General features: G+C 63.5%; 41 protein-coding genes (1 of these 41 running past the window's edge). 31 read left to right on the top strand and 10 right to left on the bottom strand.

Going from position 1 to position 57,671, the window contains the following annotated elements:
• Positions 1–2,203 carry the 3' portion of a bifunctional diguanylate cyclase/phosphodiesterase gene (locus M622_RS39345; RefSeq protein WP_306415635.1) on the top strand. 953 nt of this gene lie to the left of the window's left edge, so the window shows 2,203 of its 3,156 coding nt (coding positions 954–3,156); its start codon lies beyond the left edge, outside the window; it ends in the stop codon at positions 2,201–2,203.
• A gap of 82 nt (positions 2,204–2,285) precedes the next feature.
• Here M622_RS39345 and M622_RS29170 read toward each other — a convergent pair whose 3' ends face one another.
• Entirely contained in the window at positions 2,286–3,818 is a 1,533-nt protein-coding gene (locus M622_RS29170; protein WP_021249178.1) for a fumarate hydratase, read from the bottom strand.
• Between the two features lie 273 nt (positions 3,819–4,091).
• On the opposite strand from M622_RS29170, the gene acs reads away from it, so the two are divergent.
• From acs to M622_RS29140, 6 genes are all read left to right on the top strand, one after another.
• Positions 4,092–6,056: an acetate--CoA ligase gene (gene acs / locus M622_RS29165; RefSeq protein WP_021249177.1), complete on the top strand. Its 1,965-nt coding sequence runs from the start codon at positions 4,092–4,094 to the stop codon at positions 6,054–6,056.
• 191 nt (positions 6,057–6,247) lie between these two features.
• Positions 6,248–6,448, top strand: a complete 201-nt coding sequence (locus tag M622_RS29160; protein WP_021249176.1) for a hypothetical protein — start codon at positions 6,248–6,250, stop codon at positions 6,446–6,448.
• Between the two features lie 10 nt (positions 6,449–6,458).
• Positions 6,459–9,200: a sensor histidine kinase gene (locus M622_RS29155; protein ID WP_021249175.1), complete on the top strand. Its 2,742-nt coding sequence runs from the start codon at positions 6,459–6,461 to the stop codon at positions 9,198–9,200.
• Between the two features lie 31 nt (positions 9,201–9,231).
• Positions 9,232–9,600 carry a response regulator transcription factor gene (locus tag M622_RS29150; RefSeq protein ID WP_021249174.1) on the top strand — a complete coding sequence of 123 codons (369 nt, stop codon included), beginning with the start codon at positions 9,232–9,234 and terminating at the stop codon, positions 9,598–9,600.
• A gap of 3 nt (positions 9,601–9,603) precedes the next feature.
• Positions 9,604–11,856: a 3'-5' exonuclease gene (locus tag M622_RS29145; protein ID WP_021249173.1), complete on the top strand. Its 2,253-nt coding sequence runs from the start codon at positions 9,604–9,606 to the stop codon at positions 11,854–11,856.
• A 40-nt stretch (positions 11,857–11,896) separates the two neighbouring features.
• Positions 11,897–13,942 carry a sodium:solute symporter family protein gene (locus tag M622_RS29140; protein WP_021249172.1) on the top strand — a complete coding sequence of 682 codons (2,046 nt, stop codon included), beginning with the start codon at positions 11,897–11,899 and terminating at the stop codon, positions 13,940–13,942.
• Between the two features lie 40 nt (positions 13,943–13,982).
• Here M622_RS29140 and M622_RS29135 read toward each other — a convergent pair whose 3' ends face one another.
• Positions 13,983–15,128, bottom strand: a complete 1,146-nt coding sequence (locus M622_RS29135) for an FAD-dependent oxidoreductase (RefSeq protein ID WP_021249171.1) — start codon at positions 15,126–15,128, stop codon at positions 13,983–13,985.
• 117 nt (positions 15,129–15,245) lie between these two features.
• Here M622_RS29135 and arsS point away from each other — a divergent pair, with 117 nt between their 5' ends.
• From arsS to clpB, 5 genes are all read left to right on the top strand, one after another.
• A complete protein-coding gene (gene arsS / locus M622_RS29130; RefSeq protein WP_031346768.1) occupies positions 15,246–16,250 on the top strand; it encodes an arsenosugar biosynthesis radical SAM (seleno)protein ArsS in 1,005 nt (334 codons plus the stop codon).
• A gap of 1 nt (position 16,251) precedes the next feature.
• Positions 16,252–16,968 (top strand): TIGR04283 family arsenosugar biosynthesis glycosyltransferase, encoded by a 717-nt coding sequence (locus M622_RS29125; protein WP_021249169.1) that lies wholly within the window; start codon positions 16,252–16,254, stop codon positions 16,966–16,968.
• Entirely contained in the window at positions 16,965–17,648 is a 684-nt protein-coding gene (locus M622_RS29120; protein WP_021249168.1) for a TIGR04282 family arsenosugar biosynthesis glycosyltransferase, read from the top strand. The genes M622_RS29125 and M622_RS29120 overlap by 4 nt, the downstream gene beginning before the upstream one ends.
• Complete coding sequence (locus tag M622_RS29115) at positions 17,645–18,400, top strand: SDR family oxidoreductase (RefSeq protein ID WP_021249167.1); 756 nt, start codon at positions 17,645–17,647, stop codon at positions 18,398–18,400. Before M622_RS29120 ends, M622_RS29115 begins: the two co-directional genes overlap by 4 nt.
• A 108-nt stretch (positions 18,401–18,508) precedes the next feature.
• Positions 18,509–21,088 (top strand): ATP-dependent chaperone ClpB, encoded by a 2,580-nt coding sequence (gene clpB / locus M622_RS29110; RefSeq protein ID WP_021249166.1) that lies wholly within the window; start codon positions 18,509–18,511, stop codon positions 21,086–21,088.
• 76 nt (positions 21,089–21,164) lie between these two features.
• Here the strand turns inward: clpB and M622_RS29105 are convergent, their stop codons facing one another.
• Positions 21,165–24,443, bottom strand: a complete 3,279-nt coding sequence (locus M622_RS29105) for an EAL domain-containing protein (protein ID WP_021249165.1) — start codon at positions 24,441–24,443, stop codon at positions 21,165–21,167.
• Between the two features lie 189 nt (positions 24,444–24,632).
• On the opposite strand from M622_RS29105, the gene M622_RS29100 reads away from it, so the two are divergent.
• Positions 24,633–26,528: a SurA N-terminal domain-containing protein gene (locus M622_RS29100; RefSeq protein WP_021249164.1), complete on the top strand. Its 1,896-nt coding sequence runs from the start codon at positions 24,633–24,635 to the stop codon at positions 26,526–26,528.
• A 173-nt stretch (positions 26,529–26,701) separates the two neighbouring features.
• Here the strand turns inward: M622_RS29100 and M622_RS29095 are convergent, their stop codons facing one another.
• Positions 26,702–27,496 carry an enoyl-ACP reductase FabI gene (locus M622_RS29095; RefSeq protein ID WP_021249163.1) on the bottom strand — a complete coding sequence of 265 codons (795 nt, stop codon included), beginning with the start codon at positions 27,494–27,496 and terminating at the stop codon, positions 26,702–26,704.
• 351 nt (positions 27,497–27,847) lie between these two features.
• On the opposite strand from M622_RS29095, the gene M622_RS29090 reads away from it, so the two are divergent.
• The 12 genes from M622_RS29090 (at position 27,848) to M622_RS29035 (ending at position 47,234) form a co-directional block, all read left to right on the top strand.
• Positions 27,848–29,986, top strand: coding sequence for an ABC transporter substrate-binding protein (locus tag M622_RS29090; RefSeq protein ID WP_245543056.1), 2,139 nt, complete (start codon positions 27,848–27,850; stop codon positions 29,984–29,986).
• The gene (locus tag M622_RS29085; RefSeq protein ID WP_021249161.1) at positions 29,986–30,963 is read left to right on the top strand and encodes an ABC transporter permease; all 978 of its coding nucleotides are present in this window, start codon (positions 29,986–29,988) and stop codon (positions 30,961–30,963) included. Before M622_RS29090 ends, M622_RS29085 begins: the two co-directional genes overlap by 1 nt.
• An 8-nt stretch (positions 30,964–30,971) precedes the next feature.
• The gene (locus tag M622_RS29080; protein WP_021249160.1) at positions 30,972–32,420 is read left to right on the top strand and encodes an ABC transporter permease; all 1,449 of its coding nucleotides are present in this window, start codon (positions 30,972–30,974) and stop codon (positions 32,418–32,420) included.
• A gap of 427 nt (positions 32,421–32,847) precedes the next feature.
• On the top strand, positions 32,848–34,425 hold the full coding sequence (locus M622_RS29075) for a protein adenylyltransferase SelO (RefSeq protein ID WP_021249159.1): 1,578 nt from the start codon (positions 32,848–32,850) through the stop codon (positions 34,423–34,425).
• 270 nt (positions 34,426–34,695) lie between these two features.
• On the top strand, positions 34,696–35,970 hold the full coding sequence (locus tag M622_RS29070) for an MFS transporter (RefSeq protein WP_021249158.1): 1,275 nt from the start codon (positions 34,696–34,698) through the stop codon (positions 35,968–35,970).
• A gap of 27 nt (positions 35,971–35,997) precedes the next feature.
• Positions 35,998–37,653 carry an MFS transporter gene (locus M622_RS29065; protein ID WP_021249157.1) on the top strand — a complete coding sequence of 552 codons (1,656 nt, stop codon included), beginning with the start codon at positions 35,998–36,000 and terminating at the stop codon, positions 37,651–37,653.
• An 89-nt stretch (positions 37,654–37,742) separates the two neighbouring features.
• On the top strand, positions 37,743–41,498 hold the full coding sequence (locus M622_RS29060; RefSeq protein WP_021249156.1) for a nitrate reductase subunit alpha: 3,756 nt from the start codon (positions 37,743–37,745) through the stop codon (positions 41,496–41,498).
• 114 nt (positions 41,499–41,612) lie between these two features.
• On the top strand, positions 41,613–43,184 hold the full coding sequence (gene narH, locus M622_RS29055; RefSeq protein WP_021249155.1) for a nitrate reductase subunit beta: 1,572 nt from the start codon (positions 41,613–41,615) through the stop codon (positions 43,182–43,184).
• Between the two features lie 12 nt (positions 43,185–43,196).
• Positions 43,197–43,745 carry a nitrate reductase molybdenum cofactor assembly chaperone gene (narJ, locus tag M622_RS29050; protein WP_021249154.1) on the top strand — a complete coding sequence of 183 codons (549 nt, stop codon included), beginning with the start codon at positions 43,197–43,199 and terminating at the stop codon, positions 43,743–43,745.
• 10 nt (positions 43,746–43,755) lie between these two features.
• On the top strand, positions 43,756–44,448 hold the full coding sequence (narI, locus tag M622_RS29045) for a respiratory nitrate reductase subunit gamma (RefSeq protein WP_021249153.1): 693 nt from the start codon (positions 43,756–43,758) through the stop codon (positions 44,446–44,448).
• 105 nt (positions 44,449–44,553) lie between these two features.
• Positions 44,554–46,497, top strand: a complete 1,944-nt coding sequence (locus tag M622_RS29040; protein ID WP_031346762.1) for a type IV pili methyl-accepting chemotaxis transducer N-terminal domain-containing protein — start codon at positions 44,554–44,556, stop codon at positions 46,495–46,497.
• Entirely contained in the window at positions 46,497–47,234 is a 738-nt protein-coding gene (locus M622_RS29035) for a response regulator (protein WP_021249151.1), read from the top strand. The genes M622_RS29040 and M622_RS29035 overlap by 1 nt, the downstream gene beginning before the upstream one ends.
• Before the next feature lie 44 nt (positions 47,235–47,278).
• Here the strand turns inward: M622_RS29035 and M622_RS29030 are convergent, their stop codons facing one another.
• Positions 47,279–47,686: a MarR family winged helix-turn-helix transcriptional regulator gene (locus M622_RS29030; protein ID WP_021249150.1), complete on the bottom strand. Its 408-nt coding sequence runs from the start codon at positions 47,684–47,686 to the stop codon at positions 47,279–47,281.
• A gap of 164 nt (positions 47,687–47,850) precedes the next feature.
• Between M622_RS29030 and M622_RS29025 the strand changes: the two genes are divergently transcribed.
• Complete coding sequence (locus M622_RS29025; RefSeq protein ID WP_021249149.1) at positions 47,851–48,423, top strand: YIP1 family protein; 573 nt, start codon at positions 47,851–47,853, stop codon at positions 48,421–48,423.
• Between the two features lie 19 nt (positions 48,424–48,442).
• Here M622_RS29025 and smpB read toward each other — a convergent pair whose 3' ends face one another.
• Positions 48,443–48,889 (bottom strand): SsrA-binding protein SmpB, encoded by a 447-nt coding sequence (gene smpB, locus M622_RS29020; protein WP_031346760.1) that lies wholly within the window; start codon positions 48,887–48,889, stop codon positions 48,443–48,445.
• Positions 48,890–49,023: 134 nt separating this feature from the next.
• On the opposite strand from smpB, the gene M622_RS29015 reads away from it, so the two are divergent.
• Positions 49,024–49,461, top strand: coding sequence for a type II toxin-antitoxin system RatA family toxin (locus M622_RS29015; protein WP_021249147.1), 438 nt, complete (start codon positions 49,024–49,026; stop codon positions 49,459–49,461).
• Positions 49,462–49,463: 2 nt separating this feature from the next.
• A complete protein-coding gene (locus M622_RS29010; RefSeq protein ID WP_021249146.1) occupies positions 49,464–49,790 on the top strand; it encodes an RnfH family protein in 327 nt (108 codons plus the stop codon).
• Positions 49,791–49,865: 75 nt separating this feature from the next.
• Here M622_RS29010 and M622_RS29005 read toward each other — a convergent pair whose 3' ends face one another.
• Positions 49,866–50,339, bottom strand: coding sequence for a DUF4124 domain-containing protein (locus M622_RS29005; RefSeq protein WP_021249145.1), 474 nt, complete (start codon positions 50,337–50,339; stop codon positions 49,866–49,868).
• A gap of 78 nt (positions 50,340–50,417) precedes the next feature.
• Here M622_RS29005 and guaB point away from each other — a divergent pair, with 78 nt between their 5' ends.
• From guaB to M622_RS39340, 3 genes are all read left to right on the top strand, one after another.
• Positions 50,418–51,881 (top strand): IMP dehydrogenase, encoded by a 1,464-nt coding sequence (gene guaB, locus M622_RS29000; RefSeq protein ID WP_021249144.1) that lies wholly within the window; start codon positions 50,418–50,420, stop codon positions 51,879–51,881.
• Positions 51,882–51,952: 71 nt separating this feature from the next.
• Positions 51,953–53,530 (top strand): glutamine-hydrolyzing GMP synthase, encoded by a 1,578-nt coding sequence (gene guaA / locus M622_RS28995; RefSeq protein ID WP_021249143.1) that lies wholly within the window; start codon positions 51,953–51,955, stop codon positions 53,528–53,530.
• 407 nt (positions 53,531–53,937) lie between these two features.
• The gene (locus tag M622_RS39340) at positions 53,938–55,050 is read left to right on the top strand and encodes a GIY-YIG nuclease family protein (protein ID WP_084520719.1); all 1,113 of its coding nucleotides are present in this window, start codon (positions 53,938–53,940) and stop codon (positions 55,048–55,050) included.
• A gap of 196 nt (positions 55,051–55,246) precedes the next feature.
• On the opposite strand, the gene M622_RS28990 is transcribed toward M622_RS39340, so the two are convergent.
• From M622_RS28990 to M622_RS28980, 3 genes are all read right to left on the bottom strand, one after another.
• Positions 55,247–55,657 carry a hypothetical protein gene (locus M622_RS28990; protein WP_021249141.1) on the bottom strand — a complete coding sequence of 137 codons (411 nt, stop codon included), beginning with the start codon at positions 55,655–55,657 and terminating at the stop codon, positions 55,247–55,249.
• Positions 55,654–55,911, bottom strand: a complete 258-nt coding sequence (locus M622_RS28985) for a RepB family protein (RefSeq protein ID WP_021249140.1) — start codon at positions 55,909–55,911, stop codon at positions 55,654–55,656. Before M622_RS28985 ends, M622_RS28990 begins: the two co-directional genes overlap by 4 nt.
• A 402-nt stretch (positions 55,912–56,313) precedes the next feature.
• Positions 56,314–57,597 (bottom strand): hypothetical protein, encoded by a 1,284-nt coding sequence (locus M622_RS28980; RefSeq protein WP_157281999.1) that lies wholly within the window; start codon positions 57,595–57,597, stop codon positions 56,314–56,316.
• Positions 57,598–57,671 lie beyond the last annotated feature (74 nt).

The following is a 57,671-nucleotide window of genomic DNA, read 5'->3' as shown; positions in this document are numbered from 1 at the left end:
CTGCTACAGCACCCATATTTGCGCGCGCAAGCGGGTGGAGGTGGCGCTGGAGGCGCTCGCAGCCCGCTTCGCAACGCTGTCCGGGAACGCCTTTTTTGAAGCCGTGAGTCGTCACCTCGTCGAGGCCCTCGATCTCGATCTGGCCTTTGTCGGCGAACTCGTACCCAACAAGGCGCTGCTGAAGGTCCGCGCCGGCTGGGCCGAAGGCAAAGCGCTGCCCGCCTTTGAGTACGCCTTGAATACTGCCCCCTGCAGCGGCTTTGACTCGCGCGAAATGTGCCTCCTTGCCGACAGCGCCAGCCGGCTTTTTCCCCACGATCGCTTGCTCTCTGAATGGGGTGCCGAAACCTACTGCGCCGTTCCCTTGCTGGCCAAGGATGGAAGCGGGCTTGGCATGATGATCGCCATCAAGCGTGAGCGCGTGCACGATTGTGCCGCCTTGCGGGTGCTGATGGATGTGTTCGATGACCGGGTCAGTGCGGAAATTGAGCGTGAGCGCGCAGAGGAGGGCCGCCGGCTGGCGGCAAGTGTGTTCACCCACGCCAACGAAGGCATCGTGATCACCGATGCCCATGGGGTGGTGCTCGATGTGAACGCGGCATTCTGTCGTATCACCGCATACCCGCGCGAAGCAGTGATTGGACGCAATCTGCGCCTGCTTTCGTCGGAGCAACATGATGCAGCCTTCTATGCGGCAATGTGGCGCGCGCTACGTGCCGAAGGCCAGTGGCAGGGTGAGATCTGGAGTCGGCGGTATTCCGGCGAAGAGTTCGCGGCATGGTTGACGGTGAGCGCGCTGCGTGACGAGGATGGGCAGATCGAGCAATTCGTCGGGCTGTTTTCCGACATCACGGCGCAGAAAGCGCACAAGATGCAGCTTGAGTACATCGCGCACTACGATGCCCTCACCGGTTTGCCCAATCGGGTGCTGCTGCACGATCGGCTTGGCCAGGGCATGGCGCAGGCGCGCCGCCGTGGGGGGCATCTGGCCGTGGCCTACATCGACCTTGATGGTTTCAAGGAGGTCAATGACGGCTATGGCCATGACATGGGCGATCGCCTGCTGGTCGAGCTCGCGCTGCGCATGAAGGCCGGCCTGCGCGAGGGCGACAGCATGTCGCGCCTTGGTGGGGACGAGTTCGTCGCGGTGCTCGGGGACCTGGATGGGGAGTCGCGCGCAGTGCAGCTCGTGCAGCGCCTGCTTGCCACCCTGGCAATGCCCGTGCGCTGCGGTGCGGAGAAGCTGCAGGTGTCCGCCAGTATCGGGCTGACGCTCTATCCCCAGCTCGAAGACGTCGATGCAGATCAATTGCTGCGTCAGGCCGATCTTGCGATGTATCAGGCCAAGCTCACCGGCAAGAATCGCTACCATTTGTTCGACATTGCACAGGATCGCAAGCTGCGCGGGCGACACCGTAGTCTGACGCGAATTGGCAGGGCGCTCGGCGCGCAGGAGTTTGTGCTCCATTACCAGCCGAAGGTGAACATGCGCAGCGGCGTGGTGGTCGGTGTCGAGGCGCTGATTCGATGGCAGCACCCGCACGATGGCCTGGTCGGCCCCGGGGTGTTCCTGCCGGTGATCGAGCATCACGCGCTCGCGATCGAGCTCGGAGAATGGGTCATCGACACCGCCTTGTGCCAGATCGAGGTCTGGCAGCGCGCGGGCTTGCCCCTCCCGGTCAGCGTCAACATTGGCGCCCATCACCTGCAGTCGCAGATATTCATGGATCGGCTGCGGGGTCTGCTCGCGACTCACCCCGAGGTTTCACCCTCGATGCTCGAGCTGGAAGTGCTCGAAACCAGCGCACTCGAGAACATCACCCACGTCGCACGCATCGTCGAGTCCTGCGCCGAGCTGGGGGTCTCCTTCGCGCTGGACGATTTCGGCACGGGTTACTGTTCGCTTGCCTACCTCAAGCGCTTGCCCCACGCCCGCCTCAAGATCGACCAGCTCTTCGTGCGCGACATGTTGATCGACCCTGAGGACCGCGCCATTCTCGAGGCGGTCGTTGGCTTGGCGAAGGCGTTTCGCCGTGGTGTGGTGGCCGAGGGGGTGGAGACGGCGGAGCAGGGCTCGGCCTTGCTCGAGCTCGGCTGTGAAGTGGCGCAGGGCTTCGGCATTGCGCGGCCGATGCCCGCTGAGCATGTTCCGCTCTGGCTCTCACGCTGGCAGCCTCCTGCCGCCTGGAGCGGGGCGGCGTAAGCGCAGCGGACTTTCAAAGAGGCAAAAAACGCCCGGACCGCGTTCACGGCCGGGCGCGGGAGTCCACAGGCGGGCGTGTGGCTCAGGCCACCGTGACCGGAATGCGGCCAATCTTTGCCTGCCACTCCTTGGGGCCGGTGTTGTGCACGCTGCTGCCCTGAGCGTCGACGGCGACCGTCACCGGCATGTCCTGCACGGTGAATTCGTAGATCGCCTCCATGCCCAGGTCGGCAAAGCCCACCACCTTGGCCTCCTTGATCGCCTTCGACACCAGGTAGGCCGAGCCGCCGACCGCCATCAGATAGGCCGACTTGTTGTCCCTGATGGCGTCGATTGCGACCGGACCACGCTCGGACTTGCCGATCATCGAGATCAGGCCGGTGTGCTCGAGCATCATGCGCGTGAACTTGTCCATGCGCGTTGCGGTGGTGGGGCCTGCGGGGCCGACGACTTCGTCGCGTACCGGGTCGACCGGACCGACGTAGTAGATGACGCGATTGGTGAAGTCGACCGGCAGCTTCTCGCCTTTCTCCAGCATGTCGGCGATGCGCTTGTGCGCGGCATCACGGCCGGTGAGCATCTTGCCGTTGAGCAGCAGGGTCTGGCCGGGTTTCCAGGCGGCGACTTCTTCCTTGGTCAGGGTGTCGAGGTTCACCCGGGTGGCGACATTGGTGTCGGCCTTCCAGGTGACTTGTGGCCAGTCTTCCAGCTTGGGCGGCTCAAGCTTTGCCGGGCCGGAACCGTCGAGGTGGAAGTGCACGTGGCGGGTGGCCGCACAGTTCGGGATCATCGCCACCGGCAGCGAAGCGGCGTGCGTGGGGTAGTCCATGATCTTGACATCGAGCACGGTGGTGAGACCGCCCAGGCCCTGGGCGCCGATGCCCAGCGCATTGACCTTGTCCATCAGTTCGAGGCGCAATTCCTCGACTCGGCTCAGTGCCGCACCGGAGGCGGCCTTGTCGCGCAGTTCGTGGATGTTGACCGGATCCATCAAGGATTCCTTGGCCAGCAGCATCGCCTTTTCGGGCGTGCCGCCGATGCCGATGCCAAGAATGCCCGGCGGGCACCAGCCCGCGCCCATGGCCGGCACGGTCTTGATCACCCAGTCGACGATGGAGTCGGAGGGGTTGAGCATGGCCATCTTGGTCTTGTTCTCGGAGCCGCCGCCCTTTGCCGCACAGATGATGTCGACCTGGTCGCCGGGCACGATCTCGTAATGCACCACGGCAGGGGTGTTGTCCTTGCTGTTCTGGCGCTTGCCGGCGGGGTCGAGCAGCACGGAGGCACGCAATTTGTTGTCCGCGTTGTTGTAGGCGCGGCGCACGCCCTCATTGACCATGTCCTGGACGCTCATCCTTGCGTCCCACTGCACGTTCATGCCGACCTTGAGGAAAACCACGGCAATGCCCGTGTCCTGACAGATCGGGCGGTGGCCTTCGGCGCACATGCGCGAGTTGGTCAGGATCTGCGCGATCGCGTCCCTGGCGGCGGTGCTTTGCTCGCGCTCATAGGCTTCGCCAAGCGCCTGGATGAAGTCCAGCGGGTGGTAGTAGCTGATGTACTGGAACGCATCCGCAATCGACTGAATGAGGTCTTCTTCGCGAATAATCGTCATGGCGCTTGGTCTCCGGGATGACATGGGGGCAGAATGCGAAAGTTGGATCGTGAGGCGATCAACCGCGCGATTTTAGCATTGCCGACCAGTCGCGTGCCTGATGAGCGGATAGGGCCTGTGTAAGTCCTGTGTAAGATACATGTTCTTAAATACACCGCATTCAGCGGCAGCCGAGCGCCTGGCGGTTGCAACGAATTTCAAGGCTGGAACCAACCGGCCGAAGGCCCGCAATGGGTCTGCTTCAACCATCAGATCAGTTGAGGAGAGGTGAGCATGTCCAACGAGCAACAAGTCCACTATTACTACCCCCCGGAAGAGCTGGTGAAGAACGCCGCGGTATCCGGAATGGACGCATACCACGCGTTGTGCAAGGAAGCAGAGGACGACTACGAGGGTTTCTGGGGTCGCCGCGCCAAGGCGCTGCTCGACTGGAAGGAGCCCTTCACCCAGGTACTCGATGAAAGTAATGCACCGTTTTTCAAGTGGTTCGCCGACGGCAAGCTCAACGTCTCCTACAACTGTCTCGATCGCAACGTCAATAAGGGCCTCGGTGACAAGGTCGCGCTGATCTTCGAAGCCGACAATGGCGAAGTCACCCGCGTGAGCTACAAGGATCTGCTGGCGCGTGTCAACAGGTTCGCCAACGCCCTGCGCGGCATGGGCGTCAAGAAGGGTGATCGTGTCGTCATCTATCTGCCGATGTCGATCGAGGGCGTGGTTGCGATGCAGGCATGCGCCCGCATCGGCGCCACCCACTCGATCGTTTTTGGTGGCTTCTCCTCCCAGGCCCTGCGTGACCGTATCGAGGACGCGGCCGCGGTCGCGCTGATCACTTCCGATGGTCAGCATCGCGGCGGCAAGGCCCTGCCGCTGAAGCCGATCGCCGACGAGGCGCTGACCCTGGGTGGTTGCGACACCATCAAGAACGTCATCGTGGTCAAGCGTACCGGCGTCGACTGCAACATGGTGGCGGGACGTGACACCTGGTTCCATGATGCCTGCGCTGATCAATCGGACGTGTGCGAGCCGGAGTGGGTCGAAGCCGAGCACCCGCTGTTCATCCTCTACACCTCGGGCTCCACGGGCAAGCCCAAGGGCGTGCAGCATTCGTCCGGTGGTTATCTGCTGCAGGCGATGATGTCGATGCAGTTCTCCTTCGACATCAAGCCGAGCGACGTTTTCTGGTGCACCGCCGACATCGGCTGGGTCACCGGTCATACCTTCATCGCTTATGGACCGCTGGCCTGCGGTGCGACCGAGATCGTGTTTGAAGGCGTGCCGACCTATCCGGACGGCGGCCGTTTCTGGCGCATGATCCAGGATCACAAGGTCACGGTGTTCTACACCGCACCGACCGCGATCCGCTCGCTGATCAAGACCGCCGACAACAACCCGTCCGTCCATCCCCGGCAGTACGACCTGTCCAGCCTGCGCCTGCTGGGCTCGGTTGGCGAGCCGATCAACCCTGCCGCCTGGGAGTGGTATTACGAGCATATCGGCGGTGGCCGCTGCCCGATCGTCGACACCTTCTGGCAGACCGAGACCGGTGCGCACGTGATCACGCCCATGCCGGGCGCCACGCCCATGGTGCCGGGTTCGTGCACCCTGCCTTTCCCGGGCATCCAGGCCGCGGTGGTCGATGAGACCGGCACCGAAGTGCCTTGGGGCCAGGGCGGCATCCTGGTGATCAAGCGCCCGTGGCCGGCGATGATCCGCACCATCTGGAACGACCCCGAGCGTTTCAAGAAGTCCTACTTTCCGGACGACTTCCAGGGCAAGCTCTACCTCGCAGGTGATGGCGCGATCCGTGACGTTGACACCGGTTACTTCACCATCACCGGCCGTATCGACGACGTCCTGAACGTGTCTGGCCACCGCATGGGGACGATGGAGATCGAATCGGCGCTGGTCGCGCACGAGAAGGTTGCCGAAGCCGCTGTGGTGGGGCGCCCGGATGATCTGACCGGCGAGGCGATCGTGGCCTTCGTGGTGCTCAAGGGCCCGCGCCCGACCGGCGACGAAGCGGCGGCGATCATCAAGGAACTGCAGAACTGGGTGGGCCGCGAAATCGGGCCGATCGCCAAGCCGAAGGACATCCGTTTCGGCGAGAACCTGCCCAAGACGCGTTCGGGCAAGATCATGCGCCGTCTGCTGCGTCAGCTGGCCAAGGGCGACGATGTCATCCAGGACATCTCCACGCTCGAGAACCCGCAGATTCTCGAGCAGCTCAAGGGCTGAACAACCTGCGCCGGTTCGCAAGACCTGGCGCGGCAACGAACGACAGGGGAAGGCCCGGCCGCGAGGCCGGGCGGGGGAGAGGAGTCCGGCGCGCTCAAGGCGTGCCACCTGTACGTGCGGTGCGCCCAACCTGCCAGCAAGAGCGGGGGGCGCATTTGTTTTTCTGGCGCTGCGGACATCATGGGAGAGTCATGATGCGCAAAGGACTTGCCGGGCAACGCTTGGTCGCTGTATTCATCGCGGGCGTCCTGCTGCTCAATTTTCCACTGCTTTCGCTGTTTGATCGGCCGCTACGCATCTTCGGAGTGCCCTTGCTCCACCTCTACCTGTTCGTGGTCTGGGGTGGCCTGATCGTGGCCGTAGGCTGGATTGCCGAGCGCGGCGCGCGCTGAGGACACTGGAATGATTCCAGGCTGGCTCATCATCGGCGCCTCCTTCGCCTACCTGCTGGTCCTGTTCGCAGTGGCGTACTTTGGCGACCGCCGCGCCGACGAAGGACGTTCGATCATCGCGAACGCCTGGACTTACGGTCTGTCGCTGGCGGTGTACTGCACGGCGTGGACGTATTTTGGCAGCGTCGGTCGCGCTGCTTCGGGAGGAATCTGGTTCCTGCCGACCTATCTCGGGCCGACGCTGGGCATGGCACTGGCGTGGCTGGTGGTGCTGAAGATGATCCGCATCGCGCGCAGCCACCGCATCACATCGATCGCTGACTTCATCGCCTCGCGTTACGGCAAGAGCCATCTGCTCGGTGGCCTGGTCACGGTGATCGCCGTGATCGGCATCGTTCCCTATATTGCCCTGCAGCTCAAGGCGGTCTCGACTGCGTATGCGCTGCTGGTCTCGGATCCCGATGTGCTGGCGCAGGCGGGCGCCGCCGCGGGCTGGTGGCAGGACAGTACGCTCTACATCGCGCTCACCCTGGCGGCGTTCACCGTGCTCTTCGGCACCCGTCATCTGGACACCACCGAACGCCATGAAGGCATGGTGGCGGCGATTGCCTTCGAGTCCGTGGTCAAGCTGCTCGCTTTCCTCGCGGTCGGCATTTACGTCACCTTCTGGCTCTATGACGGCTTTGGTGATCTCTATGCGCGCGCGCTGCAGCACCCTGAGCTCGCCAGCCTGCTGGTGTTTGACGGCACCGGGCGTATCGGCTACGGGGGCTGGTTCGCCCACGTGCTGCTCGCAATGCTCTCGGTCATCTTCCTGCCGCGTCAGTTTCAGATTGCGGTGGTGGAGAACGTCAACGAACAACACCTGCGCCGCGCCACCTGGGTTTTTCCCGCCTATCTTCTGGCGATCAACCTGTTCGTGATTCCGATCGCACTGGGGGGATTGCTGCATTTCGGCAAGGGGACGGTCGACCCCGATACCTTCGTGCTGACCTTGCCGCTGGCGCACGACAACGCCGCGCTCGCGTTGTTCGTGTTCATTGGCGGGCTGTCGGCGGCGACCGGCATGGTGATCGTCGAAGCGATCGCGCTGTCGACGATGGTCTGCAACGATCTGGTGATGCCAATCCTGCTGCACAGCCGTCGTCTGGGTTTGTCGGCGCAGCGCGATCTGACGCGCCTGCTGCTCGGCATCCGGCGTGGCGCGATTGTCGGCGTGCTGCTGCTGGGCTACGTCTATTTCCGCCTCGCCGGGGAGGCCTATGCGCTCGTCAGCATCGGCCTCATCAGCTTTGCCGCGGTGGCCCAGTTTGCACCGGCAATGCTGGGCGGCATGTACTGGCGCAGCGGCACGCGTGATGGTGCACTTGCTGGCCTGCTCGCAGGTTTCTTCGTGTGGGCTTACACCTTGCTGCTGCCGTCCTTCGCCAAGTCGGGCTGGCTTGATCCGACTTTCCTGCAGCTCGGCCTGTTCGGGCTGGAGTGGCTGCGGCCCGAGCAGCTGTTCGGGCTGAGTGGCCTGGACAACATCAGCCATGCCGTGTTCTGGAGTCTGCTGGCCAATATCGGCTGTTACGTGTTCGTCTCGCTGCTGCGAGTGCCAACCGGCGCCGAGGCCAGTCAGGGCACGATTTTTGTGGACGTTTTCCGCAGGGGCGACAGTCCGCCCACGAGCTTCTGGCGCGGCCGCGCCGAGATCGAGGATCTGTTGCCCCTGGTTGCCCGCTTCCTCGGCCAACGCCGCACCGAGGAGGCCTTCGGCGCCTATGCGCGCGCCAACGGGCTGGAGAACATCGGGCGGCTGAAGGCCGATCCCGAGCTGATCCACTTTGCCGAGTCGCTGCTTGCGGGAGCGATCGGCAGCGCCTCGGCCCGTGTGATGGTGGCAACGGTGGTGCAGGAAGAGCCACTTGGCCTGGGCGAGGTCATGGATATCCTTGATGAGGCCTCACAGGTGCGCGCGTATTCGCATGAGCTCGAGGAAAAATCGCACGCGCTCGAGGAGGCCACGGCCGAGCTGCGGGCGGTAAACGAAAAGTTGAAGGAGCTTGACCGCCTGAAGGATGACTTCATGTCCTCGGTCACCCATGAGTTGCGCACGCCGCTGACCTCCATCCGTGCCCTGTCCGAGATGATGCTCGATGACTCGGAAATCGATGTTGCTGACCGTCAGCGCTTTCTCGGCATCATTGTGTCGGAGACGGTGCGCCTGACCCGGCTCGTCAACCAGGTGCTGGACCTGGCCAAGATTGAATCCGGCCATGCCGAGTGGCACAACACCGACGTCGACATGCGCGAACTTGTCACCCACGCGGTGGACGCCACCCTGCAGCTCTTCCGTGATCGTGATGCACGGGTCGAGCTGGATCTGCCCGAGACGGTGCCGGTGCTGCGCGCCGATCATGACCGCCTGCTGCAGGTGATGCTCAATCTGTTGTCGAACGCCTCCAAGTTCGTGCCGCTGCAGGATGGATGCGTGAAGGTGAGGCTGGTTGCAGAGGAGGGCTTCATTCGCGTTGAGGTCAGCGACAACGGGCCGGGGATCGCGCCGGATCTCGAGCCGGCGATATTCCAGAAGTTCAGGCAGGGGGGAGACGAGCATTCGCGCCCGCAGGGAACGGGCCTGGGGCTGCCGATCAGCCGTCAGATCGTGGAGCATTTCGGTGGCCGCTTATGGCTGGAGTCGGTGCCAGGGGAGGGGGCGACCTTCTCTTTTGAATTGCCCCTGGCGCCTGCTGCAGGCAGCGAATGACATAGAATGATGTGGTAGGGAGGAGAGGCGCATGGCGAAAAAAATACTGATCGCGGACGACGAGCAAAATATTGTCATATCCCTGGAGTTCCTCATGAAAAGGGAGGGTTTCGAGGTGTTGATCGCGAACGACGGCGAAGAGGCGGTAAGGCGCATTCGCAGCGACCCCCCTGATCTGGTCTTGCTTGATGTGATGATGCCGAAGAAGAGCGGATTCGAGGTCTGCCAGGAGATCAAGGCAGATCCGGCGCTCGCTGCAGTACGCATCCTGATGCTGACCGCAAAGGGACGTGACACGGAGGTGGCAAAAGGTCTCGCCCTGGGGGCGGATGCCTACATGACCAAGCCGTTCTCGACCAAGGAGTTGGTGGAAAAAGTACGCAGCATGCTGGGGGACTGAGCGATGTCGGCGCGCTTGCGATTTGCCCTGGCAATCGTCGTCCTCGGTCTGCTGATGACCGGGCCCTTCATTCTGACTGCCCTCATCGTCTGGTTCGAAACCCAGGGCGAGGCGCGCGAGCAGCTGATCGCCGTGCTCGTGCCCCACCTCGGTGTGGGTACCATGCTGACCGCCGTGGGTTTTGCCGCCGGTGTCGGCGTGCTGCGCGTCCTGTTTCGTCAGTACGTTCAGGGGCTATTGCGGATGGCAGAGAACCTGCGTCTGATGCTCGGTGCCAACCGCGGCTTCCGCATTCAGCTCGAAGGCCCGCCCGAGGTCCAGATGCTGGCCGGTGCCGGCAATGAGCTCGCAAGCCAGCGTGACGCCTTGCTCGGCGACGTGGAGGCGCAGATCGCGCGCGCGAAGGACTCGGTTGAACAGGAGAAGAATCGCCTTGCGGCCCTGATGTCCGAACTCACGCAAAGTGTCGTGGTGTGCAATCTGGACGGCCGCATCCTGCTCTACAACAGCCGCGCACGCCAACAGTTCCGGGCCTTGTCGGATGCGCCCGGGGTGGCGGGAGGGGGCGAGCTGATTGGTCTGGGGCGTTCGATCTATGCCGTGTTCGAGCGCAACCTGATTGCGCATGCGCTTGAAACCATCCAGCAACGCCTCAAGCGTGGCGTCGCCCAGCCGCAGGCCAACTTCGTCACCACCACCCGCGCCGGGCAGTTGTTGCGCGTGCAGATGGCGCCCGTGCTCTCGGTGGTGAAGTCGATGGCCGAGTCCACTTCCGGGTCCCCACCGGCGCATGAACTCGCCGCAGACACCGAAGTGGGCGGGGAAGCCCAGGCGCGGCCGGTCGAGGCCGAGCGCACGCAGACCGGCTTCATCCTGATGCTCGACAACATCACCCGCAACTTCGAGACCGAGTCGCGTCGCGACCAGATGCTGCACAACCTGACCGAGGGTAACCGGGCAGCGCTGGCCAACGTGCGTGCCGCAGCCGAGATGCTCGAATACGGCGACCTGCCCGATGACATGCGCGTGCGCTTTCGCAGCGTGATCCGTGATGAAGTGCAAGGCATGAGCCAGCGCCTGAACGAGACCGCCGATGAGTTCGCCGACTCCCTGAAGGTGCGCTGGCCGCTGGAAGAAATGCTCGGCGCCGACCTCGTGGCGGCGGTGCAACGCCGTATCGAGCAGCGCATCGGTTTGCGCACCAAGCTCGAGGAGGTCGACGAGAGCCTGTGGATCAAGGTTGACAGCTTCTCCCTGATTCAGGCGCTGACCTATCTGGCCATGCGCTTGTCCGATGAGTTCGAGGTGCGCGAGCTGCGCTTCCGTCTCGCCGCCGTCGGGCGTCTGGTCCACCTCGATCTGATCTGGTCGGGGCAGGCGATGAGTACCGAGACGGTGATGAGCTGGGAGCTCGAGCCGATGAAGTTCGAGGACGAGAGTAGCCCGCTCAACGTGCGTGACGTCATCGATCGCCATAGTGGCGAGATGTGGCTGGAGCGCGAGAAAGTGCGACATCGCGCCTTCTTCCGCATCGTGCTGCCGGCGGCCATACCACAGGAGCAGGCTGAGGCCGAGCTCTTCCTGCGCGGTGACAGCCGCCCTGAGTATTACGATTTCGACCTCTTCGCGTGGTCGGAGAGGTCGCTCGAAATTGAGGATAGGCCGCTCACCGAGCTCACGTTCACGGTGTTCGACACTGAAACCACCGGCCTCAACCCCTCGCAGGGTGACGAGATCATCCAGATCGGCGCCACCCGCATCCTCAACGGCAAGCTGTTGCGCAACGAGTCCTTCGAGCAGCTCATCGATCCGCGACGGCCGCTTGCGCCCGAGTCGGCGAAGATCCATGGCATCACTGAAGACATGCTCAAGGGCCAGCCGCAGATCGGTTCGGTCCTGCCCGCCTTCCATGCCTTTGCCGCGGATACCGTGCTCATCGCCCACAACGCGGCCTTCGACATGCGCTTCCTGCAGTTGAAGGAAGAGGAAAGCGGGCTGCGCTTCGATAATCCGGTGATCGACACCTTGCTGCTGTCGGCCGTCGTGCATCCCAACCAGGAGTCGCATCGCCTGGAAGCCATTGCCGAGCGCCTGGGCCTGACCATCGTCGGTCGGCATACCGCGCTCGGTGATGCGATCGTGACCGCGGAGGTCTTCCTCAAGCTCGTGCCCTTGCTGGCAGAGCAGGGCATTCGCACGCTGCGCGAAGCACGTGAGGCCGCGGAGAAGACCTACTACGCGCGGATAAAGTATTGATGCTGCGCTGGGCGGCGGACCTTATTGTCCAGGATCGGGCGTGAGCGCCCAGTCCGCGTTCGCCCACCGCCTCAAGCGATATTACGGCTGGTACTCGGTCACTTTCGTGCTGTTCGTGGTGGGGCTGGCGGTCGGCGAGCACTTCGGCCTGTCGCAGCGCATGATCGGCCACGTTTTCCTGTTCGTCACGATCGCGATCTATGCCGGCATCGGCGTCATGAGCCGGACCTCGGACGTCTCCGAGTATTACGTCGCCGGCCGCCGTGTTCCTGCCTTTTTCAATGGCATGGCGACAGCGGCCGACTGGATGAGCGCCGCTTCATTCATCGGCCTTGCCGGCACGCTGTATTTTTCCGGCTTCGAGGGGCTCGCCTTTGTCACCGGCTGGACGGGTGGCTTCGTGCTCGTGGCGCTGCTGCTTGCGCCCTATCTGCGCAAGTTCGGCCAATACACCATTCCCGACTTTCTGGGCGCTCGTTACCAGGGCAATCTTGCACGCCTGGTCGGGCTGGCGGCCACCGTGCTGGCCAGCTTCGTCTATCTGGTGGCACAGATCTACGGCGTGGGTCTGATCACCAGCCGTTTCGTCAGCGTCGAGTTCGAGATCGGGCTCTTCGTCGGCCTCGCCGGCATCCTCGTGTGCTCCTTTCTCGGCGGCATGCGGGCGGTCACCTGGACTCAGGTCGCGCAGTACGTGATCCTGATCATCGCCTATCTGGTGCCGGTGGTGATCCTGTCCTACAAGCTCACCGGCATCCCGATTCCGCAGGCGGTCTATGGCACGGTGTTGCAGCAGATCAGTGAACGCGAGGAGCAATTGTTCGATGCGCCGGCCGAGCTTGAGGTGCGTGCGATGTTCGGCGCGCGTGCGCAGGCCTATGCCGAGAAGATCGAGGGGCTGCCGGATTCGCTGGAGACTGAGCGACGCGCCATGATCGAGCGCCTCAATCTGCTGCGCGCTGACGACGCCTCGGCACGCGAGATCGCCTTCTCCGAACGCAGCCTCAGAGACCTGCCCCACACCCCTGCCGAAGCGCAGGTGCAATGGGAGAAAGCGCGCCTCGATGCGCTCGAGCGCGCCCGGCCTCCGCCGCGCCATGCGGCTGCACACCCCGGGCGCACGCCCGCAGAGTCGAACATCGCGCGCAATAATTTTCTCGCGCTCATGTTCGTGCTGATGGTTGGCACTGCTGCGCTGCCCCACATCCTGATGCGCTACTACACCACGCCCGGGGTGCAGGACGCGCGCAAGTCGGTGGCGTGGTCGATGTTCTTCATTTTCCTGCTCTACGTCACCGCGCCCGCCTACGCGGTGTTCGCCAAGTGGGAGGTGTACCACAACCTCGTCGGCTCCAGCCTGGACATCCTGCCCGACTGGGTGGCGTCGTGGGGCAAGGTCGGGATGGTGCACATCGATGACTTGAATACCGACGGCATCCTGCAGCTGGCAGAGCTCACGCTCAACACCGACGTCATCGTGCTCGCCACGCCCGAGATCGCCGGGCTGCCCTACGTGGTGTCTGGCCTGGTGGCCGCGGGTGGGCTCGCCGCCGCGCTGTCGACCGCCGACGGGCTGTTGCTGACCATCTCCAACGCGCTCTCGCACGACCTGTACTACAAGGTGATCAACCCCGCGGCCTCGACCCACCGCCGTCTGCTGATCTCGAAGTCACAGCTGCTCATCGTGGCGGTGGTGGCGGCCTGGGTGGCCTCGCTGCGGCCGGACAACATCCTGTTCATGGTCGGGCTGGCATTCTCGATCGGGGCGTCTGCTTTCTTCCCGGCGCTGGTGCTGGGCATCTTCTGGAAGCGGGCGAACCGTGCGGGCGCAGTCGCCGGCATGGTGGTGGGCCTGGCGGTGACGCTGTTTTACGTGGTGCAGACGCACAGCTTCTTCGGCGGCTCGATGAGCGAGGCCTGGTTCCACATCAATTCGATTTCAGCGGGGGTGTTCGGCGTGCCGCTGGGGTTTGTCACCATCATCATCGTCAGCCTGCTCACCAGACCGCCCCCGCAGGAGATTCAGGATCTCGTCGACTACGTGCGTTATCCCCAACTGCCAGCGTCCGGGTCGCGGCCGCATTGAATCCGCGCGTGGCCGAAGTGCTGGCGACTGTGCGAGCGCTTCACACGCTGTGGCTGCGGATGAAGCGGCGGTCTATCCAGTCTTTCCAGCGCCATACCCAGCGACCCTGTGCCGACCAGCGCCCCCAGGATGCGATCGCCCAGCGTGGACCGCAGGCGATCAGATAGAGTGAATGCCGGCGCGGGGTGTAGTGCCGCAAGGCTTCGCCGCGCGCGTGCGCCAGCAGGTTGTGGGCCAGCACCGGCCCGGCATGCACCGCATGCACGCCCGAGCGCGCAAAGCGGGGGTCGAGCCGGGTGCAACAGTCGCCCGCGGCGAAGACCTCGGGGTGGGACAGGCTCTGGTGTGTGTCGCCGACTTCGATCCAACCGTCGTCACTGCAGGCCAGGCCGCTGCGCTCGAGCCAGGGCAGGGCGCGTGCGCCGGTGGCGGCGATCACGCAATCCGCTGGATACAAGCGGCCGTCAGCGAGACGCAATCCATCAGTGCCAGAATGCGCGCGCTGCGGTACGACGAGGATGCCGCTATCGGCAAGACGTCGCGTCACTCGTGCCCGTACGCCCTGCGCGTGCCCTGGCAACAGCGCTGCGGCCGGGGCGAGCACACTGACGCGTATGCCGGCGTGGCCTGTGCCTGCCGCAGCCTTGAGTGCATGGGCGGCGGCCAGCGCCAGTTCGACGCCCGCGGCGCCGCCGCCGACGATGCACAGCTGGTAGGTGGATGCGGCAAGGGCGCGGGCCTGGAGTTGCGGCCAAAGGGCAAAGAAGTGCGCCAGTGGCTTGACCGCGAGCACGTGCTCGGCGGCCCACGGGTCTGCGAGGGGGGCGCCCGCGACGGGCGGCGCGAGCGTATCGAGGTCCGTCGCACTGCCGGGGTCGAGTGAGAGCAGATCATAGTCAAGGCCGCTGCCCTCCGCGAGCCTCAGCTGGCGCTCATCGGCAGCCAGTTCGACGGCTTGTCCCAACTGCAGGCGCACGCCTGCCGCCTTTGCCAGCGGGCGCAGGTCGATGCGGCAGTCGGCCTCGGCGTAGTGTCCGGCGATGAATCCGGGCAACATGCCCGAGTAGTACTGCCAGGGCGAGGGCGTCACCAGCACCGCATCGATGTCCGCTGCGCGCTGCCGTGCCAGCGCCTGCAGCACTGCGAGCTGGGCATGACCACCACCGACGAGGACGAGTTTCTTCATGCTCACTTCCTGTTATGGAACCCCTGCTGTGCAGGCTTTTCTTACTCGCGCGCGGCGAAGGATTCGCCGCGGCCGTGCCCATGCTGAGGGCAGCGTCAAACATTTCAGAGGAAGCGCATGCACGCCACATTACCGCTACTGCAAGTCAGCGATTTTCCCGCCCTGAGGCGCGCTGCAGTCACGACCTTGCAGGTGAACCTGGGTTACCGGTGCAATCAGTCCTGCCTGCACTGCCACGTCAACGCCGGGCCGAATCGAACCGAGATGATGGACGAGGCCACGATGGCGCTGATTGTCGAGGTCTTGCGCGCGCGCGGCATCGCCACGCTGGATCTGACCGGCGGTGCGCCGGAACTGCACCCGGGGTTTCGCGTGCTGGTGCAGCAGGCGCGCGCGCTGGGCGTGCGGGTCATCGACCGCTGCAACCTCACCATTGTGCATGAACCGGGGCAGCAAGGTCTGGCCGCATTCCTGGCCGACAACGAAGTCGAGATCGTGGCGTCGCTGCCGTGCTATTCCATCGCCAATGTGGATCGCCAGCGTGGTCAGGGCGTTTTTGACAAGAGCATCAGCGCGCTGCAACAGCTCAATGCCCTGGGCTACGGTCAGCCCGGCAGCGGCCGCGTGCTCAATCTGGTGTACAACCCCCAGGGGGCGGTGTTGCCGCCCGACCAGCAAGGGCTGGAAGCTGACTACAAGCGCGTGCTGGAGGCGGAGTTCGGCATCGTGTTCAACACCTTGTTTGCACTGGCCAACATGCCGATCCAGCGCTTCGGCTCGACCTTGATCTCGAAAGGGAAGTTCAATTCCTACCTGCAGCTGCTGAAAGACAATCATCGTGAGCAGAATCTGAGCAACGTGATGTGCCGCACGCTCATCAGTGTGGATTGGCAAGGTAGGCTCTACGACTGCGATTTCAACCAGCTGCTCGATCTGCCCGCCACGCTCTCGAGCCTGGCGGGGCAGCAGGCAGTGCCCCGGTACGGCGCGCCACTGCAGCGCCCGCATCTGCGTGATCTGCTGCAACACGACCCTCGCGGCAGTGCGATCCGGGTCGCTGCGCATTGCTATGGCTGCACCGCGGGCAAGGGCTCGAGCTGTGGCGGCGCACTCGAGCACTGAGATGCATCAGGAGGCCGCCGCCGCAGCGCGCTGCCCCGGCACGCCGGCGCTGTCCATCGTGGTGCCGATGCTCAACGAGGCCGCAAATCTGCCTGCGCTGATCGCGCATCTGTCGATCTGGCGTGCGCGTGCGTGCGAGGTCGTGCTGGTCGACGGCGGCAGCGACGATGGTAGCGTGGAGCTGGCGCGTGCGGCCGGGCTGCGGGTCATCGACAGCGCGCGCGGGCGGGCGCTGCAGATGAACGCCGGCGCGGCCCTCTGTGGTGGCGAGATCCTGCTGTTTCTGCACGCTGACACCCGCCTGCCCGACGCTGCCGACGTCGCCGTATGCCACGCGCTGGCGAGTCCCGCGCGCCACTGGGGGCGCTTCGATGTGCGTATCGAGGGCAGGCCGGCGATGCTGCGTGTGGTGGCGGCGGCGATGAACCTGCGCTCGCGCCTGAGCGGCATTGCCACCGGCGATCAGGCCATCTTCGTGCGCCGTGCGCTGTTCGAGGCCGTCGGCGGCTTTCCTGAGCTGGCGCTGATGGAGGACATCGCCTTGAGTGCGCGGCTGCGCAGGCAGTGGCGCCCGGTCTGTCTGCGACAGCGGGTGCGCACCTGCGGCAGACGCTGGGAGCAGCGTGGCGTATGGCGCACCATCGTGCTGATGTGGCGCCTGCGCTGGGCGTACTGGCGTGGTGTGCCCGCCGAGCGTCTGGCCGAGGCCTACAAATGAATGGACTGCGTAATGGACTGTGCATCGTCGTGTTCGCCAAGGCGCCGCTCCCCGGCGAGGTCAAAACCCGGCTCATTCCGGTGCTGGGGGCTCGAGCCGCGGCGGCGCTTGCGCGGCGCATGCTGCATGAGACGTTGGCGCAGGCTGTGGCAGCGGATTGTGCCCGCGTCGAGCTGTGCGCCAGCCCCGCGCCTGGCAGCGCGGCCTGGGCCGGCGTGGAGATCGCCCCGGCGGTGGGCTGGACGGAGCAGGGCGAGGGTGACCTGGGTGCGCGCATGGCGCGCGCGGCGCAGCGTGTGCTTGCGGCGGGAGACGCCGTGGTGCTGATCGGCACCGATTGCCCTGCGCTGGATGCAGGCGTGCTGAGGCAGGCTGCGGCCGCCTTGCGCAGCAGCGATGCGGTGATGGTGCCCAGCGCTGATGGCGGCTATGCCCTGCTGGGGCTGCGGCGCTTTCATCCCAGCCTGTTCGAGGGCATCGTGTGGAGCACCCCCAGCGTCGCCGCCGTGACCCGCGCTCGACTGGCGGCGCTGGGATGGGCCACGCAGCTGCTCGCCCCGCTGCATGATATCGACGAAGCCGCCGACCTGTGCTGGCTGCCCGCAGCCTGGGGCGATTTCAGTGCGCGTGGAACCCGTTCCCCAGGGATTGATGAAGACAAGGAGGCAAGCGAGCGATGATCAAGGCAATCGTGACCGGCCATAGCCGGGGTCTGGGCGAGGCGCTGGCGGCGGCGCTGCTGCAGCGTGGAGTCGCCGTGCTGGGGCTGAGCCGACAGGGTAATGCGGCTCTGGCGGCGCGCCATGGCGGCGCACTCAGTGAGCTCGCGCTCGATCTGGGTGAGGGCGGGGGGGCGGCGCTGGTGAGCTGGCTTGACAGCGGCGCGCTGGCGCGCTGGCTCGATGGGGGCGAGGGCACGGAGGCCGCCATCCTGGTGAACAATGCCGGCACGCTGGCGCCTATGGGCTTGCTCGGCATGCACGGCGCGCGCGAGATCGCGCAGGGCGTGATGCTCAACCTGAGCGCACCATTGATGTTGAGCGACGCCTTCTGCCGCGCCACCTGCGACTTGTCCGACCGTCGCATCCTGCATGTGTCCAGCGGCGCTGCGCGCACCCCCTACCCCGGCTGGAGCGTGTATTGCGCCACCAAGGCCGCGCTCGACCACCATGCGCGCGCGGTCGCGGCAGAAGCCCATCCTGGCCTGCGCATTGCCAGTGTGGCGCCCGGGGTGCTCGATACGGCGATGCAGGCCGAGATCCGCTCCAGCAGCGTGCAGCGCTTTCCGCAGCGTGCGCGGTTTGATGAGCTCTACCGCCACGGCGGCCTGAGCGCGCCCGAGCACGCTGGCGCGCGTCTGGTGGACTACCTGCTCGGTGAGCACTTTGGCAGCGCGACAACGACCGATCTGCGCGATTTGCCCGTGTCCTGAGTCCCATCGGGCTTGCAGGGCTGCGGTGCTTGACGTGTGCCCCCTCTTGAAGCAGGGACAATGCACCCCACATAGTGTTCAGTCCAACATTCCCCGAGGAGACGGTCCATGCGTTTCGACAAGCTCACCACCAAATTCCAGCAGGCCTTGCAGGACGCGCAGAGCATTGCGCTGGGCAATGACCAGCAGTTCATCGAGGCGCTGCATCTGCTCCAGGCCCTGCTCGAGCAGGACGACGGCGGCACCGTGTCCCTGCTGCAGCGCGCCGGCGTGAACGTGCCGCCGCTCAAGGTGGCCGTGGGCCGGGCCATCGAGCGCCTGCCCAAGGTCGAGGGTCACGGTGGCGAGGTCAGCATCGGCCGCGACCTGAGCAACCTGCTCAATGTCACCGATCGCGAGGCGCAAAAGCGCGGTGACCAGTTCATCGCCAGCGAGATCTTCCTGCTCGCGCTGACCGAGGACAAGGGCGAAGCCGGCCGCCTGATGAAGGAGCACGGCCTTGCGCGCAAGGCGCTGGAGGCGGCGATCGAAATGGTGCGCGGTGGTGCGGGCGTGAGCAGCCAGGACGCCGAAGGCCAGCGCGAGTCGCTGAACAAATACTGCATGGATCTCACCGAGCGCGCACGCAGCGGCAAGCTCGATCCGGTGATCGGGCGCGACGACGAGATTCGTCGTGCGATGCAGATCCTGCAGCGTCGCACCAAGAACAATCCGGTGCTGATCGGTGAGCCGGGGGTGGGCAAGACCGCCATCGTCGAAGGCCTCGCCCAGCGCATCGTCAATGGCGAGGTGCCCGAGACCCTGAAGGGCAAGCGCGTGCTCTCGCTCGATATGGCCGCCCTGCTCGCAGGGGCGAAGTACCGCGGCGAGTTCGAGGAGCGCCTGAAGGCGGTGCTCAAGGAGCTCGCGCAGGAGGAGGGGCAGGTCATCCTCTTCATCGACGAGCTCCACACCATGGTGGGCGCCGGCAAGGCCGAAGGCGCGATGGACGCGGGCAACATGCTCAAGCCCGCGCTCGCTCGCGGTGAGCTGCACTGCGTCGGCGCCACCACCCTGGACGAATACCGCAAGTACATCGAGAAGGACGCCGCGCTCGAGCGCCGCTTCCAGAAGGTGATGGTCGAGGAGCCGACGATGGAGGCGACCATCGCCATCCTGCGTGGCCTGCAGGAAAAGTACGAGATCCACCACGGCGTGGAGATCACCGACCCGGCCATCGTCGCCGCCGCTGAGTTGTCCAGCCGCTACATCACCGATCGCTTCCTGCCCGACAAGGCCATCGACCTCATCGACGAGGCGGCCGCGCGCATCAAGATGGAGATCGACTCCAAGCCCGAGGTCATGGACAGGCTTGACCGCCGTGTGATCCAGCTCAAGATCGAGCGCGAGGCGGTGATCAAGGAAAAGGATGAGGCCTCGCAGAAGCGGCTGACGCTGATCGAGGAAGAGCTCGCCAAGCTCCAGCGCGAATACAACGACCTCGAGGAAATCTGGAAGAGCGAGAAGTCGCGTGCTGCGGGTTCGGCCCACATCAAGGAAGAGATCGACCACATGCGTGCGCAGATGGCCGACTTCCAGCGCAAGGGTCAGCTCGACAAGGTCGCCGAGTTGCAATACGGCAAGCTGCCGCAACTCGAGGCGCAGTTGAAGATGGCGGAGCAGGCGGGTGAGAACGGTGCACCCAACAAGCTGCTGCGGACCCGGGTCGGTGCCGAGGAAATCGCCGAGGTGGTGTCGCGTGCCACCGGCATCCCGGTGAGCAAGATGATGCAGGGCGAGCGCGAGAAGCTGCTGCAGATGGAGGACAAGCTGCACGAGCGCGTGGTCGGTCAGGACGAGGCCGTGCGCCTGGTGGCGGACGCGATCCGCCGTTCGCGCGCCGGGCTGTCGGACGAGAACCGCCCCTATGGCTCCTTCCTCTTCCTCGGGCCCACCGGCGTGGGCAAGACCGAGCTGTGCAAGGCGCTGGCGAGCTTCCTGTTCGACTCGGAAGACCACCTGATCCGTATCGACATGAGCGAGTTCATGGAGAAGCACTCGGTCGCGCGTTTGATCGGCGCGCCTCCGGGCTATGTCGGTTACGAGGAGGGCGGCTACCTGACCGAACAGGTGCGGCGCAAGCCCTACAGCGTGATCCTCTTCGACGAGGTCGAGAAGGCCCATCCGGACGTGTTCAACGTGCTGCTGCAGGTGCTCGATGATGGACGCATGACCGATGGTCAGGGGCGCACGGTGGACTTCAAGAATACCGTGATCGTGATGACCTCCAACCTTGGCAGCCAGATGATCCAGACCATGGCCGGGGATGACTACGGGGTGATCAAGCTGGCGGTGATGGCGGAGGTGAAGACCTACTTCCGTCCCGAGTTCGTCAACCGCATCGACGAAATGGTGGTGTTCCACTCGCTCGACGAGAAGCACATTGCCGGTATCGCGAAGATCCAGTTGCGCTACCTGGAGAAGCGTCTGGCGCGGCTGGAGATGGGGCTGGAGGTCAGCGACGCGGCGCTCGCCGAGCTGGCGGAGGCCGGCTTCGACCCGGTGTTCGGTGCGCGCCCGCTCAAGCGCGCGATCCAGGATCGCATCGAGAACCCGCTATCGAAGGCCATCCTCAAAGGTGAGTTCGGTCCAAAGGATGTGATCCGGGTCGATGTGCGCGCGCACGAGCTGGTGTTCGCACGCGCCTGATCAGCACGCCAGGCCTGCGCCGGGCCGCTGTCAGGGCGCGGTGCAGGTCTGGCGTGGAAGGCGCTTGCGGTCCTGTTCAGGACTTGTTCGCGCCCCGCACCCAGCTTGTGAAGCTTGCGGCGTCCAGTGGTCTGGAGAACAGATAGCCTTGCATCAGGGTGCACTTGCGCTCGGTAAGGAAGGCGCGCTGCGCGGCGGTCTCCACACCCTCGGCCACCACCTCCATGCCGAGGTCATGGGCCAGTGACAGTGCGGCGGAGACGACGGCGGCATCTTCCGTGTTACCCGGCAGATCGGTGACGAAGGAGCGGTCGATCTTGATCCGCGACAGCGGCAGGCGCTTGAGGTAGGCAAGGCAGGAGTAGCCCGTGCCAAAGTCATCGAGCGCCAGCGTCAGGCCCAGATCCACCAGCTTCTGCAGGCGCGCGGACAGGACCGGACCCGGCTGCATGAGGGCGCTCTCGGTGATCTCGAGTTCGATTGCGGTCGGATCGGCGCCGGTCTCGGCGAGGATGGACTGTACCGTTTCCGGGAAGCTCTCGCGCTGGAACTGGATCGCGGAGATGTTGATTGCGAGTGTCAGCCCGCCCAGGCCCTGGTTGCGCCATTCGGCCTGCTGCCGACAGGCCTCACGCAGCACCCAGTCCCCGATCGGCACGATCATCCCGGAGTCTTCAGCGACCGGGATGAAGGTGTCGGGCGCCACCATGCCGCGCTGCGGGTGATGCCAGCGCAGTAGCGCCTCACAGCCCACCACCTGCCCGGAGGCGGTGTCGATCTGTGCCTGATAGTGCAGGCTGAGCTGATTGCCGCCCAGCGCGCGGCGCAGGGCGCTCTCCAGTTGCAGGCGCTCGTTTGCACGCTGGTTCATTTCCGCTACGAAGAACTGGAAATTGTTGCGCCCGGCTGCTTTGGCACCGTACATGGCGGTGTCGGCATGCTTGAGCAAGATATCGATCGTGTTGCCGTCTTCCGGGTAGGTGGCGATGCCGATGCTGACCGAGGGCCGCAGCTCGTGCTCGTCGATGCGCACCGGTTCGCCCAGCACCTCCAGCATCTTCTGCGCCGCGACGGCGCCGTCCTCGGCGTGATCCAGGCGCGGCAGGAGCGCGACGAACTCGTCGCCGCCGAGCCGTGCCAGGCGGTCGCTGCCGCGCAGGCAGGCGCTCAGCCGACGCGCGACCGAGGCCAGCAGGCGATCACCAACAGGGTGGCCGAGCGAGTCATTGATGGTCTTGAAGTTGTCGAGATCGAGAAACAGCACGGCCATGCGATCGCCATGACGCTCGGCGGCAGCCAGGGCCTCCCGTGCGTGCTTGATCCATGCCGTGCGGTTGGGCAAGCCGGTCAAGGTGTCGAAGTGAGCCAGAAACTGGATGTGAGCATCAGCTTCGCGTGCCTCGGTCACGTCCTGCACCGTACCGCGCAGGCGTAAAAGGGTGCCCTCATGCCACTCGCTCTCGATCTGGAAGTGCACGATGTGCGCGGGTGTTGTATCGGTGTGGCAGTCCAGGCTGGCCTGGCCAGGCGCGAGCGACAACTGATCAAGACGCGACTGCAGCAGCGGTCGGTCTTCGGCGCGGATGCTGGCGAGGATGTCGCCCAGGGAGGTGAGCCTGCGCTCATCGCAATCGAGCAACTGATGGAGCTCGCGTGAGCAATGCAGACCACGGCGTCCGTCGCGCGTCTCCCAGCTCCCCATTCGAGCGATGCGCATCGCCTGCGCCAGCGCTTGTTGTTTCTCGCGCAGGGACGCGGTGGTGGTCTGCAGTTCGCGCGTGCGGCGTTCCACCAGCGCGGCAATGCGGCGCGTATTTCCGGTCGTGATGAGCAAGAAGGCCCCGAGCAGGCCGACACCGAACAGCCCGGTTGCGACCGTGGTCCAGGCCGCCCAGCTGCGCTGCGACTGGATATAGGCGGCGGTGGCACGCAGGCGCAGTTGCCAGGGGCGGCTGGCAAAGGGGAGGTCGATCCTTTGCGTGATGCCCTCGGCCAGCCAGTCGTCCAGCTCGCAGCCTGCCGGGCCACTCAGCCGCGCGCGCGCTGGATCGGCCTTCAGGTCGACGAGGCAGAGCTCGATGCCGGCGGCGGTGGCATCGCTGCGAGCGGCGGCCAGCGCCTCATCCATACGAAACGCCGTGGAGATGATGCCGGCCTCCGGGAACTGGGCTTGCGGGTCGCTGCTCTCCACCGCCAGATACACCACCACACCACTCTGGCTGTCCGTCTCCTGTACGAGGCGAAACGGCGCAGCCGCAACCGGCAGGCGGCTGAGTCGGGTCTCGTCTATGGCTTCCACCGCGGGCGCGAGGGAGAGTGGGTTGACGCCGAGTGCGCGCAGGTTGGCTTCGAGCGGTTCAATATAGGTGATGGGTAGGTACTCGGCGCTTGCGCGTGCGGGATAGACCCTACCGTCCAGGCTGCGGTCGACGATGTGGAAGTCAGGCTGTCCGCTTGCGCGCAGTGCGCGCTCGAATTCGTCCCGGTTTGCGTGGTGAATGAGGGGGTTCCAGGTGAAGTTCTGCGTGCCAGGGTAGCGTTTGAGCCATGGTGCGACAAAGCTGTGGAATTCCGCCCGTGTCACTTCCTCGCTGGCCACCATCAGGCCCTTGATTGCCAGCACGGTGTCGAGTTGGGCATCGAGCCGTTTGCTGATCAGGCTCGCAATATGCCCGGTGTCGCGTTTGAATTGCCCCTCCACGCGCATCTCCTCCCACGCGATGACGCGGTGAAAGGCGAAGATGAGGATGGTTAGTGCGAGCGCGAGTGGAACAGCCACGCCTATGCGGCGTCCGCGCCAGTCCTTGGCAGGTTGGCCAAAGAACACGAACATCAAGGGCGCGGCAGCGATGATGCCGAGGCTGTCTCCCAGCCACCAGTTCCACCAGTTGAAGGTCCAGTTATTGGCCGACAGGACGCCGAGTGAGCTCAGGATGGGGGTCGCGATCGAGGCTGCGATGAGGGCGCTGAGCGGGGCCACCACCATGATGAAGCGCACGATGGGGCCGGGGGCATCAAGCCGATTCGGGAAGCCGATCAAGCGCTGTGCCAGCCAGGCTCCCGCAATCGCCTGTATGGTGGAGGCGCTGGCCAGCATGCAGACAAGAACAGGTGACAGCTGTGCGGTGCCAATCGTGAGGCTTGCCAGAACATGAACGATCAGCGAGCCGGCGAACACGGCGGGCCAGACGCGGAGTCCGAAGATCAGCACTGCGGACAAGGCCACGCCCGCAGCGGGAAATGCGGGCGAGGCGTAGCCTGGCGGCACTGCCAGTTTGAGCGATAGCCAACCCAGCGCGGCGTAGCCAAGAGTGAGCGAGATCAGAAGCGTCAGGTAGCGGGCAGCAATCCTCATTTGCATTGGCGGAGTATACCGGGTGAAAACTCCTCACATTGGGGACTTTCGAAGCCCTGTTGTGCAGGACGGCAGATTTTGCGTCGAATGCGCTAAACTGCCGCGCTGACAAGCGAGCGCGGCCGCCGCCCCTGTGCGATGTCGCGCTTCGTCGTGTTCAATCCCCCCAGGCTTCCTACGGAAATCCAGATGCTCGAGGCTGTTCGCAGCAACAAGCGCATTGCGCAAATCATTTTGGCGATCCTCATCGTGCCGTTCGCATTCTTCGGCATGGACTCGTACTTCAAGGATGCGCCCGGTGGCAATGAAGTTGCCACCGTCGCCGGCTCGTCGATCGGCGTCACCGAGTTCGAAGAGGCGCTGCGTGACCAGCAGGACCGACTGCGTGCAGCAGCGGGTGGCCAGATCGATCGTGCCGTGCTCGAATCCGAGCAGCTGCGGCGCTCGGTGCTGGACAACCTGATCAATCGCCGGGTGCTGGCGATCTATGCCGCGGAGAATCGCTTCACGGTGACTCCGCAGGAGCTGCAGGCAAGCATCGCTGCGGTGTCGGCCTTTCAGGAAGATGGCCGTTTTTCACTGCAGCGCTATGAAACCATGCTGCGCGCGCAAGGCATGTCGCCCGCCATGTTTGAGTCGCGTCTGGCACAGGATGTGCGAATTCAGCAGCTTTCGCTGGCGGTGGGCGACGCCGGATTCGTGCCTGCCGCCGCTGTGCGCCGCTTTCTGGCCGCGCAGCTCGAAGAACGCACGGTCAGCGAGTTGCGTCTGTCCGGCGCACAACTTGCTGCCGACCTGAGCCTCAGCGACGAAGAGATCGGCGCCTACTACACGGCCAATGCTGCGCGTTTCCAGCGCCCCGCGCGGGTGCAAGCGCAGTACGTCGTGTTTGACCGCGAGGCGGTGGAGAAGCAGGTTGCGGTCAGCGACGAGCAGGTGCGGGCCTTCTACGAGGGCAACCCGGATCGATTCGGTGTTGCCGAGGAGCGCGAGGCGCGTCATATCCTGCTGCCGCTGGCGGCCGATGCCGGACAGGCCGAGGTCGATCGTGTGATGGCTGAGGCGAATGCGCTGGTGGCGCAGCTTCGTGCCGATCCTTCCAGCTTTGCTGCCGTCGCGAAGGCAAAGTCGCAGGACAGTGGCACTGCTGCGCGCGGCGGTGACCTGGGTTTCTTCGGCCGTGGGATGTTGACCGGCGCCTTCGAGGACGCTGCGTTCTCGCAGCAGAAGGATGCGATCGGAGAACCGGTGCGCAGCGACTTCGGCGTGCACATCATTCAGGTCACCGCGATCAAGGCCGCATCAAAGCAGGAATTCAGCGCGGTCAAGGACGAGATCGCCGGCGAATTGCGCACGCAGGCGGCAGGCCGCTTGTTTGCCGAGCAGGCCGAGCAGTTCGCCAACATGGTGTACGAGCAGGCAGACAGCCTGGAGCCAGTGGCCAGGGAGCTGGGCCTGGAGCTTCGCAGCACGGACTGGATCGCGCGTGCGGACGGTCGCGTGGGCGAGTACAGCAATGAGCGCTTGCTCAATGCGCTGTTCTCCGATGACGCAATCAAGAGCGCGCGCAACACCGAGGCGGTGGAGGTGGCGTCCAATGTGCTGGTGTCGGCGCGGGTGAAGGCGTTCGAGCCCGCCGTGCAGCTGCCGCTCGACGAAGTCCGGGCGCAGATCGTGGCTGAGCTGCGACGCGAGGCGGGCGCAGCGCGCGCCAGCGAGCAGGGCAGCGCCATGCTGGCCGCGCTGACCAAGGGCGAGACGGTCGCGGCCAGCTTTGGCGGGCAACGTGAATTGCTGCGTTCAGCGCCTGGTCTGCCTGCGGCTGCGATGCAAGCGGTTTTCTCCGCTTCGGTGGCGACCCTGCCAGCCTATGTGGGCCTGAGCGAGGGGCAAGGCGATTACCTCATCTACCGCATCGACGCGGTCGAGCGTCCGCAGATCGCCGATGATGATGCGCGTCTGAAGGGCGTCAGCGAGCAGTACGGCCAGCTTCTGGCCGAGCGCGATTTCGCTGCCTTCATCGCCGACTTGCGCCAGCGCTACGAGGTTGAGGTCAAGCTCGCACCCGTCCAGGCGCAGCAGTAAGCTCGGTGAGCTTCCTCGCGGGCCGGCCCGTGGCTCGCCCGTACGCGGTGCCGTGAAACACAAGCGGCGATCAGAAACCCCCCAGGCGAAGTTTCCGGCTGGGGGGTTTTTCAATGCAGGTGTGCGCTGGCGCTGGCTCGTGTGCGGCGGTTCGTCCGCCCTCAATCCCGCCTTCAGTCCATTGGCGCGGGGTTGCCAAGGGCGGTGATGTTGAAGCCTGCATCGACGTAAAGGGTCTCGCCGGTGATGCCGCTGGCAAGGTCGGAGCACATGAAGGCGGCCGCATTGCCGACTTCCTCGATGGTGATGTTGCGACGCAGCGGCGCGTTGTGCTCGTTGAATGCGAGCAGCTTGCCGAAGCTGCCTATGCCGGCGGCCGCCAGGGTCTTGATCGGCCCTGCGGAGATGGCATTGGCGCGTGTCCCTTCCGGGCCGAGGCTGACCGCCAGGTAGCGCACCGACGCCTCCAGGCTGGCCTTGGCCAGGCCCATGATGTTGTAGTTGGGCATGGTGCGCTCGGCACCCAGGTAGGACAGCGTCAGCAGGGCGCCGTTACGCCCTTTCATCATCGGCCGCGCGGCCTTGGCAAGCGCGGGAAAGCTGTAGGCGCTGACCTCCTGAGAGATGCGAAAGGCGTCGCGTGTGAGGCCGTCGAGGAAATCGCCGTCGAGCGCATCGCTTGGCGCATAGGCGATCGAATGCACAAGTGCGTCCAGCCCGTCCCAGTGCTGGCCGAGCTCATCGAACAAGGCCGTGATCTGTCGGTCATCCTGGACATCGAGCGGAAACAGCAGTGTGCTGCTGAACTCGCTTGCCAGCTTTGCCACACGCTCGAGGAAGCGCTCGTTCTGGTAAGTGAACGCGAGCTCGGCGCCTTCGCGATGCATGGCCTTGGCAATGCCGTATGCAATCGAGCGGTTGCTCAGCAGACCAGTGATCAGGATTCGCTTGCCGACGAGAAAGCCCATTGATCCAACTCCGAGTAACAAGCGCAGGATTATAGCCAAAAGCCTGGCGGGCACTGTGGTCTTCTGAGCCTTGCATTATGGATGTTGCAGAGCAACAGTGCGCAGCCACACGACGCGGAAAGCGCCGGGCTTGTCTGCGCATCGAGTCCGTGCGCTGTGATCGCGGTCAAAACCTGCCAGAATCGCGGCTGCTCCTGAATGGTCTTTGTGTCCAGATTGCCTGTGTCTCCTCCTCTTTCCGCTTGCATCACCGCTTTGTCTTCCTTGCGGCCTGTCCTTGGCAGGGTGCTGGCCGTGGCCTGCGCCGGGCTGTTGTACGCTTGCGCAACCGAGCTCAACGACCCCTACCCGATGGCCGAGCGCGGGCAGAACATCTTTTACGGCGCATTCACCGAGCGCCCCAAACATCTGGACCCGGTTCAATCCTATAGCGAGGACGAGGCCAGCTTCCTGTATCAGATCGTCGAGCCACCGCTGCAGTATCACTACCTCAAGCGCCCCTATGTGCTGGAGCCGGCCACCGCGCTCGAGATGCCGCGCGTGCGCCGCTATGGCCGCGACGGACGCGAGCTGCGGGCCGACGCCGACCCCGCCGCGGTGACGCAGACGGTGGTGGAGATCCGCATCCGGCCGGGCATCCTGTATCAACCCCATCCCGCATTTGCACGAAAGGAAGACGGTTCGCCGCGCTACCTGGGGTTGAGCGCGGACGATCTGCGCGCTGTGCGTGGCCTGGGAGATTTTGCCGACAGCGGCACGCGTGAGTTGCTGGCGGCCGACTATGTGCACCAGATCAAGCGTCTCGCCCATCCGCGCCTGCATTCGCCCATCTTCGAGCTCATGGCGGAGTACATTCCCGGGCTCAAGACCTTGCACGCGCAACTGCTGGCGGCGCAGCAGGCAGCAAGCGCGGACGGTGGCGCCGAGCTCGATCTTGAGCGCTTCGAGCTGCCCGGGGTCGAGGTCATCGACCGTTTCAGCTATCGCATCACCTTGCAGGGGGCCTACCCACAGTTCCTGTACTGGCTGTCGATGCCCTTCTTCAGCCCGGTGCCGCCCGAGGTCGATCGCTTCTTTGCCCAGCCTGGCATGGCCGAGCGCAACCTGACGCTGGATTGGTGGCCGATCGGCACCGGACCCTACATGCTGGTCGAGAACAATCCGAACGCGCGCATGGTGCTGGCGCGCAACCCGAATTACCGTGGCGATGCTTATCCATGCGAGGGCGAGGCCGGTGACACCGAGGCCGGGCTGCTGGCCGACTGCGGCCAGCCCATGCCCTTCATCGACCGCCTGGTGTTTTCACGCGAGCGCGAAGGCATTCCCTACTGGAACAAGTTCCTGCAAGGTTATTACGACGCCTCCGGAGTGTCCTCGGACAACTTCGACCAGGCGGTGAGCTTGAGCAGTCAGGGTGAGGTGGCCCTGTCCGAGGACATGGAGGCTAAGGGCATTCGCCTGCTGACCTCGATCTCACCCTCGATCTTCTACCTCGGCTTCAACATGCTCGATCCGGTGCTGGGTGGCGGGCCGAGCAAGGCGGAGAAGGACAAGGCGCGCAAGCTGCGCCAGGCGATCTCGATCGCACTCGACATGGAAGAGTTCGTGTCGATCTTTCTCAATGGTCGCGGCCTGCCGGGCATGAGCCCGATACCGCCGGGCATCTTCGGCGCCCACGAGGGGCGCGCCGGCATCAATCCGGTGGTCTACGAATGGCGGGGTGGCGAAACGGCCGCGGGTGGTCATGCGCAGCGCCGCAGCCGGGATGAGGCGGCGCGTCTGCTTGCCGAGGCGGGCTGGCCCAATGGGCGCAATGCCCAGACTGGCGAGCCGCTCGTCATCAACCTTGACACCACGCCGGGCGGTCTGGGCGACAAGGCGCGCTCGGACTGGCTGGCCAAGCAGTTCCGGGCGCTGGGTGTGCAGTTCGTGGTGCGCCCGACGGATTTCAATCGTTTCCAGGACAAGATCCGCCAGGGCAATGCGCAGCTGTTCTTCTTTGGCTGGAACGCCGATTACCCCGACCCGGAGAACCTGCTCTTCCTGCTCCATGGCCCACAAGGCAAGGTGAAGTTCAACGGCCAGAACGCAGCCAATTACGCCAATCCGGAGTACGACCGCTTGTTCGAACGCATGAAGGCCATGCCTGACGGTGCTGCCCGCCAGCAGATCATCGATCGCATGGTGGCGATGCTGCAACAGGACGCGCCGTGGATCTTTGCCTTCCACCCCAAGGCCTATTCCCTCCAGCACGGCTGGGTGCTGAACCGCAAGCCGGGCTCCATGGTGCGCAACAACATGAAGTATCAACGTCTCGACATTGCGCGCCGGGCTGAAGCGCGTGCGGCATGGAACGAGCCCGTGCTGTGGCCCTTGGCGCTGGTGGCGCTGCTGATCGCGGGCCTGATCGCGCCGGCGCTTCTGCACTGGCGGCGGCGCGAACGCGCGACGGCGGCTGCGGGAGTGGGCGAGAGCGGAGGCCGAAGCTGATGTTCGCCTATCTGATTCGCCGCGCGATGTATGCGATCCCCATCCTGATCGGGGTCAACTTGCTGACCTTCGTGCTGTTCTTCGTGGTCAACTCGCCTGACGACGTGGCGCGCATGCAAATCGGTGTCAAGCGCGCCACGCCCGAGGCGATCGAGCGCTGGAAGCTCGAGCGTGGCTACGACAAGCCCATGTTCATCAACACCGAGGCCACCGGCAGCGCACGTTTCAGCGAGACCATCTTCTTCGACAAGTCGCTGCGCATGTTTGCGCTGGACTTCGGTCGGGCTGATGACGGCCGCGACATTGGCCAGGAAATCCGCGACCGCATGGGGCCCTCGCTGGCGATCGCCTTGCCGACTTTCATCCTCAGTCTGGGCGTGTCGATCAGCTTCGCCCTGCTGCTGGTGTTCTTTCGCGCCACCTATCTCGATTTCTGGGGGGTGGTGCTGTGCGTGGCGATGATGTCGATCTCCAGCCTGTTCTACATCATTGGTGGGCAGTGGCTGGTGTCCAAGCTGTGGGCGCTGGTGCCGATCTCGGGTTACGCCTCGGGTCTGGATGCGGGCCGCTTCCTCATCCTGCCGGTGATGATCAGCGTTCTCGCCGGCATTGGTTCAAGTGCGCGCTGGTATCGCACGATCTTTCTCGAGGAAATATCCAAGGACTATGTGCGCACCGCACGCGCCAAGGGTCTGTCCGAGCTCGCGGTGCTGTTCCGCCACGTGCTGCGCAACGCGTTGATCCCCATCCTCACCGGTGTGGTGGTGGTGATCCCGCTCTTGTTCATGGGCAGCTTGCTGGTGGAGTCCTTCTTCGCCATTCCCGGTCTGGGTAGCTACACCATCGACGCCATCAATGCGCAGGACTTCGCCGTGGTGCGCGCGATGGTCTTCATCGGCTCGGTGCTCTACATCATCGGCCTGATCCTCACCGACCTCTCCTACACCCTGGTCGATCCGCGGGTGAGTCTGCAATGAGCGCCGCGATGAGCTTCCAGCCCGTGCTGCTGTGGACCGATCTGCTGCTGTTCCTGCTGTTGGGCAGCGCCGTGCTCGCGACCCTGCATGTGCGCGCCAACCCGCCTCTGCGTGAGGCCTGGCGACGGGTTGGCAAACGCCCGACGGGCATGGCGGCGGCCACGATCCTGCTGGCTTTCGTCGCCGTGGGCGTGCTCGACAGCCTGCACTTCCGGCCATTGTTGCCTGCGTTTGAAGCCAGCAGCGCCGATGTCACGCCCAGCGGTGCTGCCGAGGCGGCAGCAGCAGAGGCCATGTATTCGACCGAAGTGCTGTCGCTGCTGGACCATCTGCTCGCCCCCTTGCGCCTGCACACCGAGAAGACTTACTCCGCCCCATTTGCGGCGCAGCTCTTCCAGCGTGAGGCGATGGAGTTGCCCGATGGTCGTCAGCTTCGAGGCTACCCCCGCCTTGTCCACGGCGCCGCGCACCTGCAGCAGCCTGAGTCCGAGCAGGCAGCCGATATCGCGCAGCGTCTGGCGCGTGCGGCCGGGCAGGCCTTGCTTGCCTGGCTGGTGATCTTCGCCGTGCTCGCGAGCCTCGTCTGGCGCGGAAGTGGCCTGCGCTGGGGCGAGATTGCACGCGCCATGCTGAGCGCGCGCACGGTGCTGGCATGGCGCGCGGCCTTGCTGACCCTGGGCGCGGTCGTGCTCATCGTGGCGATATGCCTGGAGCTTGCGCCGCTGTATCACGTGTTCGGCACCGACAAGGTGGGGCAGGATGTGCTCTACCTGTCGCTCAAGAGCGTGCGCACCGCACTGGTGATCGGCACCATCACGACCTTGGTGATGATGCCTTTCGCCGTTGCGCTGGGGATTGCCGCGGGCTATCTGGGCGGCTGGGTGGATGACGCCGTGCAGTACCTGTACACCGTGCTCAATGCGATTCCAGGCGTGCTGCTGATTGCTGCCGCGGTGTTGATGATGCAGGTGGTGATCGACACCAACCCGCAGTGGTTCGATACCGCCGCCGAGCGCTCCGACGCGCGTCTGCTGGCGCTGTGTTTCATTCTCGGCATCACGAGCTGGACCGGGCTGGCGCGGCTGTTGCGCGGTGAGACGCTGAAGCTGCGAGAGTTGGACTATGTGCAGGCGGCGCGGGCGTTCGGGGTGAAGACGCCGGCCATCCTGCGTCGGCACATCCTGCCCAATGTGATGCATCTGGTGATGATTGCGCTGGTGATGGATTTCTCCGGCTTGGTGCTGGCAGAGGCGGTGCTGTCCTACGTGGGTATCGGGGTGGATCCGACCACGATCAGCTTTGGCACGATGATCAACATGGCGCGCGCCGAACTTGCGCGCGAGCCCATGGTCTGGTGGTCACTGGCTGCGGCGTTTGCTTTCATGTTCGTGCTGGTGCTGGCGGCGAATCTGTTTGCAGACGTGGTGCGGGACGCATTCGATCCAAGGCGTTCATGAGGGTAGAGTCCGAAGCACAAACTTGATCCGAACTTCGTCTGCGGCAAGGGCCGGAGCAGACAAGACAGCCTCGCAGTCTTTTTGGCAGTTTTTTACTCGACGTGCACGAGCAAGGCTGACCGGAGTGTGGGGTGTTTCTGAAGCGGGCGAGGACTGTCTGAGCCCGAAGGGCGAGTTCCGCAGCCCGCGGAAGAAATACCCCGCGATCCGGTCAAGTCACCCCTGCCGTCCAACATGTGGTTTTGCCGGACCTTAACGCTTTTTGAAAATCGCGCCTCCGGTGCAACCTTGACAGCTGCGCGGGGTGTCTGTGTCCGCTGCTGCGGAACTCGCCCTGCGGGCTCAGACAGTCCTCGCAGCTCCCCCAGACACCCCACACAGCTGTCAGCTTGGTTGCGCGCTTGACGGACAGGGAAAACGAAAATTCATGAAAAATCTACAGTTCGATAACCGTTTTGTTCGCGAGCTTCCGGCTGATCCTGAAACTGGCCGGCAGGTACGTCAGGTGCATGGCGCGTGCTATTCACGCGTCGAGCCGACGCCGGTGCGTGCGCCCAAACTGCTGGCGTGGTCGGCCGAGGTGGCGGAGTTGCTCGGCTTCAACGAGGCGGACATGCTCGATCCGCGCTTTGCCGAAGTGTTTGGCGGCAATGCCTTGCTGCCGGGCATGGAGCCTTATGCCGCGTGTTACGGCGGGCACCAGTTCGGCAACTGGGCAGGGCAACTGGGTGACGGGCGTGCGATCACCCTGGGCGAATCGATCAACGCGCAAGGACAACGCTGGGAACTGCAGCTCAAGGGCGCGGGCCCCACACCGTATTCACGCCGCGCCGACGGGCGTGCCGTGCTGCGCTCGTCGATTCGCGAATTCATCTGCAGTGAAGCGATGCATCACCTTGGCGTGCCCACCACCCGTGCACTCAGCCTGGTGGGCACCGGCGAGCAGGTGGTGCGCGACATGTTCTACGACGGCCACGCTCGCCCCGAACCGGGCGCGATCGTTTGTCGTGTGGCGCCGTCCTTCATCCGTTTCGGCAACTTCGAGATTTTTGCCGCGCGCGGCGAAGAACCGCTGTTGCAGCAACTCATCGATTTCACCATTGACCGCGACTTCCCCGAACTCGTGCTGGCCGAGCCCGACCCCGCCCAGCGCCACATCCGCTGGTTTGAAGAAGTCTGCCGCCGCAGCGCGGTGATGGTGGCGCACTGGATGCGGGTCGGTTTCGTGCATGGGGTGATGAACACCGACAACATGTCCATCCTCGGACTCACCATCGACTATGGCCCCTACGGCTGGGTCGACAACTACGATCCCGACTGGACGCCCAACACCACCGACGCGTCAGGCCGCCGCTACCGCTTCGGCAACCAGCCCCACATCGCGCACTGGAACCTGTGGCAACTGGCCAACGCGATCTATCCGGTCGTGCAGGACAGCGCAGCGCTTGAACGCGGCCTGGCCATTTACGCGCAGACTCAGGAGGCCGAGTACCAGCGCATGATGCAGGCCAAGCTCGGGCTGGCGCAGTGGCGGCCGGGAGAGGCGGGTGATGACGCGCTGTTGACCCGCTTGCTGGGGCTCCTGACGGCGGGAGAGGTCGACATGACGCTCTTCTTCCGGCGACTGGCGGACATCGATCCCGCTGCGCCAACGCTGGATCCGCTTGAGGACGTGTTCTATGACCCGGCGCGGCGTGCTGCGGTGGAGCCCGAGCTGCTGGGCTGGCTCAGGGAGCATGGGGCCAGGGTTTGCGCCGAAGGCTTGCCGGCCGGAGCGCGCCGAGCCGGGATGAACCGCACCAACCCGCTCTACGTTGCGCGCAACTACCTCGCCCAGCAGGCCATTGATGCGGCCGAGGCGGGCGATCTGTCCGAGCTCCAGGCCTTGCACGACGTTCTTCGCCGCCCCTACGACGCGCAGCCCGGCTGCGAGCGTTTTGCCGCACGGCGGCCAGAGTGGGCGCGCAATCGCGCCGGTTGCTCCATGCTTTCCTGCAGCTCCTGAGGCGCTGCAGGTCTTTTTTCACCGTGCCGCGCTGATGTCGGGCAGGTGCAGCCCAGCCTGTTGGTGACGCCTGCTGACTGCAGATGAGGCCGGTCTGGCGCAGCTGATGCCGAATCCTTTTCTCCTGCCAATAGTTCCAAAGTACTAGCCTGTTTTGCCAGCCCATGGCCTGCCGCCTATGCTTTTGGCGAATGGTGCGCGGCGCCCGTCCTCCTTATCCTGATCGTCGAAAGTGTGACTGTGCAGGATCTTTCGAGGATTCAGGGCAAGATGGCTTCACGCAAATTCCAGCAATTGTCAGTGCTCGTCATGAGCACCGCGGCGTTCACCATGTGCTTTGCGGCATGGATGCTGTTTGCCGTGATCGGTATCCCGATCAAGGAAATTCTGGCGCTGAACGAAACCCAGTTCGGTCTGCTGGCGGCCACGCCGGTGCTCACCGGTTCGTTGGTCCGGCTGCCGCTGGGCATGCTCACCGACCGCTACGGTGGGCGCATCGTGTTCTTCGTGTTGATGCTGTGCACGGTGCTGCCGATCTGGATGATCGGGGAGGCCACGGCGTACTGGCAGTTCCTGGTCGCGGGGTTGTTCGTGGGGTTTGCCGGGGGCTCGTTCTCGGTGGGTATTGCCTACTGCGCGCGCTGGTTCGAGCGCTCGAACCAGGGCTTTGCGATGGGGGTGTTCGGCGCCGGCAACTCGGGTGCGGCGATGACCAAGTTCATTGCGCCCACGCTGGTGGTGATGTTCGGCTGGCAGATGGTGCCGCAGGTGTATGCCGCGGCGATGCTGATCACCGCGCTGGCGTTCTGGTTCTTCACCTATGAAGACCCCACGCACCGGGTTCATTCCTCGATCACCTTCCGCGACCAGCTCCGTGTGCTGAAGGACCCTCGGGTGTGGAAGTACTGCCAGTACTACTCGATCGTGTTCGGTGGCTATGTCGGGCTGTCGCTGTGGATGACCAAGTACTACGTCAATGAGTTCGGCATGGGTCTGCAGACGGCGGCGCTGCTGGCGGCCTGTTTCTCCTTGCCGGGCGGCGTGCTGCGCGCGGTCGGCGGCTGGCTGTCCGATCGCTACGGTGCGCACAAGGTCACCTGGTGGGTGATGTGGGTGTCGTGGGTGTGTCTGTTCCTGCTCTCCTATCCGCACACCGAATTCACCGTGCGCACGGTCGACGGCCCGCGCACCTTCAGCATTCACCTCAACGTGTGGACCTTCACCACGCTGATGTTCATCGTCGGCGTGGCCTGGGCCTTCGGCAAGGCCTCGGTGTTCAAGTACATCTCGAACGAGTTTCCGGAAGAGATCGGCGCGGTGTCGGGCATCGTCGGCCTGGTGGGCGGCCTGGGTGGCTTCTTGCTGCCGATCATGTTCGGTGCGCTGCTCGACCTGACCGGGGTGCGCTCGAGTGCCTTCATGCTGCTCTACGGCGTCACCTGGGTGTCGCTGATCTGGATGTACCTGACCGAAGTACGCCGCACTGATCTGCTCGACGGCCACGAGGTCGGCGCACGCACAGACGCAGGTTCGGCCAAGGCCTGATTCACACGACAACGAGGAGTCGGTTTCATGCAAGCAGCAAAGACCGTGGCGCCCAGCCCGACGATCACCAGCAGCGTCGATATCGTCGACTGGCGCCCGGAAGACCCCACGTTCTGGAAAGACCAGGGCGCGCGCATCGCCAACCGCAACCTGTGGATCTCCATCCCCAGCCTGCTGTGCGGCTTCGCCGTGTGGCTGATGTGGGGGATCATCACGGTGCAGATGGCCAACGCGGGCTTTCCCTTCGCCCCCGACCAGCTCTTCTCGCTGGCCGCGATCGCCGGCCTGGCGGGTGCGACGACGCGCATCCCGGCCTCCTTCTTCATCCGCATCTGCGGCGGACGCAACACGGTGTGGCTGACCACCGCGCTGCTGATGATCCCGGCTGCGGGCACCGGCATCGCGCTGCAGAGCCTCGAGACGCCGCTGTGGGTGTTCCAGCTCATGGCGCTGCTGTCGGGCATCGGTGGGGGCAACTTCGCCTGCTCGATGGCCAACATCTCCACCTTCTTCCCCAAGCGCCTGCAGGGTACCGCGCTGGGTCTCAATGCCGGGTTGGGCAACTTTGGCGTCACTACTTCGCAGCTGCTGATCCCGGCGGTGATGACCGTTGGCCTGTTCGGTGCGCTCGGCGGCGACGCCATCCCGCTCGTCAAGGACTCGGCCACGCTGATCGGCAAGATCGCCGCTGGCACGCCGACTTTCGTGCAGAACGCCGGTTTCGTGTGGCTGCTGCTGCTGCTGCCACTGGCGGTGATCGGCTGGTTCGGCATGAACAACCTGCTCACCGTGTCACCCAGCATCGGTTCGACCCGCGCGGCACTGGGCAAGATCATCCTGTTCTATGGCATCGCCCTGGTGGTGTCGGCGATCGGCCTCTACCTCTATCTGCCCAGCGGGCTCGGCGTGCTGTCGGGCAACGGCATGTGGATCGTGCTGGCGCTGGTGATCTTCGGCACGCTGTACGGCATGAAGTTCGCCGCCAGCGGCGAGATGAAGGCCAGCCTGAACAAGCAGTTCGGGATCTTCCGCAACAAGCACACCTGGTCGATGACCGCACTCTATGTGGTCACCTTCGGCTCCTTCATCGGCTTCTCGATGGCGCTGCCGCTGTCGATCACGGTGATCTTCGGCAACACCCACGTGTTCGACACGGCCGCCCAGGCCTGGGTGCATACGAAGAACCCGAACGCCCCGTCGGCGCTGATGTACGCCTGGATCGGCCCCTTCGTCGGCGCCCTGATCCGCCCGGTGGGGGGCTGGATCTCGGACAAGCTGGGTGGATCGATCGTCACCCAGTGGATCTCGATCGTGCTCGTGATCGCCTCCACGGCGACCGGCTACGTGATGTTGCTGGCCTACAAGTCGGCCACGCCCGAAGATTACTTCTTCGTGTTCATGGCGCTGTTCGTGCTGTTGTTTGCTGCCTCGGGTATCGGCAACGGCTCGACCTTCCGCACCGTTGGTTTCGTGTTCGACAAGGATGAGCGCGGCCCCGTGCTGGGCTGGACCTCGGCGGTCGCCGCCTATGGTTCGTTCATTGCGCCGGTGGTGATCGGCGGCCAGATCAAGGCCGGCACGCCCGAGAACGCGATGTACGGCTTTGCGGTGTTCTACGCCCTGTGCGTGGTCCTGAACTGGTGGTTCTACCTGCGCAAGGGCGCTTACATCAAGAACCCCTGATTCCCACTCGGCCTACGGATTTCCCCTTTTAACCAGACTTTTACCGATCGCGCTTGACGAACGAAGCGACGACTTGACAGGAGCAAACCATGAGTCATTTTCTCGATCGCCTGAGATTCTTCGATAAGGTCAAGGAAACCTTCTCGAACGGGCACGGCATCGTCACCAACGAGGACCGCAACTGGGAGGATGCTTACCGCAACCGGTGGCGTCACGACAAGGTGGTGCGATCCACCCACGGTGTTAACTGCACGGGCGGCTGTTCGTGGAGGATCTTCGTCAAGAACGGCCTGGTCTCGTTCGAGATGCAGCAGACCGACTACCCGCGCACCCGCGAGGATCTGCCGAACCACGAGCCGCGCGGCTGTCAGCGGGGTGCCTCGTTCTCGTGGTACCTGTATTCGCCGCACCGCATCAAGTACCCGATGATTCGTGGCCGCCTGCTCGAGCTCTACCGCGCCGAGCGCAAGGCTGGTCGTGATCCGGTTGAAGCCTGGGAGGCGATCCAGAAGGATCCAGCCAAGCGCAAGCGCTATGTGGCAGTGCGTGGCCTGGGTGGTTTCGTGCGCACGAATTGGGAAGAGGTCACGGAAATCATCGCCGCGGCCAACGTCTATACGATCAAGAAGTGGGGTCCGGACCGCATCTATGGCTTCTCGCCGATTCCGGCGATGTCGATGATCTCGTATGCGGCGGGCTCGCGCTATCTGTCGCTGATCGGCGGCGTCTGTGGCTCGTTCTACGACTGGTACTGCGATCTGCCGGCTGCTTCGCCGCAGACCTGGGGTGAGCAGACCGACGTGCCGGAAGCGGCTGACTGGTACAACTCGACCTATCTGATCATCACCGGCGCCAACCTGCCGATGACGCGTACGCCGGACGCCCACTTTGCCACTGAGGTGCGTTACAAGGGCACGAAGATCGTGTCGATGGCGCCGGACTATGCCGAGTACGTCAAATTTGCCGATCTGTGGATGCCGGTCAAGCAGGGCACCGACGCCGCGGCCTTCCTTGCCATGGGCCATGTCGCGCTGAAGGAATTCTTCATCGACCGGCAGGACCCGTACTTCACCGAGTACGCGCGCAAGTACACCGACCTGCCGATGCAGGTGCTGCTGCGCCAGCACGGCGAAGGCTACGTCTCCGACCGCAACCTGCGTGCCTCCGACTTCGACAGCAACCTTGGCGAAGCCAACAACCCCGAGTGGAAGACCATCGTCTTTGATCGCAAGAGCGGTCGCTTCATCGCGCCCAACGGCACGATCGGTTTCCGCTGGGGTGAGGAGGGCAAATGGAACCTGCTCGAGCAGGCCGGCGAAGCGCAGGCCGAGACCGAGGCGGAGTTGACCTGCATCGACAGTCGTGACGAAGTCGTCTCCGTCGGCTTCCCGCACTTCGTGCCCGGTGAGAAGGCGCTGCTGTACCGCAATGTGCCGGTGCGTCGCCTGAAGCTCGCCAGCGGCGAAGAGGTGTTCGTGACCTCGGTGTTCGACATGCAGATCGCGCAGTACGGCATCGACCGTGGTCTCGGTGGCGGCAACGTGGCGAAGTCCTACGACGACGCCAGCGTCGCCTACACCCCGGCCTGGGCTGCGAAGCAGACCGGTGTGAAGGCGGCCGACCTTGAGCGTACGGGCCGCGAGTTTGCCGACAACGCCTCCAAGACCCGTGGCAAGTCGATGGTGATCATGGGGGCGGCGATCAACCACTGGTACCACAACGACCTCGCCTACCGCGCGATCATGAACCTGCTGCACATGTGCGGCTGTGTCGGTCAGACCGGCGGCGGCTGGGCGCACTACGTGGGTCAGGAAAAGCTGCGTCCGCAGGCGGGCTGGGCACCGATCGCCTTCGCGCTTGACTGGCAGCGTCCGCCGCGTCACATGAACTCGACCTCGTTCTGGTATTTCCATACCGACCAGTGGCGCTACGAGACCATCGACGCCGACGCGCTGTTGTCGCCGGCCGGGCCCAACCGCAACAAGGGCCTGTCGCTTGCCGACTATAACGTCAAGGCAACACGCATGGGCTGGCTGCCGTCGGCACCGCACTTCAACCGCAACCCGATCGAGCTCGCCGAGGAAGCCGCCCGTGCAGGCGCGACGGACGAGGCGGGGGTGTCGAAGTACGTGGTCGACCAGCTCAAGTCGGGAGCGCTCGATGTGTCCTTTGCCGACCCGGACGCCGAGGAAAACTGGCCGCGCAACCTGATCGTGTGGCGCGCGAACCTGATCGGCTCATCGGCCAAGGGGCACGAGTACTTCCTCAAGCACCTGCTGGGTGCGCAGAACGGTGTGATGCAGGAAGGCGGCGCCGGCAACAACTGCAAGGAGGTCAAGTGGCACGAGAACGGCCCGACCGGCAAGCTCGACCTGATGGTGGATATCAACTTCCGCCTCAACTCGACCGGCGCCTATTCGGACATCATCCTGCCGACCGCGACCTGGTACGAGAAGAACGACCTCAACACCACCGACATGCACCCCTTCATCCACCCGCTGGGTGAGGCGGTGACCCCAGGCTGGGAGTCGAAGTCCGACTGGCAGATCTTCCGCACCCTGGCGGCGGCATTCAGCAGTCTCTCGGCCAAGCACCTGGGCGTGCGCAAGGACGTCGTCGCACTGCCGATGCAGCACGACTCGCCGACGGAACTGGCCACCCCGATGGGTGTGGGCAAGGACTGGAAGCACGGCGAGTGCGAGCCGATTCCGGGCAAGACGATGCCGATGCTCAAGCTCGTCGAGCGCGATTTCGCCCAGACCTACAACAAGTACATCGCGCTTGGCCCGCTCATGGTTGAGCTGGGGAACAACATCAAGGGCATCGACTGGGATACCACCCAGGAGTACGAAGAGCTCAAGAAGTGCAACTACCCGGTGCAGGTCGAAGGTGTCTCCAAGGGCATGCCCTCACTCGAGGAGGACATCTACGTCTGTGACTCGGTGATGCGCATGGCGCCGGAGACCAACGGCGAGGTGGCGCACAAGTCGTGGAGCGCGCTGTCGAAGAAGACCGGCATCGACCACCACCATCTTTACGCCGGCCGTCACGAGGAGAAGATCACCTTCCGCGACATCGTCGCCCAGCCGCGCAAGATCATCACTGCGCCGACCTGGTCCGGCATCGAGTCGGAGACCGTGTCCTACACCGCGGGCTATACCAACATCCACGAGCACATCCCGTTCCGCACCCTGACCGGTCGTGCTCACTTCTACCAGGATCACGAGTGGTTCCTCGACTTTGGTGAGGGTTTCTGCGCCTACAAGCCGCCGATCGACCTGAAGGCACACGAGAACGTGCCCGACAGCGTGAGGAAGAAGCCGCACCTGACCTTGTCGTGGATCACGCCGCACTCGAAGTGGGGCATCCACTCCAGCTACCAGGACAACCTGCGCATGCTGAATCTGTTCCGTGGCGGCCCCTACGTCTGGCTGTCGGAGGAAGAGGCTGCGACCATCGGCATTCGCGACAACGACTGGGTCGAGGCGATCAACGCCAACGGCGCCACCGTGTGTCGTGCGGTGGTGTCGCAGCGCGTGCCGCGAGGCATGGCGCTGATGTACCACGCCCAGGAGAAGAACGTGAACGTGCCCGGCTCGAACACCACCGGCAAGCGTGGCGGCATCCTGAACTCGGTTACCCGCGTCATCGTCAAGCCCACCAACATGGTCGGCGGCTATGCGCAGCTGGCTTACAGCTTCAACTACTACGGCACCGTGGGGTGTCAGCGCGACGAAGTGGTGGTGATCCACAAGATCGAGGATCAGGACATCGACTGGCTGGAGCGTCCGCTGACACCGGAGCGCGAGGCTGCCCTCAACCCGCCAGGCATCGGCCCGCGCTGAGCGGCAGCTGACGAACGAGGGGCGCAAGCGGACGCAGGTCTGCTGGCGCCCGGGGCGGCAGCGGGCGAGACGACTCGCCCGCGCCGCTACAAAGACAAGGATTCGGAGATCAAGATGAAAATCCGTGCGCAGTTTGCAATGGTGTTCAACCTCGATAAGTGCATTGGTTGCCACACCTGCTCGGTGACCTGCAAGAACGTGTGGACCAACCGCAAGGGCGTTGAGTACGCCTGGTTCAACAACGTCGAGTCAAAGCCTGGTATCGGCTACCCGAAGGAATGGGAGAACCAGGAGAAGTGGAAGGGCGGCTGGGAGAAGGTCAATGGCAAGCTCGAGCTCAAGGCGGGCGGACGGGTCAAGAAGATCGTGCAGATCTTCGCCAACCCCAACCTGCCGCAGATCGATGACTACTATGAGCCGTTCACGTACGACTACGCGCGGCTGCAGAACGCGCCCTTGTCCGAAGCAGCGCCCACTGCCCGGCCGGTGTCGCAGATCACCGGCGAGCGCATGGAAAAGGTGACCTGGGGGCCGAACTGGGAGGACGACCTCGCCGGGGAGTTCGCCTCACGCGCCCGCGACAAGAACTTCTCCAACATGGAGAAGGAGATGTACAAGCAGTTCGAAAACACCTTCCACATGTATCTGCCGCGGATCTGCAACCATTGCATCAACCCGGCATGCGTGGCGTCCTGTCCTTCGGGTGCGCTGTACAAGCGCGAGGAAGACGGCATCGTGCTGGCCGACCAGGACCGCTGCCGCGGCTGGCGCATGTGCATCTCCGGCTGCCCCTACAAGAAGGTGTTCTTCAACTGGGAGTCGTCGAAGGCGGAAAAGTGCGTGGGCTGCTACCCGCGCGTCGAGAACGGTCTGCCGACGGTCTGCTCCGAGACCTGCGTCGGGCGCATCCGCTACAACGGCATCATCCTGTATGACGCCGACAAGATTTCCGCCGCAGCCAGCGCCGACGATGTTCAGGATCTGTATCAGGACCATCTTGACATCTTCGTCGACCCCTTCGACCCCGCGGTCATCGCGCAGGCGAAGAAGGATGGCATCACCGACGACTGGATCCTTGCTGCGCAAAAATCGCCGATCTACAAGATGGCCGTGCAGTGGAAGATCGCATTTCCGCTGCACCCCGAGTACCGCACCCTGCCGATGATCTGGTACGTGCCACCGCTGTCGCCGGTGCAGTCGCAGATCGACCAGAAGACGCTGCCGACCGAATCCGACGGCGTGATTCCGAAGGCCTCGGCGATGCGCCTGCCGGTGCAGTACCTCGCCAACATGCTGACTGCCGGCAAGGAGCAGCCGATTGTCGATGCCCTCAACCGCATGATCGCGATGCGCTCCTACCAGCGTTCGGTGCACGTCGAAGGTAAGGCCGACCTGCGTCCGCTCGAAGCTGTGGGCATGAGCGAGGACATGGCCAAGGAGATGTATCGCTATCTGGCGATCGCGAACTACGAGGACCGCTTCGTCATCCCGACCTCCAAGGAAGAAATGCGCCTCGAGGACTACCACGGCTTCCAGGGCCAGGCCGGCTTCAGCTTCGGCAGCGCGTCCTCGGTCGGCATCTCGCCGAATTCCCTGTTCCCCGAGCGTCGTCTGGAGTCGATGGAGCCGCGTAAGCTGGCACCGCACGCTGACGACCTGCACGACATCACCGGCGAACGTTACTGAGGAGTCTGAATCATGCTGACTTACAAGCTGCTTGCGGTGCTACTCGATTATCCGGGTAGCGAGATCGTGGATGACCTGCGCTCGGCAGTCGCCGAGGAGGGTGGGGCGCTTGGTTTGCTGCGTTCGGTGGATACCGATGAAGTGTTCTCCGAAGCCGAGCACATCGGCATCGCCGGTTTCATCGACTGGATGCTGGCGCAGGAGCAGACCGAGCTCGAGGGGGGGTATGTCAAGACCTTTGACCTCACCCCCGAGCACAGCCTGCATCTGACGCACCACGTGTTTGGCGACGACAAGAACCGCGGTCCGGCCCTGATCGATCTTTCCGAGTTCTACAAGTCCTACGGGCTGCAGCACGACGAACGCGAGATCCCGGACTATCTGCCGATGATGCTGGAGTTCGTGTCGCAACTCGAGCAGACCGAGGCGCGCGTGTTCCTGACCGATGCGGTGAAGGTGTTCAACGTGCTCGCGATCAATCTGGAGAAAGTGCAGAGCCCCTATGCGGTGCTCGTTCGCGCGATCGAAAACCACAGCTCGCTGGCGCGCCTGGCCGCCTGAGGAGAAAAAGATGTATTTGACGAAACTGATTTTTGGGATCTATCCCTACATCGCGCTGACCGTGTTCGTGATCGGCAGCTGGATTCGCTTCGACAACGAGCAGTACACCTGGAAAACGGACTCGTCGCAGTTGCTGTCGAAGTCCGGCATGATGATCGCCAGCAACCTGTTCCACGTCGGCATCATCATGATCTTCTTCGGCCACTTCGCCGGGCTGGTACTGCCGCACGCGTTGTGGCTGGGCTTGGGCATCTCCGATCTTGCCCACCAGTGGGTCGCGATCATCGCTGGTCTCATCTTTGGTGTGATGTGCCTGATCGGTGGCAGCATGCTGTGGTATCGACGCATGTACAACCCGCGCGTGCGCATCAACAGCCGGCGCAGCGACGTGTTCATCATCACCTGGCTGATGCTGACCCTGATTCTCGGTCTGATCACGGTGCCGTTCTCCATTGGTCACGCCAACAAGGGTGATCCAGCGGTGATGCTGGCCTTGGCCGAGTGGGTGAAGAGCATCCTGTTGTTCAGCCCGCGCCCCGAGCTGATGGATCAGGTCGACCCGATCTTCCGTGCCCACATCTTCTTCGGCATGACGGTGTTCCTGGTATTCCCCTTCACCCGTCTGGTGCATATCCTGACTGCGCCCTTCAACTATCTGGGGCGTGCCTACCAGATCGTGCGCACCAAGCGTCGCACGGCTTGAGCCCGGGATGAAGGGCAGGACCGACGGCGTTACCACGCTGTCGGTCTTGCCTTTCTGCTTTTTTGTCCTTAGCTTGCGCGGATGCGCAACAAGGTACCGGTTCTCATGTTCATCCGCAGTTCGGGTCTGTCGGTCAAGATCACCGGCATGTTGCTCGGCTTTTTCCTCGTGGCACTCGCCGCGATCGCCACCACCTTGTTCATCTCCTGGCATCTCGAAGGCGCAGCGGCTGCGATCAACGATGCCGGCAGCCTGCGGATGAGGGTCTACAGCCTTGCACACCGTCTTGCCCGAGCCGAGCTTGACACCGTAGACCGTGCCGCCTTTACGGCCGACCTGACCCTGAGGGTGGCGGAGTTCGACGAGGTGCTCGGAGTTTTGCGCCGCGGCGACGCGACGCGCCCGCTTGCCGTTCCGCGCGAGGAAGGGATTCGGGAGGCGCTGGACCACCTCGCCGATGAGTGGGTGCACCGCCTGCGGCCTATCCTGATCGAGGCTGCGAACGCTCCTGACCCTGTTGGGCTGCACCGAAGTGCTCTAGAGTTCGATGGCACGGTGCAGGCTTACGTGGGCGCGCTGAACGACTTCGTGTCGCGCATGGAACACAGCTACGCGCGCAACACCAACGTTTTGCGCACATCACAGGTTCTGCTCATCGCCCTTGCCGTGATCGGCACCATCTTGCTGCTGCGGTTTTTTTTCCTGACTGTGGTCCGGCCGGTGTTCGAACTGCACGAAGGCGTCAAGCGCATGGGGCAGGAGGATTTCGACACGCGCGTGCCAGTGCTCTCGGATGACGAGTTCGGCGAGCTGTCCGCAGGTTTCAATCGCATGGCCGTGCACTTGCAGAACGTGTACGACACGCTGGAGGAGCGCGTCGCACTCAAGACGCGCAATCTTGAGGAAAAGAACCGCGAGCTCGAGATTCTCTATGACGTCGCTGCCTTTCTCCGCGAACCCAATGATGTCGATTCGCTGTGCAAGGGTTTCCTCGAGCGCGTGCAGAAGGCCATGAACGCGAGCGCAGGTTCGGCGCGGCTGCTCGACCTCGAGTCACGAAACCTGTGCATGATCGTGCATGACGGCCTGGGCGAAGACTTCCTCGAGAGCGAGGAGGTGCTGGCCTGTGGTGAATGTGTGTGCGGAGAGGCTGCACAGGGGAGCGGCCGCTCGCTGATGCTGGACGTGCGCAACGCGAATTTCGATGTGACGCGGGATACCTGCATGCGCGCCGGCTTCCAGACCGTGTCGGCAACCTCGATCACGTCGAACAAGCGCGCGCTCGGTGTGTTCAACCTGTATTTCAACCAGGCCCAGGAGATTGACGCCGCCGATCGCCAGGTGCTGGAAACGCTTGGCCAGCAACTTGGCATCGCGATCGAGAACCAGCGCCTGCACGCGCGTGAGCGTGAGTTGGCCGTGTCCGAAGAGCGCAATTTGCTCGCGCGCGAACTGCACGACTCGATCGCGCAGGGGCTCGCTTTCCTCAATCTGCAGGTGCAGATGCTTCAGCGTGCGCTGGACGAGGGTCGCGCCGGGGATGCGCAGACAACCGTGGACATGCTGCGCCGTGGCATCGAGGAAAGCTACGAGGATGTGCGCGAGCTACTGGTGCATTTTCGCACCCGGGTCAAGCAGCAGGATCTGGACGCGGCCATTGCCGCGGCGCTGCGCCGGCTTGCCGAACAAACCGGAGTGGCGACCGATCTGGACGTGCAGGGCGATGGTGCGCCGCTTGACCCCGAGGCCGAGACCCAGGTGCTCTATATTGTCCAGGAGGCGCTGTCCAATGTGCGCAAGCACGCGGGCGCGAGCACGGTGTCGGTGAGCGTGCGCCGTGGCCGCGGCGGTCTGGCGGTGACCGTGCGCGACGACGGCGTGGGATTCGTCGAGGAACGTGAGGCAACAGACAATGAGGCCCACATCGGCCTGCATATCATGCGCGAGCGCGCGCTGCGCATCGGAGGGCAGTTCGCCGCACGCTCATCGCCCGGGCGCGGTACCGAGATCCGCCTGCAGCTGCCGCGAACACTTAGGGTGGAAACCTGATGTCAGAAAAGAACATTCGTATATTGCTGGTCGATGATCATGCCTTGTTCCGCAGCGGCATCCGTTCCCTGTTGCAGACCTATCCCTGCTTCGAGATCATCGGCGAGGCGGGTGACGGTCGCGAGGGAATCCGGCTTGCCGGCCAGCTGCGGCCCGATGTCGTCCTCCTGGACAACAACATGCCCGGTCTGTCGGGGCGTGAGGCCGCTCGACTGATGCTCGAGGAGGCCCCGGAAGCGCGGGTGCTGATGCTGACTGTCTCCGAGGATTCGGACGATCTGATCGAGACGCTGCGCGCCGGTGCATGTGGCTATCTGCTGAAGAATATTCAGGCCGAAGCGCTCGTGGCCGCGATCAAGGCCGCAGCGCAGGGGGAGTCGGTCGTTTCGCCGCAGATGATGGGCAAGCTGCTCAGCGGTGTGCGCGATGGTGCGGGGCGTGCGAGTGCTGAGGACGGGGCTGCGTCGTGGCCGGCCCGGGTCGGCGCAGCCAGGACCTCCTCGGCCAGTGTCGGAGAGGGGGGCGACGCGGACCGCCTTTCGCCGCGTGAACGTGAAATGCTGCACTTCATCGCACGTGGGCAGAGCAACAAGGAAATTGCACGCACACTCGAACTCGCCGAGAGCACGGTCAAGATCCACGTCCAGAACATGCTGCGCAAGCTCAACCTGAGCAGCCGCGTGCAGGCAGCGGTGTTCGCGGTTGAGAATGGTCTGGGCCAGGGGCCCGATGCCTGAAGCCTGCGCTGGTCGCCCTGTGCGGGTCGCCCCGTGCGCGGCGATCAGCGCAGGTGGGTGGCGAGCTCGCGGAACACGCCACCGAGCAGTTTGACCTCCTCGCGATGGTGCAGGGCAATCGATTCGGTCAGGCTTTCGCCGGTCGCGGTCAGATGGACCTCGACCGCGCGGCGATCCTCCCGACCCGGACGACGTTCGACCAGACCCAGCTTTTCGCAGCGCGACACCAGGGACACGACCCCGTGCTGGTGCGCCTGCAGTCGTTCGGCGAGCTCGCCGACGAGAGCCCAGTCACGTCCGGGAAAGCCCTTGATCTGAAGCAGCAGCAAGTACTGTAGATTGGTGATGCCGTGTCGCCGGGTGAGCAGCTCCGAGAAGCGCATGAAGCGGCGCAACTGGTAGCGGAAGTCGGCCAAGGCCTCGAATTCGGATTTATCGACTGGAGTGTTCATGGTCTGACATTTTATCGCCATCAGGCGTGGTGCTGGCCACAGGTGGCGGAGGCGGCCTTGCAATCTTTGGAATTCGGATTAATATCATGTTGTGATGTAAATTCAAATCGTCACTACTAACGGTCGCGCCCAATCAGGCCCGACCCCGGAAAGGAGACAGGGTCATGAACGTACTGCAATTTCCCCGCATGGTGATATCCAGCCACGAAGGCTGGGATACGGTCGAACGACTGCGTCCGCCGATGGATCAGGTTTTTCTTCGTCTTGTGCTGCCTCTATCCCTGCTGCCGCCATTGATGATTCTGATCGCTGCGCGCGGTGTGGGAGCCGAGGTTTTTCCCCATGTCGGTTTCGCAAACTGGCTGATCGCTGCCACCATCTTCTTTGTCGCCGAGCATTTCAGTGTTCCCATCCTGGCGAACTCGATACGCCTGGCCTCGATCGCCAAGGGCGGCAGCAACAACCTGCACGACGCATACGCGGTAGCCGCGATCGCGCCGGTGCCGTTGTGGCTTTCCTCGATCGCGGTGCTGTCGGGTAGCGTCTGGGTGACGGTGGTGGTCGGTGTGTTGGCCATGGGGGCGTCAGCGATGCTGATCCGCCACGGTGTCGATCGTCTGCTTGGCGTCGAAGAGGACGTCGAGGCAAGCGAGGTCGCGGTTCAGGTGATCAGCTTCGGCGTGCTGACCTGGCTCGCCTTGATTGGTGTGGCCTTGGCCTGTCTGCTGTTGTTGTAAGCGCCCCCGGATCCTTGCCTCAGGCCTTTTCCCGCATCAGGCGCTGCTTCTCGCGATCCCAGTCCTTCTTCTTTTCGTCCTCGCGCTTGTCGTGTTGTTTCTTGCCCTTGGCGAGTCCGATCTCGAGCTTGATGCGACCTTTGAGGAAATGCAGGTTGAGGGGCACCAGGGTGTAGCCTGCGCGCTCCACCTTGCCGATCAGGCGTGAAATCTCTTTCTTGTGCATCAGCAGCTTGCGCGTGCGCACCGGGTCCGCGTGGACGTGGGTGGACGCGCTTGGGAGCGGGGAGATGTGCATGCCGAAGAGGAAGAGCTCTTCATCGCGCACGATCACATAGGCCTCCTTGATGTTCGAGCGTCCGGCGCGGATCGCCTTCACCTCCCAGCCCTCAAGGATGATTCCGGCCTCGTGCCTTTCCTCGATGAAGAAGTCGTGAAAGGCCTTGCGGTTTTCGATGATGCTCATTGCTTGGTAGTCCTTCAGTGGCGTGTTGCCGACGCCATGCACGACAAACGGGCTCGCCCGCATGCGGTAGAATCGCGCATTTTAACAGCACAGCGCCTGCCCGGTTTCGCGTTGAGCTCTATCCCCTATTGTTCATGGCCGACGTCAAGAAGCTCGTTCTGATTGAATTCACTCCCGCGCAGATGTTCGAGCTCGTCGACCGTTGCGAGGACTACCCGCAGTTTCTGCCCTGGTGTGGCGGGACTGAGGTGCATTTGCGCACGGACACCATCACTGCGGCCACCATCCACATCAACTATCACGGCATCAAGGCGCAGTTCAGTACCGAAAACACCAAGCGCTGGCCCAACGACATGAAGCTGCGCCTGACCGAGGGGCCATTCACCCGCCTTGATGGGCATTGGCGGTTCACCCCGCTCGGGGAGACGGCGTGCAAGGTTGAGTTCAGCCTGCACTATCAGTTTTCAAGCAAGCTGCTGGAAAAGGTGCTGGGGCCGGTCTTCAATCACATCGCCAACACCTTCGTCGATTCCTTCGTGAAGCGTGCCGGGCAGGTCTACGCAAAGGGCTGAAGATGGCAGCGGCTATTCAGGTGGAAGTGGTCTACGCGCTGCCGCAGCGCCAGGAGATCGTCACGGTCACCCTTCCGGAAGGGGCAACTGTGCGGCAGGCCGTGGAAGCGTCTGGCTTGCTGCAGAAATTTCCGGACATCGAGCTCGATGGCGCCAACAAGCTGGGCGTCTTCGCCAAGCTGAGCAAGGCCGATACGGTGCTGCGCGACCGCGACCGGGTGGAGATCTACCGACCGCTGATTGCCGACCCCAAGGCTGTGCGCAAGAAGCGCGCGGATGATGGCAAGCTCATGAAAAAGGGCGGTGGGCCGGTCGAAGAAAGCGTCTGATTGCTTCGAGCTGATTTCGTCCTGCCGCCTTGCCCTGGCGGTGAACGGGGAAAGTCCGGAGCCGGCGCTGCTGGCTCAGTTGCAGTTCTGTCCGATCTGCTGCTCCAGGCGGGCGATCTCCTCGCTGCGCGCCGCATCGTCCAGGAATTCACGTTCGCCGTCGGCGTTCATGCGCGCGATGCGTTGCCCGGACTGGAGCGCGACCAACTGGCTCCGTGCCTGGGTACAGAAGCGCTGACGCTCGATCTCTTTGGCTTCGTCCGCCGTGGCCTTGGCTGCGGCATTCGCTTCGGCCGTACGGCGTTCGCGAAACGGGGTCTGTGGATCGACGATCTCCACCGCTGTCTGTCCCTCTTCACCGTCGCTGGCTTCGTCCTCTGCGGCTGCGGTTGCCGCCCGGGTCGGGCCGCGCAGCACTTTCACTTCGCCCGTCGGTGGCGGCAAGTCAGCGTAGTGGACCCTTCCTTCCTTGTCGGTCCAGCTATAAATCTGGGCGGTCGCAGGAAGCGTGAGCATGAGGGCGAGCATGAGGGCAGCGGGGCGAATCATCAGGGTCTCCGGAAGGCAACGCTTACAAGCGGCCTGAGCGGTCTGTATAATACGGATTTGGTCGAAAGGATATAAGCCATGCGAGTGATTCAGAAGGCGCTGACGTTCGATGACGTCCTTCTTGTTCCTGCCCACTCCACGGTCCTCCCGCGCGATGTGAGCCTGCAAAGCCAGGTCACCCGGCGCATCCGTCTCAATATTCCGCTCGTGTCCGCAGCGATGGACACCGTCACCGAAAGCCGCCTGGCGATCGCGCTGGCGCAAGAGGGCGGAATCGGTGTTGTGCACAAGAACTTCACGCCCGCTGAACAAGCGGCCGAGGTGCACAGGGTCAAGCGGCACGAGTCCGGCATCCTGAAGGATCCGATCACCATTCCGCCGACAATGACCGTCGGCGAGGTCATCGCCATTCAGCGTGAGAATCGCTTCTCGGGTGTGCCCGTGATCGATCGTGGCAGGGTCGTGGGCATCGTCACCAACCGCGACACACGCTTCGAGACCAATCTCGATCAGCCGGTTTCGCAGATCATGACGCCGCAGGCGCGGCTGGTCACGGTGCGCGAGGGCGCCACCCTTGAAGAGGCGCGCGAGTTGCTGCGCGTGCATCGTCTCGAGCGTGTGCTGGTGATGAATGAGGCGGGCGAGATGCGCGGCCTCATCACCGTCAAGGACATGATGAAGGCGACCGAGCATCCCTTCGCCGCCAAGGACGAACAGGGTCGGCTGCGGGTCGGCGCGGCGATCGGCGTCGGCGCCGGGACCGAAGAGCGCGCCGAGCGCCTGGCCGAGGCGGGGGTGGACATGATCGTCGTCGACACCGCGCATGGCCATTCGCAAGGGGTGCTCGATCGCGTCAACTGGGTCAAGAAGAACTTCCCGCAGATCGAAGTCGTCGGCGGCAACATCGCCACCGCCGAGGCCGCGCGCGCCCTGGTCGATATGGGCGCGGACGGTGTCAAGGTCGGTATCGGCCCTGGCTCCATCTGCACGACACGTATCGTCGCCGGAGTCGGTGTGCCGCAGATCACTGCGGTCGATAACGTCGCCAAGGCGCTGGCGGGCACGGGTGTGCCGATGATCGCCGATGGTGGCATTCGCTTCTCGGGCGACATTTCCAAGGCCATCGCGGCGGGCGCCAACGTCGTCATGTTGGGCGGACTGTTCGCCGGCACCGAAGAAGCGCCGGGGGAGACCGTGCTGTTCCAGGGTCGCACCTACAAGGCTTACCGCGGCATGGGTTCGCTCGGTGCGATGGAGAAGGGGGCGGCGGACCGCTACTTCCAGGACGACAACTCGGGCAACATCGACAAGCTCGTGCCCGAGGGCATCGAAGGCCGTGTGCCCTACAAGGGCGCGGTGGGGATCGTCATTCACCAGCTCATCGGCGGCCTGCGTGCTTCGATGGGGTATCTCGGCTGCGAGGACATTCCCGCCCTGCACGATCGCGCGCAGTTCGTGGAGATCAGCTCGGCCGGCATGCGTGAATCGCACGTTCACGACGTGCAGATCACCAAGGAAGCGCCGAACTACCAGATCAGCTGATCACGCTTTGCAAACCACCCAGGCGGCTGACAAGCCGCCTTTCCTTTTTTGACGCTCGAGACGTTCGCGCCATGGCTCATCAGAAAATCCTCATCCTCGACTTCGGCTCCCAGGTTTCCCAGCTCATCGCGCGCCGTGTGCGCGAACAGCAGGTGTACTGCGAATTGCATCCCTTCGACGTCTCCGATCAATTCGTGCGCGACTTCGGCGCCGATGGCGTGATCCTGTCGGGCGGTCCGAACTCGGTCTACCAGGACGAGCAATGGCGCGCGCCGCAAGCCGTGTTCGAGCTGGGAGTGCCGGTGCTGGGCATCTGCTACGGCATGCAGACCATGGCCAGCCAGCTTGGCGGCGCCGTCGAGGGCTCGAGCAAACGCGAATTCGGCTACGCCGAGATGCGCGCGCGCGGCCACTCGCGCTTGTTCGAAGGCATTGAAGACCGAACCAACGCCGAAGGCCACGGCCTGCTCGACGTGTGGATGAGCCATGGCGACAAGGTCACCGAACTGCCGCCCGGGTTCAAGCTCATCGGCAGCAACGAATCGACCCCGATTGCCGCGATGGCCGACGAGACGCGCGGCTTCTACGGCGTGCAGTTCCACCCTGAGGTGACGCACACCCTCAAGGGCAAGGAAATGATCGGCCGCTTCGTGCACGACATCTGCGGCTGCGGCCACGACTGGAACATGCCCGACTACATCGAAGAGGCCGTCAAGCGCATCCGCGAGCAAGTCGGCGATGAAGAAGTCATCCTCGGCCTGTCGGGCGGGGTGGACTCCTCGGTGGCGGCGGCGCTGATCCACCGCGCCATCGGCGACCAGCTCACCTGCGTGTTCGTCGACCACGGCCTGCTGCGCCTGAACGAAGGCAAGCTGGTGATGGAGATGTTCGCTGGTCGGCTGCACGCCAGGGTGGTGCATGTCGACGCTGTCGATCAGTTCATGGGCCACCTCAAGGGTGTCACCGACCCCGAGCAAAAGCGCAAGATCATCGGCCGCGAGTTCGTCGAGGTGTTCCAGACCGAAGCCAGGAAGCTGCGCGTGGGCGGCACCGAAGCCAAGTGGCTGGCGCAGGGCACGATCTATCCGGACGTGATCGAATCCGGTGGCGCCAAGAACAAGAAGGCGCACACCATCAAGAGCCACCACAACGTCGGTGGCCTGCCCGAAACGCTCGGCCTCAAGCTGCTCGAGCCCTTGCGCGACCTGTTCAAGGACGAAGTGCGCGAACTCGGCGTGGCTCTCGGTCTGCCGCACGACATGGTCTATCGCCACCCCTTCCCCGGCCCGGGCCTGGGCGTGCGCATCCTCGGCGAAGTGCGCCAGGACTTCGCCGACCTGCTACGTCGTGCCGACGCCATCTTCATCGACGAGCTGCGCGCCGCCGACTGGTACGACAAGACCAGCCAGGCTTTCGCGGTCTTCCTGCCGGTGAAGAGCGTAGGCGTGATGGGCGACGGTCGCACCTACGAATACGTCGTGGCACTGCGCGCCGTACAGACGCAAGACTTCATGACCGCGCACTGGGCCGAGCTGCCGCACAGCCTGCTGGGCAAGGTCAGCAACCGCATCATCAATGAAGTGCGGGGTATCAACCGCGTGGTCTACGACATCTCGGGCAAGCCGCCGGCGACAATCGAATGGGAGTGATCAACCAAGCCTAACGCCTGAAAACGTTAGGCTTTTTTGTACCTGCCACTATGACGGGCTTGCCGACACCCTTGCACGACTGACGACCTTAAGTGTTCAGCCTGTCCAAGCATTTTGGACAAATCTTGGACAGGATTTGGACAAGCCGTACCCCGACCAAGAACCACTAGTGCGAACCGCACTATGCATAATCCTACCGGGAACACTGGGACGGTGCAGCCATCACTGTTGCCCGGATGATAGCTATAGACTAAGACGGGGTATCTTTATTTGCGATGAGATTAATGATCGCGCAGACACCCCTCTTCAAGATGCGGGCGGGTTGTTGAAACTTTTTGATCTGGGCTCTTCAGACAGGCGCCATTCAGCTAGGATGTGTCAGGCGACTATGACACTACGGGCTGACTATGCGTGATGTGGGTTTTCTTTATGTACTAGCGAACAGTGCAATGCAAGGGATGGTCAAGGTAGGCAAGACCACCCGCAGCCCTGCAGAGCGTGCGGCAGAGTTGTCAGCGGCAACAGGATTGCCAACCCCTTTTATTGTTGTCTATGAGCAGTTGTTCGAAGACTGCACGGAGGCGGAAGCCTTCGTCCATGCACTTCTTGCAAGTAAAGGCTTCAGGGTTGCCGAAAATCGAGAGTTTTTCAGCGCCCCTGCCAACGAGGTAGTTCGCGCGATCGCATTGGCTCCTGGTGCGATTGATGTGGACATCAATCAAGAAGGCGGGGAAGGCGCCGGCCTTATACCAACCGCCGTAACTGGCGGAGCCTTAGCCAACCTAAAGCCCCCTGTAACACCAAGCCCCGAGCCTTGGAGAGCCCTCTATGAAGAGGCAGAGAATCATTATGGTGGTTTTGGTGACTACCTCAAAGACTACGAGGAGGCACTACGCTTGTACAAGCAGGCAGCTATCCTAGGGTGCCTTGATGCCTACCTTCGTCTTGGCCAGATGCACCACTTGGGGGAAGGTGTCCGCGCGGACACCAATGCGGCGCTTAAGTACTACAAAGAGGGAGCCCGAAAGGGTCTTCTATATTGTTATTGGAAAATGGGTGAGATCTACCTTTATACCGAAGCCATCAAGGGGTCTGAAGGCAATGAAGGCATTTCTAAGACAGAGAAATGCTTTGAGCTGTATATGAAGGCGTGTAGGACTCAGCTAGGCGATAAAAACGAGTGTGTCTTAAAATTCGATCTTTTGGTGTTAGATGCAATATTTATATTGAGTAACGATGCTCCCTGGCGGAAATTTAAAGACTCAAAAGATATTCTAGAGATAATGAATAAAATATGGAGGTTTTTTATAGAGTTTAGAGAGCCTCTGATTAGAGAGTGTGAGCGTAGAATTCAATTGGATGAAGATATGTATAAAGATTTAGAAGAGCTTGGGCACGGGGATATGAGAACGCCGGGAGATGTCTCAATCTATCAGCAACTAGCTGAGATCTTGAGGTCAAAAGGAGCCAAGCCCAATAATGCCAGCCAGCCATCAACGTACATTGCAGGTACCGAGTAAAGCCTCCACACTTGCCAACCACTCGCGCAAAGCCCTTGCCCCCGCCCCCGACATCGAGCCGTAGCCCTCAGGACCAAGGTTTGACCAAGCGTGCCCGCTGATGTCGGGATAACGCTCTGCAAGCTCTCGTCGCCGTGCAGCCATAGCGGCTTCAGCCTTCCATTCCCGGCGAGCCTCTAGGCTTCGATACGAGACCTTACGGAGCGGCTTCGATGGCGTTTCCATTTCGCCGGTCCTCGGTAACACGGTGCAGGGCACCCAGTACTTGCACAAGCGTCGAGCTTGCCCGGATCGCCACGCCGGCAAGCTGTCGGGCGTCGTCTTTGTGGCGGGCCACCGCGGCTTGGTAGCTGAAGCCTGCGACCACGGCTTCCAGGATGGCGACCTGATCGGCGAGGGCTTCGCGGATCGCGTCCTCGCCCCCGTCCAGAAGCTCACGATTCCGCGCGGCAAGGGCGTCGAAGGCATCACGGGAAGCGATCAGAGGGTCACCGCCGCCCAGGACGGCAAGCGCTCGGGCTTTGGCTTGCCGGTGATCGAGGACGGCGCCACGGTCGACGCTGGCGCCCCCGTTGCGGCGCCCCTGCAAGGTGTGAAGGTTGTTCATGGTTCTGGCTCCCAGGCTTCAATCTGCCCGTGATATTCGAGCCATTCCTGGCTGTCGGGCGTCAGGGTCTGCAGGTGGTCGGCCTCCGCGGTCAGGATCAGCCGCTCGAGCATCTCCCGCTGCGGGAGGCGGCAGAGCTTGCAGAGTCGGGCGAGGGCGGCGCCAGCGTCGGCGGTGACGTAGAGGTTCAGCCTGTGATCCTGCCCCCGCCGCTCCCGGTAGGCCTTCTGTCGTTCTGCCGCTGTTTTTGCCACTGCCCCCCGCCTCCCTGCAAGTTGCGTTACTGCGTCACATTGTAACGCAGTAACAGCGGCGGCGGCACCCTGTGATCCCTGTGTGATCCCTCCGTGATCCCAGGATCACGCCCAGCGGGAACGCTGAAACCCAGTAACGGCGCGGGTTTCAAGGGCACGCGACCTGCAAGTGTGATCCTGTGATCCCGGAATGTACGCGTCGCCGCCATAGAACGCTTATACCCTGCAGTGCCTCTATATCCATATATGCAGTTTCTTATACGCGAGCATAACCAAGTAGGATCACAGGATCACAGAAAGCCCTGAAACCCAGTAACGGCGCGGCTTCTAGGCTGTGATCCTAAGCGTGATCCTGCGTGATCCCTCGATTCAGGATCACACGAGGGATCACACTTGCAGGGGTCAGACCTTCGCCACGGACCACGGGACGCCGGTTCTCGTGCGAGATAAGCCGACGAACCGCAGACCCTCGACCACTCGGCCTGCGCGGGAGCCGACCCAGTTGCCGAGCTTCTGTGCGCTGATCTCGCCTCGCTCGCCTGCGACCTCGATCAGCAACTGCCGCAGCTCGCCCAGGGGCGAGGACGGCGCCGCCGTCCCCGTCGCCTGCAGCACGTCGCGCAACGTCAACGGCTCGTCCCCGAAGCACTCCCGCCACACTTGCAGGACGTGGCCCAGGTGATCGCGGTCGTCGTCGCCCTCAACGTTGCGCACCAGCGCCCGCCCCGGATCAGGAAGGCCCGCCGCGACTAGAGCACCGCGGACAACCCGCGACCACTCGCCGAAGCTGGCGACGGGCTGCAACCCCGATACCCCAGCACCTTGCAAATACGCCTGCAGTACCGTCAGCGCACACATAACCCAGCGCCCACGATTAGCGCGAACCTCGGCAACGGGATCACCCGAGAACTCGCGCAGCAAGGGGTTTTCACACTTGGCGTCCAGTTCAACCGTGACCACTCTACGCGACAAGTCCTTTGCGGGCTTGATGTTGTTTCCGGTCGCAATGAAAAGGCAGCGAGTCGAAACACTTGCACTTGCCGACTGACCCAATATCCGATCGCTGTAAGTGGGCGAGGTCAGAATTGCCGCAAGCGTCGGTGACTGCCAATGGTGCATCAGGTTGTCAAATACGCAGGACGGCTTCGCCTCCATAAGCGCAGCAAGCAAAGACTTGTCTTGTTCTTCGGCTCGCTGCGCCCACCGCCGCATGGTCTCGTCTTCGCCCGCGAACAAGGCAAACAACTCAGCAAGGAAAGACTTCCCGGACCCCAGGTCATGCGCCGCGACAAGGTAGGCCGGCGCAGTCGGAAGCATCGGGCGCGCAACCGCAGTGAGGATCGCCGACAGTGCCGCTGATTCGTCTAGCACACTTGCAAATGGAAACTCACGGATCAGCCTCCGCAACTCTTGCAGCGCTTCAGCCGCCGTCCCCGCATATTCAGGAAATGCCGCAGGATCAAAACAAGCCTCCATGCCGGCATGATTCCCCGCGCTGGCAATGATGTTTCCATCGGCATCGATAGTCGGCTGGTGTAGCAACCCGACGAGCTCGGGAACCCCAGGCCATGCGCTAGCCGCCATAACGCCTTGCAGGACCGGCACATCAGGCGAACCAAACGAATCGCCGTAGTGCCACCGCGCAACCTGCGAAATCAAGTACCCAAGGCGCGGTGCAGATTCCATTCTTCATGATCAAGCAGTCCAACGACATGATCTCGCTGATTGATGGTCATGATCAGCGGCTTTGAGGGGTGCGC

Source organism: Thauera terpenica 58Eu (genome assembly GCF_000443165.1).
Classification (GTDB): domain Bacteria; phylum Pseudomonadota; class Gammaproteobacteria; order Burkholderiales; family Rhodocyclaceae; genus Thauera; species Thauera terpenica.
The sequence above is the reverse complement of the archived record's forward strand: the minus strand, read 5'-3'. Positions and strand labels throughout refer to the sequence as shown.

Excerpts from the sequence above, each read along its gene's own strand:
- M622_RS29170 (WP_021249178.1), bottom strand. The coding sequence starts at position 3,818 with ATGACGATTATTCGCGAAGAAGACCTCATTCAGTCGATTGCGGATGCG.
- acs (WP_021249177.1), top strand. The coding sequence starts at position 4,092 with ATGTCCAACGAGCAACAAGTCCACTATTACTACCCCCCGGAAGAGCTG.
- M622_RS29160 (WP_021249176.1), top strand. The coding sequence starts at position 6,248 with ATGATGCGCAAAGGACTTGCCGGGCAACGCTTGGTCGCTGTATTCATC.
- M622_RS29155 (WP_021249175.1), top strand. The coding sequence starts at position 6,459 with ATGATTCCAGGCTGGCTCATCATCGGCGCCTCCTTCGCCTACCTGCTG.
- M622_RS29150 (WP_021249174.1), top strand. The coding sequence starts at position 9,232 with ATGGCGAAAAAAATACTGATCGCGGACGACGAGCAAAATATTGTCATA.
- M622_RS29145 (WP_021249173.1), top strand. The coding sequence starts at position 9,604 with ATGTCGGCGCGCTTGCGATTTGCCCTGGCAATCGTCGTCCTCGGTCTG.
- M622_RS29135 (WP_021249171.1), bottom strand. The coding sequence starts at position 15,128 with ATGAAGAAACTCGTCCTCGTCGGTGGTGGTCATGCCCAGCTCGCAGTG.
- arsS (WP_031346768.1), top strand. The coding sequence starts at position 15,246 with ATGCACGCCACATTACCGCTACTGCAAGTCAGCGATTTTCCCGCCCTG.
- M622_RS29125 (WP_021249169.1), top strand. The coding sequence starts at position 16,252 with ATGCATCAGGAGGCCGCCGCCGCAGCGCGCTGCCCCGGCACGCCGGCG.
- M622_RS29120 (WP_021249168.1), top strand. The coding sequence starts at position 16,965 with ATGAATGGACTGCGTAATGGACTGTGCATCGTCGTGTTCGCCAAGGCG.
- M622_RS29115 (WP_021249167.1), top strand. The coding sequence starts at position 17,645 with ATGATCAAGGCAATCGTGACCGGCCATAGCCGGGGTCTGGGCGAGGCG.
- clpB (WP_021249166.1), top strand. The coding sequence starts at position 18,509 with ATGCGTTTCGACAAGCTCACCACCAAATTCCAGCAGGCCTTGCAGGAC.
- M622_RS29105 (WP_021249165.1), bottom strand. The coding sequence starts at position 24,443 with ATGAGGATTGCTGCCCGCTACCTGACGCTTCTGATCTCGCTCACTCTT.
- M622_RS29100 (WP_021249164.1), top strand. The coding sequence starts at position 24,633 with ATGCTCGAGGCTGTTCGCAGCAACAAGCGCATTGCGCAAATCATTTTG.
- M622_RS29095 (WP_021249163.1), bottom strand. The coding sequence starts at position 27,496 with ATGGGCTTTCTCGTCGGCAAGCGAATCCTGATCACTGGTCTGCTGAGC.
- M622_RS29090 (WP_245543056.1), top strand. The coding sequence starts at position 27,848 with ATGGCCGAGCGCGGGCAGAACATCTTTTACGGCGCATTCACCGAGCGC.
- M622_RS29085 (WP_021249161.1), top strand. The coding sequence starts at position 29,986 with ATGTTCGCCTATCTGATTCGCCGCGCGATGTATGCGATCCCCATCCTG.
- M622_RS29080 (WP_021249160.1), top strand. The coding sequence starts at position 30,972 with ATGAGCTTCCAGCCCGTGCTGCTGTGGACCGATCTGCTGCTGTTCCTG.
- M622_RS29075 (WP_021249159.1), top strand. The coding sequence starts at position 32,848 with ATGAAAAATCTACAGTTCGATAACCGTTTTGTTCGCGAGCTTCCGGCT.
- M622_RS29070 (WP_021249158.1), top strand. The coding sequence starts at position 34,696 with ATGGCTTCACGCAAATTCCAGCAATTGTCAGTGCTCGTCATGAGCACC.
- M622_RS29065 (WP_021249157.1), top strand. The coding sequence starts at position 35,998 with ATGCAAGCAGCAAAGACCGTGGCGCCCAGCCCGACGATCACCAGCAGC.
- M622_RS29060 (WP_021249156.1), top strand. The coding sequence starts at position 37,743 with ATGAGTCATTTTCTCGATCGCCTGAGATTCTTCGATAAGGTCAAGGAA.
- narH (WP_021249155.1), top strand. The coding sequence starts at position 41,613 with ATGAAAATCCGTGCGCAGTTTGCAATGGTGTTCAACCTCGATAAGTGC.
- narJ (WP_021249154.1), top strand. The coding sequence starts at position 43,197 with ATGCTGACTTACAAGCTGCTTGCGGTGCTACTCGATTATCCGGGTAGC.
- narI (WP_021249153.1), top strand. The coding sequence starts at position 43,756 with ATGTATTTGACGAAACTGATTTTTGGGATCTATCCCTACATCGCGCTG.
- M622_RS29040 (WP_031346762.1), top strand. The coding sequence starts at position 44,554 with ATGTTCATCCGCAGTTCGGGTCTGTCGGTCAAGATCACCGGCATGTTG.
- M622_RS29035 (WP_021249151.1), top strand. The coding sequence starts at position 46,497 with ATGTCAGAAAAGAACATTCGTATATTGCTGGTCGATGATCATGCCTTG.
- M622_RS29030 (WP_021249150.1), bottom strand. The coding sequence starts at position 47,686 with ATGAACACTCCAGTCGATAAATCCGAATTCGAGGCCTTGGCCGACTTC.
- M622_RS29025 (WP_021249149.1), top strand. The coding sequence starts at position 47,851 with ATGAACGTACTGCAATTTCCCCGCATGGTGATATCCAGCCACGAAGGC.
- smpB (WP_031346760.1), bottom strand. The coding sequence starts at position 48,889 with ATGAGCATCATCGAAAACCGCAAGGCCTTTCACGACTTCTTCATCGAG.
- M622_RS29015 (WP_021249147.1), top strand. The coding sequence starts at position 49,024 with ATGGCCGACGTCAAGAAGCTCGTTCTGATTGAATTCACTCCCGCGCAG.
- M622_RS29010 (WP_021249146.1), top strand. The coding sequence starts at position 49,464 with ATGGCAGCGGCTATTCAGGTGGAAGTGGTCTACGCGCTGCCGCAGCGC.
- M622_RS29005 (WP_021249145.1), bottom strand. The coding sequence starts at position 50,339 with ATGATTCGCCCCGCTGCCCTCATGCTCGCCCTCATGCTCACGCTTCCT.
- guaB (WP_021249144.1), top strand. The coding sequence starts at position 50,418 with ATGCGAGTGATTCAGAAGGCGCTGACGTTCGATGACGTCCTTCTTGTT.
- guaA (WP_021249143.1), top strand. The coding sequence starts at position 51,953 with ATGGCTCATCAGAAAATCCTCATCCTCGACTTCGGCTCCCAGGTTTCC.
- M622_RS39340 (WP_084520719.1), top strand. The coding sequence starts at position 53,938 with ATGCGTGATGTGGGTTTTCTTTATGTACTAGCGAACAGTGCAATGCAA.
- M622_RS28990 (WP_021249141.1), bottom strand. The coding sequence starts at position 55,657 with ATGAACAACCTTCACACCTTGCAGGGGCGCCGCAACGGGGGCGCCAGC.
- M622_RS28980 (WP_157281999.1), bottom strand. The coding sequence starts at position 57,597 with ATGGAATCTGCACCGCGCCTTGGGTACTTGATTTCGCAGGTTGCGCGG.